The sequence below is a fragment of the Pseudoalteromonas sp. BSi20652 genome (assembly GCF_000239855.1).
Lineage (GTDB): Bacteria > Pseudomonadota > Gammaproteobacteria > Enterobacterales > Alteromonadaceae > Pseudoalteromonas.
In genome coordinates this window covers 1-57164 of record NZ_BADT01000161.1, presented here as the reverse complement: position 1 = coordinate 57164, position 57164 = coordinate 1, and the positions used below count along the sequence as shown (strand labels likewise).

41 protein-coding genes and 3 pseudogenes are annotated in these 57164 nt (G+C 38.6%); 29 read left to right on the top strand and 15 right to left on the bottom strand.

The genetic code is table 11. The features are described from left to right. Positions 1-135: 135 nt before the first annotated feature. Positions 136-1152, bottom strand: a complete 1017-nt coding sequence (gene yejK / locus P20652_RS05640; protein ID WP_008170460.1) for a nucleoid-associated protein YejK — start codon at positions 1150-1152, stop codon at positions 136-138. Positions 1153-1214: 62 nt separating this feature from the next. Between yejK and P20652_RS05645 the strand changes: the two genes are divergently transcribed. The 7 genes and pseudogenes from P20652_RS05645 to P20652_RS05670 all read left to right on the top strand — a co-directional run bounded on the left by P20652_RS05645 (position 1215) and on the right by P20652_RS05670 (position 7538). Continuing rightward, positions 1215-1427, top strand: a complete 213-nt coding sequence (locus P20652_RS05645) for a DUF1414 domain-containing protein (protein ID WP_002961475.1) — start codon at positions 1215-1217, stop codon at positions 1425-1427. A gap of 5 nt (positions 1428-1432) precedes the next feature. Continuing rightward, positions 1433-2926 carry a DUF3413 domain-containing protein gene (locus P20652_RS05650; RefSeq protein WP_008170457.1) on the top strand — a complete coding sequence of 498 codons (1494 nt, stop codon included), beginning with the start codon at positions 1433-1435 and terminating at the stop codon, positions 2924-2926. Positions 2927-3027: 101 nt separating this feature from the next. Beyond that, positions 3028-3507 (top strand): hypothetical protein, encoded by a 480-nt coding sequence (locus P20652_RS05655; RefSeq protein ID WP_008170454.1) that lies wholly within the window; start codon positions 3028-3030, stop codon positions 3505-3507. Between the two features lie 122 nt (positions 3508-3629). Continuing rightward, positions 3630-5349: pseudogene (gene aceK / locus P20652_RS18620) on the top strand (bifunctional isocitrate dehydrogenase kinase/phosphatase). A 16-nt stretch (positions 5350-5365) separates the two neighbouring features. Further along, complete coding sequence (locus tag P20652_RS05660) at positions 5366-6304, top strand: LysR family transcriptional regulator (RefSeq protein WP_008170449.1); 939 nt, start codon at positions 5366-5368, stop codon at positions 6302-6304. A gap of 171 nt (positions 6305-6475) precedes the next feature. Next, positions 6476-6919: a PA2169 family four-helix-bundle protein gene (locus P20652_RS05665; protein ID WP_008170447.1), complete on the top strand. Its 444-nt coding sequence runs from the start codon at positions 6476-6478 to the stop codon at positions 6917-6919. 223 nt (positions 6920-7142) lie between these two features. Next, positions 7143-7538, top strand: coding sequence for a biopolymer transporter ExbD (locus P20652_RS05670; protein WP_008170445.1), 396 nt, complete (start codon positions 7143-7145; stop codon positions 7536-7538). Positions 7539-7601: 63 nt separating this feature from the next. Here P20652_RS05670 and P20652_RS05675 read toward each other — a convergent pair whose 3' ends face one another. The 3 genes and pseudogenes from P20652_RS05675 to P20652_RS18615 all read right to left on the bottom strand — a co-directional run bounded on the left by P20652_RS05675 (position 7602) and on the right by P20652_RS18615 (position 12287). Beyond that, positions 7602-10520, bottom strand: a complete 2919-nt coding sequence (locus tag P20652_RS05675; RefSeq protein ID WP_033017681.1) for a TonB-dependent receptor — start codon at positions 10518-10520, stop codon at positions 7602-7604. A 125-nt stretch (positions 10521-10645) separates the two neighbouring features. After that, a complete protein-coding gene (locus P20652_RS05680; RefSeq protein WP_008170441.1) occupies positions 10646-11722 on the bottom strand; it encodes a FecR family protein in 1077 nt (358 codons plus the stop codon). Beyond that, a pseudogene (locus P20652_RS18615) lies at positions 11719-12287 on the bottom strand (RNA polymerase sigma factor). The gene P20652_RS05680 and the pseudogene P20652_RS18615 overlap by 4 nt, the downstream one beginning before the upstream one ends. A 109-nt stretch (positions 12288-12396) precedes the next feature. On the opposite strand from P20652_RS18615, the gene P20652_RS05685 reads away from it, so the two are divergent. Then, positions 12397-12912, top strand: coding sequence for a DUF2937 family protein (locus tag P20652_RS05685; protein WP_008170435.1), 516 nt, complete (start codon positions 12397-12399; stop codon positions 12910-12912). On the opposite strand, the gene P20652_RS05690 is transcribed toward P20652_RS05685, so the two are convergent. Next, the gene (locus P20652_RS05690; RefSeq protein WP_008170432.1) at positions 12895-13779 is read right to left on the bottom strand and encodes a LysR family transcriptional regulator; all 885 of its coding nucleotides are present in this window, start codon (positions 13777-13779) and stop codon (positions 12895-12897) included. The genes P20652_RS05685 and P20652_RS05690 overlap by 18 nt on opposite strands. A gap of 122 nt (positions 13780-13901) precedes the next feature. Between P20652_RS05690 and P20652_RS05695 the strand changes: the two genes are divergently transcribed. The 8 genes from P20652_RS05695 (at position 13902) to P20652_RS05730 (ending at position 22817) form a co-directional block, all read left to right on the top strand. Next, positions 13902-14552 carry a peroxiredoxin-like family protein gene (locus tag P20652_RS05695; protein ID WP_008170431.1) on the top strand — a complete coding sequence of 217 codons (651 nt, stop codon included), beginning with the start codon at positions 13902-13904 and terminating at the stop codon, positions 14550-14552. Next, positions 14552-15319, top strand: a complete 768-nt coding sequence (locus tag P20652_RS05700; protein WP_008170430.1) for a haloacid dehalogenase type II — start codon at positions 14552-14554, stop codon at positions 15317-15319. The genes P20652_RS05695 and P20652_RS05700 overlap by 1 nt, the downstream gene beginning before the upstream one ends. A 227-nt stretch (positions 15320-15546) precedes the next feature. Then, entirely contained in the window at positions 15547-16155 is a 609-nt protein-coding gene (locus tag P20652_RS05705; RefSeq protein ID WP_008170428.1) for a PilZ domain-containing protein, read from the top strand. A 57-nt stretch (positions 16156-16212) separates the two neighbouring features. Continuing rightward, positions 16213-17268: an agmatine/peptidylarginine deiminase gene (locus P20652_RS05710; protein ID WP_008170426.1), complete on the top strand. Its 1056-nt coding sequence runs from the start codon at positions 16213-16215 to the stop codon at positions 17266-17268. Then, positions 17265-18158: a carbon-nitrogen hydrolase gene (locus P20652_RS05715; protein WP_008170422.1), complete on the top strand. Its 894-nt coding sequence runs from the start codon at positions 17265-17267 to the stop codon at positions 18156-18158. Before P20652_RS05710 ends, P20652_RS05715 begins: the two co-directional genes overlap by 4 nt. Before the next feature lie 71 nt (positions 18159-18229). Then, positions 18230-21703, top strand: a complete 3474-nt coding sequence (gene mfd, locus P20652_RS05720; protein ID WP_008170420.1) for a transcription-repair coupling factor — start codon at positions 18230-18232, stop codon at positions 21701-21703. Then, a complete protein-coding gene (locus P20652_RS05725) occupies positions 21703-22539 on the top strand; it encodes a peptidoglycan binding protein CsiV (protein WP_008170418.1) in 837 nt (278 codons plus the stop codon). The genes mfd and P20652_RS05725 overlap by 1 nt, the downstream gene beginning before the upstream one ends. Before the next feature lie 26 nt (positions 22540-22565). After that, entirely contained in the window at positions 22566-22817 is a 252-nt protein-coding gene (locus tag P20652_RS05730) for a hypothetical protein (protein ID WP_008170417.1), read from the top strand. 124 nt (positions 22818-22941) lie between these two features. Here P20652_RS05730 and P20652_RS05735 read toward each other — a convergent pair whose 3' ends face one another. The 3 genes and pseudogenes from P20652_RS05735 to P20652_RS05745 all read right to left on the bottom strand — a co-directional run bounded on the left by P20652_RS05735 (position 22942) and on the right by P20652_RS05745 (position 27956). Further along, on the bottom strand, positions 22942-24294 hold the full coding sequence (locus tag P20652_RS05735; RefSeq protein ID WP_008170415.1) for a hypothetical protein: 1353 nt from the start codon (positions 24292-24294) through the stop codon (positions 22942-22944). 104 nt (positions 24295-24398) lie between these two features. Then, positions 24399-26842: pseudogene (locus tag P20652_RS05740) on the bottom strand (TonB-dependent receptor). Positions 26843-27518: 676 nt separating this feature from the next. Then, a complete protein-coding gene (locus tag P20652_RS05745) occupies positions 27519-27956 on the bottom strand; it encodes a hypothetical protein (RefSeq protein WP_008170408.1) in 438 nt (145 codons plus the stop codon). Between the two features lie 327 nt (positions 27957-28283). Here P20652_RS05745 and ccoN point away from each other — a divergent pair, with 327 nt between their 5' ends. The 11 genes from ccoN (at position 28284) to ttcA (ending at position 38384) form a co-directional block, all read left to right on the top strand. After that, on the top strand, positions 28284-29717 hold the full coding sequence (gene ccoN, locus P20652_RS05750) for a cytochrome-c oxidase, cbb3-type subunit I (RefSeq protein ID WP_008170406.1): 1434 nt from the start codon (positions 28284-28286) through the stop codon (positions 29715-29717). 12 nt (positions 29718-29729) lie between these two features. Beyond that, on the top strand, positions 29730-30404 hold the full coding sequence (gene ccoO / locus P20652_RS05755; protein WP_033017679.1) for a cytochrome-c oxidase, cbb3-type subunit II: 675 nt from the start codon (positions 29730-29732) through the stop codon (positions 30402-30404). A 6-nt stretch (positions 30405-30410) separates the two neighbouring features. Continuing rightward, positions 30411-30596 (top strand): CcoQ/FixQ family Cbb3-type cytochrome c oxidase assembly chaperone, encoded by a 186-nt coding sequence (locus P20652_RS18610; protein WP_024597380.1) that lies wholly within the window; start codon positions 30411-30413, stop codon positions 30594-30596. Next, positions 30593-31627, top strand: coding sequence for a cytochrome-c oxidase, cbb3-type subunit III (gene ccoP / locus P20652_RS05760; RefSeq protein ID WP_008170403.1), 1035 nt, complete (start codon positions 30593-30595; stop codon positions 31625-31627). Before P20652_RS18610 ends, ccoP begins: the two co-directional genes overlap by 4 nt. Before the next feature lie 149 nt (positions 31628-31776). After that, on the top strand, positions 31777-32268 hold the full coding sequence (locus P20652_RS05765) for a FixH family protein (RefSeq protein ID WP_008170401.1): 492 nt from the start codon (positions 31777-31779) through the stop codon (positions 32266-32268). An 8-nt stretch (positions 32269-32276) separates the two neighbouring features. Next, positions 32277-34652 (top strand): heavy metal translocating P-type ATPase, encoded by a 2376-nt coding sequence (locus P20652_RS05770; protein ID WP_008170399.1) that lies wholly within the window; start codon positions 32277-32279, stop codon positions 34650-34652. Beyond that, on the top strand, positions 34649-34816 hold the full coding sequence (gene ccoS / locus P20652_RS05775) for a cbb3-type cytochrome oxidase assembly protein CcoS (protein WP_002963071.1): 168 nt from the start codon (positions 34649-34651) through the stop codon (positions 34814-34816). Before P20652_RS05770 ends, ccoS begins: the two co-directional genes overlap by 4 nt. Further along, complete coding sequence (locus P20652_RS05780; protein WP_008170397.1) at positions 34809-35480, top strand: sulfite exporter TauE/SafE family protein; 672 nt, start codon at positions 34809-34811, stop codon at positions 35478-35480. The genes ccoS and P20652_RS05780 overlap by 8 nt, the downstream gene beginning before the upstream one ends. 40 nt (positions 35481-35520) lie before the next feature. Next, positions 35521-36258, top strand: coding sequence for an FNR family transcription factor (locus P20652_RS05785; RefSeq protein ID WP_008170395.1), 738 nt, complete (start codon positions 35521-35523; stop codon positions 36256-36258). 114 nt (positions 36259-36372) lie between these two features. Continuing rightward, positions 36373-37299 (top strand): universal stress protein UspE, encoded by a 927-nt coding sequence (gene uspE, locus P20652_RS05790; RefSeq protein ID WP_008170393.1) that lies wholly within the window; start codon positions 36373-36375, stop codon positions 37297-37299. Positions 37300-37469: 170 nt separating this feature from the next. Beyond that, on the top strand, positions 37470-38384 hold the full coding sequence (gene ttcA / locus P20652_RS05795) for a tRNA 2-thiocytidine(32) synthetase TtcA (RefSeq protein WP_008170390.1): 915 nt from the start codon (positions 37470-37472) through the stop codon (positions 38382-38384). A 100-nt stretch (positions 38385-38484) separates the two neighbouring features. Here the strand turns inward: ttcA and P20652_RS05800 are convergent, their stop codons facing one another. The 7 genes from P20652_RS05800 to P20652_RS05830 form a co-directional block, all read right to left on the bottom strand. Further along, entirely contained in the window at positions 38485-39810 is a 1326-nt protein-coding gene (locus P20652_RS05800) for a PAS domain-containing methyl-accepting chemotaxis protein (protein ID WP_008170388.1), read from the bottom strand. 251 nt (positions 39811-40061) lie between these two features. Further along, positions 40062-40298 carry a hypothetical protein gene (locus P20652_RS05805; protein WP_008170386.1) on the bottom strand — a complete coding sequence of 79 codons (237 nt, stop codon included), beginning with the start codon at positions 40296-40298 and terminating at the stop codon, positions 40062-40064. 6 nt (positions 40299-40304) lie between these two features. Next, entirely contained in the window at positions 40305-42353 is a 2049-nt protein-coding gene (gene recD / locus P20652_RS05810; protein ID WP_008170384.1) for an exodeoxyribonuclease V subunit alpha, read from the bottom strand. Further along, positions 42350-45928: an exodeoxyribonuclease V subunit beta gene (recB, locus tag P20652_RS05815; protein WP_008170382.1), complete on the bottom strand. Its 3579-nt coding sequence runs from the start codon at positions 45926-45928 to the stop codon at positions 42350-42352. The genes recD and recB overlap by 4 nt, the downstream gene beginning before the upstream one ends. Beyond that, complete coding sequence (recC, locus tag P20652_RS05820) at positions 45915-49214, bottom strand: exodeoxyribonuclease V subunit gamma (RefSeq protein ID WP_008170380.1); 3300 nt, start codon at positions 49212-49214, stop codon at positions 45915-45917. Before recC ends, recB begins: the two co-directional genes overlap by 14 nt. Positions 49215-49419: 205 nt before the next feature. Then, positions 49420-51693, bottom strand: coding sequence for a TonB-dependent receptor domain-containing protein (locus P20652_RS05825; RefSeq protein ID WP_008170378.1), 2274 nt, complete (start codon positions 51691-51693; stop codon positions 49420-49422). A 192-nt stretch (positions 51694-51885) separates the two neighbouring features. Further along, positions 51886-52929: an alkene reductase gene (locus tag P20652_RS05830; protein WP_008170375.1), complete on the bottom strand. Its 1044-nt coding sequence runs from the start codon at positions 52927-52929 to the stop codon at positions 51886-51888. Positions 52930-53153: 224 nt separating this feature from the next. Between P20652_RS05830 and P20652_RS05835 the strand changes: the two genes are divergently transcribed. Together P20652_RS05835 and P20652_RS05840 are read left to right on the top strand one after the other, a co-directional pair. After that, positions 53154-53552: a DUF2750 domain-containing protein gene (locus tag P20652_RS05835; protein ID WP_008170373.1), complete on the top strand. Its 399-nt coding sequence runs from the start codon at positions 53154-53156 to the stop codon at positions 53550-53552. A gap of 775 nt (positions 53553-54327) precedes the next feature. Continuing rightward, positions 54328-57021, top strand: a complete 2694-nt coding sequence (locus P20652_RS05840; protein ID WP_033017677.1) for a CHASE domain-containing protein — start codon at positions 54328-54330, stop codon at positions 57019-57021. Positions 57022-57164: the final 143 nt, after the last annotated feature.

Below are 57164 nucleotides of genomic sequence, written 5' to 3'. Positions count from 1 at the left end.
CTCCTCTTTCATTTCTCTTTGTGCAATAGATCTTTAAGTGGTTTTGTTCAGATTCAATGAATTTCGATACCGGTACAAAAGAGCGCGATATAAATATCGCGCTCTTAAATGAACTTTCAACTAGCTCAAATGAGTTTACTCGCTTTCATTTTCCATAAAACGTTGTAACTGATCTTTTAAGTTTGGCGGAATACCTTTAATCACTAGTGTATCGGTTGCTTCGTTATAGGTAACACGCTCACCTAAATGCTTACGCTCAAAGCTCACACTTACACCACCACCAAGGCCCGAAAACTTAACCATACTGGTTACTGTTTTTTTATCAACGGGGAAGGTTTCCTCTAAATCGTAGCTTTGCTCTTTACAAAAACTATCAAACGGGCTGTCGTCGCCTTTTGTAAGCGTAGCAGAAAGCTCGCTTACACTTGCGTCTTCACCGGTCGTTACACAGTCATTACAGTAATCAAATACTTGTTTACGTAAGTCGTCTTTTTCTGATTTATCAAACTGTTGCTCTGATAAATAATCCTCAACTGCGCTAAGCATTACTTGGCTTTGCTGCTTTGAATCAATACCCTCTTCACAGCCTAAAAAGTCTAAGAAAAAATCTGCAACTTTGCGCCCTGCACGCCCTTTAATAAATGAAATATAACGATTATCTTCAGCTTGTGTATCCCACGCGGTTAAATCGATTCGAGCAGCGAGTTGCATGCGAGATATATCAAGGTGGCGAGAAGCCGCTAAATCGAGCTCAGACGTGATTGAATAATGCTCTTTAATATTTATCATCGCAATAAGCATGTAGTCTGTCGCCACATACTGATAATGACAAAAAACTAAGTATCCGGTTTCATTAAACGCATACTTATCTAGCTCTTCTTTTAAAACCGTGGAGGCTTGCTCGGTCATGTGCCAAAAACCAAGCTCATTATTACGGTAGCTTTGCATTGCGGATGCAACTACACTGTTTTTGTCACCACTGAAGGCGCAATAACCTTTACCAGGTTTGCCATTGTATGCATGATGTAATTGTTCGATGAACACAGCCACTTTGTCGTTGATGATCATTTCATCATTTCGAAGATGAATTTGCGTATCGTCGTCTTTTTTGTCTACATAATGAACGACTAATTTTTTAACGTCTGTTGTCATCTTTGTTTTTCACGCCTCTAGTGTTAAAATATGGGAATATATCTATTTTATTGAACCAACTGATGCCAATCTTATCAAAATATTCTAATGAAGAAGTAGAACAAATCGTCGATCAGCTTATTGATGTGTTAACTAAACACAATGCGCCGGTTGATCTAAGTCTTATGTGTTTGGGAAATTCTATCACGCATATCTTAAAAGAGCATGTACCAACAGGGAAAAGACAAGCTGTAACTGAGAACTTTGCAAAAGCTCTTGCTCAGTCGGTTAAATAATATTTATGAATTTATCGCAGCACAATGAATTTTCATCAAAAGCGAGTCAGTTGTTAACTTGGGGGCACTGGTTTACCTTTGCCAACATTTGCTTGGCGTTATTTATTAGCCTGAGCTATTTATTTGCAGACTCGCCTCCAACAAGCCTTATGGGTATTATTTACATGCTAGTGACATGGCTTAGCCATACTAGCTTTATTGCCTTTTTAGCGTTTGTGCTGACGGTATTTCCGCTTAGTTTAGTTTTCCCCTATCCTCGACATATTCGGGGTATGGCTGCAGTAATAGCGACCTTTGGGGCTTCATTACTTACACTTGATGCTTACGTGTATTTTAATTTAGGGTATCATTTAAGTACTTCTGCTTTACCCGAAATTTTATCACTTTTATGGCATCGTTTAACCAGCTCACCGGCTCTGACAACAATACTTGCAGGTGGCATTGTTTTACTTATATTGGGTTTTCAGTTAATTGTTAGTAACTTTACATGGCAACGTTTAGAGCAGCTAAAGCAATTTAAGTTTACGCGATACGCAATTTCATTTTTAGTCGTTTGTTTTGCACTAAGTCACAGTATTCATATTTGGGCTGATGCAAACTTAGAATTTGATGTAACTAAGCAAGATAATGTTTTACCGCTTTCGTACCCTACAACGGCTAAGAGTTTATTAGCTAAAAACGATTTGCTTGATATAGAAACGTATAATCAAGCACATAACGTTAAAATTAATAATCAAAATATAAATTATCAAATGCCAGCACCACTGCAAAAATGTGAGGACTTTACTCAAGCTAAGGTAGACATATTCGTATTTGATACAGATGAACTACTAGCAAAATTTGTAACTGAAAATAAAAACCTATATCAAACCGAACAGTTTTTACAGCCAACTCATCATAGCGATATGCTATTTAGTCTAGTGTATGGTTTACCCGCCTTTTATAAAGCTACAATTATAAAAGATAAAACGTTACCTGCATGGCAAAGCCAACGCCGTAGTATAGAAATATCAGGGATAGACGAACTAAGCTTTGTTAACGATCAAGCACATACAAATAGCGCTATTAGAGTAATTAAAAGTGCTGAGGTTACAATACCACGTGATGGCGCAAAACTTTTTGCATTTAGCTTGGCAAGTGAAAACCAAGAAGTTGTAAGCACTTCTACCTTATATAGTTCTGACGAGCGAATTTCGAAAGTGGATGGATTAATCCAACCAAGTGACTTAATTGCGACAAGTGTTGGTCAGTATCTAAATTGTAAATCAATAGCTAATCAAACAATGCTGGGCGTTAATCTATACAAGAAAAAAGACGACATAGGCGTTAACTACTCACAAGGAGTGGTTATAGCTTACAAAAAAGACCGTATTACACTTATAGATTCAGACGGTAACTTTAAAAATATATCTGCAGCTGAAGGTTTTTCTATTCAACAAGGGCTAGATATTCCGTTTTTAGTACAAAGCATTAAAAAATTAAAAACGTTTATTCAGTAACCATTATACCTAACCTAGCTTGCTATACTGCCAAGCTAGGTTATAGTTTTACTTAAAGCTATACCGCCTAATAAAGTAAAATAATTACAGGGATGACCGTTATGTTTAAGCTTTTTAGCTGCGCTTTTTACATAAGCTGTATTTTGATTAGTTTTAATAGTAATAGCGCAAATACTTACTACAAATGTGTAACAGAAAAAGGGACTATTTTTTCTCAATTCCCCTGCGATAATAACGCAACAGTTTATAAAATAAACACCACAACAAACCAACAATGTGGTCCAAAAGTTGACTACACTAAACAATTGAACGAGCTTGAACGTGAGCGATTGTTGAATGATTTACATGCAGAACTTCGTAGTAATAATTATAAATTATCGATACTTGATCGTGAAAAAGAACGCGCAGAATATAAACAACAGCAACGCCTTAACCATATTTTAGCTAATGATGATAAAAAGCGAATTACTCGTGATATTACTAAAAAACTCAAAGTGATTAACAAAGAATATAAAAAAGACGTCTCTGCCATTACTGCACGGATAAAAAAACTAGAGAAAAAGATCAAATCATATCAATAAATACAGCAATAACTTAAGGTGTAGATTATCTGCAATCTACTTTATTTAGCTTGGTTTTAAACTTAAAATAACATACCCTTAACATAATAGAGTATAAGCTCTAGTGCTATTAAGGAGTTTTTATGCAGCCTCGCCGTATTGCCGAGTTAATTTTAACGGGCTTTAAAAAGCACTATAAATTATTTCAAAAAATAACAGCAAAAGCACCGCATGCTTTTGCTAATAAAGACTGGCATGCTATTAATGATATTAGTCGTTTACGTATTAGTTATTACGACGATCGCGTTAACGAAACGACACAAACCTTAAAAAAAATTCAATCGACTGATAAACTAAATGAATCCCTATGGCTTGAAGTTAAAAAGGTATACCAACACTTTTTTATGCTTTCATCCACAAGCTGAGCTTGCTGAAACCTTCTATAACTCTGTATTTTGCCGCCTCTATCATAGACGCTACTTTCATAATGACTTTATATTTGTACAAGCAACATTAAAAAATGCGCCATCAGTACCCGTTGAGGCCGAATATAGAAGTTACTTTCCTGTAGTCGATGGTTTAAAACCGACAATTAAACAAATAATAAATCACTTTGACTTTAAAGCGCCGTTTATTGATTTAGAACGAGATATTCGTTTACTTGTAAGGGCTTTTTATAAGCAAGCACCCGACACGCATCATCAACCATGGCAAATGCGCTTTGATATACTCCATACTGTATTTTATCGCAATAAAGCCGCTTATATTGTTGGTCGTGTGGTTTCTCAAAGTGGGGTACAACCATTTATTATTGCAGTGCTACACCACGAAGATAAGGGCTTATATTTAGATGCTCTATTAACTAAGTCATCACAAATGCGTGTTATTTTTGGATTTGCGCGTGCTTATTTTATGGTAGAGACTCACGCCCCTTCGGCACTAGTTCGATTTTTAAACCAGCTTATGCCCAATAAAACAATTGCTGAACTATACAACGCAATTGGTTTTCATAAACAAGGTAAAACAGAGTTTTACCGTGAGTTTTTGAATCACCTTACTCAATCCAAAGATGAATTTACCATTGCTCCTGGTACGCCGGGAATGGTGATGATGGTATTTACACTTCCCTCTTTTGGTTATGTTTTTAAAGTAATTAAAGATAAATTTGGCGAGAGTAAACCCTTTGGTCGTGACACTGTTTTAAAACGCTATCAATTAGTAAAAAGCCATGATCGCGTGGGTCGCATGGCAGATACCATCGAGTATTCTAATGTCGTATTTCCTTTGGCACGTTTTGATAGTAATTTACTTACTCAGTTACATAAAACGATTGGCTCTTCAATGGTAATTGAAGGGGAATGGCTAATTATCAAGCATTTGTACATCGAAAGGCGCATGACTCCGCTGAATTTATTTTTAGACAACGCTGATGATGCAAGCGCCGCTGATGCAATAGAAGAATATGGTCAAGCACTTAAAGAAATGATAGCCGTTAATATATTCCCAGGCGATATGTTGTTAAAGAACTTTGGGGTAAGTAAACACAAACGTATAATTTTTTATGATTATGATGAAGTACAATATTTAACAGATATGAACTTCAGAGCGCTACCAAAAGCACAGAATTACGATGACTATCTGACAAATGAGCAAAGTTATTCAGTGGCTCCTCAAGATGTATTTCCTGAGCAGCTTTGTACTTTTGTAACACCAAATCCAATGTACAAACAATTTTTGTTAAGTACACATCCTGAATTAGTTGATGTGAATTTTTGGAAACAGGCACAGCAAAAGATAAAAAATGGGCAGGTGAGCCATATTTACCCATACCCTACAGCACAGCGCTTTATCCATCACTGGTAGACGCAAAGGACACACAATGAATATAAGCAAAATAGATTTAAACTTACTTGTATACCTCGACACGCTTTTACGAGAATGCAATGTTACACGCGCTGCAAATCAGCTAAGTATTACACAACCTGCAATGAGTAATGGTCTTAAACGCTTACGCAACCTGTTTAACGACCCTATTTTAGTTCGTACCAGCGATGGTATGGTACCCACAGAGCGCGCTTTAGAGTTACAACCCGTTATTCGTGGCATATTAATGACGCTTGAAGAAACCCTAGCACCAAACAGAGAATTTGAAGCAAGCCAAAGTAAACGTGTGTTTAGAATAATGGCAAGTGACTACGCAGCAAGCACGCTTGCACCAAAATTGCTGAGTAAATTACATGACGAAGCACCCGACACTACATTAGATATACTCACCCCGAGTGATGTTACATTTCATGATGTTGAAAATGGTAAGGTTGACATGGCTATTAATCGTTTTGAAAACTTACCTCAGTCTTTTCATCATAAACGTATTTGGAAAGATAGCTTTTGCTGCTTGGTAAAAGCCGACAACCCGATTATCGAAAATTTTAGTTTAGATAGTTATTTAAAAGCACGTCATATTTGGGTTAGTAAAACAGGCTTTGGTGTTGGCGTTGGTATGGATCCTAAAGATGTACAAAAACTAGGTTGGGTAGATGAAGCGCTTGCCCATTTTGGTAAACATCGTAATATTGCTACATTTACGCGTAATTATCATGTAGCTATCCATTTAGCAAAAGAGAAAAACCTTATTGCAACCCTCCCCTCTAAAGCTGCAAATATGTATTTGGATGATCCTGGGCTTAAAATTTTAGAACCTCCCTTTCCTATACCACCATTTGAGTTAGATATGATTTGGAGCCCTCTTTTACACAGAGATGCTAGCCACATTTGGCTGCGTCAAAAAGTAGCAGAGGTTGCCGAGGAGCTAAAATAAATTTATTACATAATACAGTGTAAATATTGCTAAGTTTAGCGTGTTAATATTTAACTCAGTAGTTAAAATAAAAAATAAATTTAAAATCAATTAGTTATAATTTTTATCATACTGGAACAGCCCTTGCTTTATTAAGTTGTAGTTTATATTAATTTAATAAAAGAGGTCATTATGAACACCCATCAAGGATCAGAAGTAAATCATATTACTGACGTTATTCAAGTGATGAACAGTGGTATTGATTTTTATGAAAAAGCGCAAAAAAATGTTAAAGATCCCGCTATCGGTGCGCTTTTTCAACGTATGATTGATGCTCGTAAAGTAAGTGTTGAGCGTTTACAGCCCTATGCAATTAACGAAAAAGGGGAAAGAGAAGATGGCTCTTCGTTTGCAGTTGAAGCACGACGTGCTTATACGACGCTTTTAACGACATTCAGCTCAAATACCGACAGCACATATGTTAAAGAACTTGAAGAAATAGAAGAAAAAACACTAACAGAGATTAAGACTGCAATGGATAAACCTCAGCCTGCAGATTGTGAAGCAGCCTTAGCCAAAGCACTACTGACAATGCAGAGCTGTCATGCAGAGATGAGTCGTATGCAAAAGCACTAGGCTTAATTATTTACGTTAAACGCCCAGCCTTGTGCTGGGTTTTTTATTTTCCTTTATTGATAGTGCATTTTAAAATCACATACTGCGACAAAATTTATACAAATATTTAATATTATTAGAATATTTAATTAACCACACTTTATTTTAGCTGTGCTAGTTTTGTTAATAGGATCCTAAATCCTGGCTGTGGCGCCGCAGCTTTTAATTAAAAATAAGGTCCAACATGAAAAAAAAACTAACTAAACTGCAAGGTAATGCGGATGTAGATATGACATCTATGCTTGATATCGTGTTTATTTTACTCATTTTCTTTATTGTAACCACCTCTTTTATAAAACCTGTGGCTATTGAATTAAAGCGCCCACTCGATAGCCCTCAAATAGACAAGCCCGTTAAAAATGCTTTGTTTAGCATTAATGAAAGTAACGGAGTGTACTTTGCTGATAGATTGATTGACACAGAGCAAGTCTCTACTAACTTAGCAATGTTTGCTGCAAAATATGAAATAAGTTCGGTATTAATAAAAGCTGACGAAAATAGTAATCACAGTACATTGATGGACGTAATGAACAATATTAAGGAGTATGACGACTACTCTATTGCCCTCGTTTCTAAATAAGCATTTAATAAATAATAAAGGGCCTTACGGCCCTTTAATTATAAATAATAGAGAGTGTTATCTTTAAAAGCGGTATTCTGCGCCTACGTAGTAATAAGCACCGTTAAATCCAAACGGCGCTGAACGACGAGAATATTCAAACACACCTGAGCTACTTACCACTGCATTGCCATTAGCATCTACAATTGTGCCAGAGCGAGAGTTACCAATTTCATTTTTATCTGGGTAAACATCAAACAAGTTGTTTGCACCAATATTTACAGACAAATTTTCAGTTACAAAATAATTAACTTTTACATCCGTTAAAATTTCTGCTGAATAAGTTTGGCTGCCACCGTCTTCAACTGTGTATTCACCAAAGCGATTAAGCGATAAATTAACCGTCCAATCTTCATTTTGGTAAAGCGCGCTTAAGTTAATGCGATCTTCAGGCTGCCATTCTTCAATGATTGAAATTTCTTGGTCTGAAAATACACTTTCAACCGGCACAGTTTCTAAACCTGAGCCAGATGGTGTAAATAGTGAAACAACATCTGTTTTAGTAAAGTTAGCTGCTAACGTAAAATCAAGCGTGCCACCTAAACCTTGCGTGTTCCATGTTGCAACAAAATCAACGCCGCGAGTTTCTGTATCAGCTCCATTTAAGAAAAATTGACCTGCGCCTGCGCCTGAGCTAACTAATGCAGCATCTAGGCTTGTCGATAAACCTTTACCTAATCGATTACTTATAACAATACGGTCGTCGATATCTATTGAGTAGTAATCTACCGTAACATTAATATTATCTGTAACGTTATAAACGATACCTAAACTGCGGTTTTGCGATTTTTCTTCTTTAAGCTTTGGAATACCTAAGCTTTGCGCAAGTGTTGAGTCGTTCCTAAAAGTACCCACTTCTTCAGCGACTAATGTGCCATTAGGGCCAATAACAAACTGAGTACTTATGTTATTAAAGTACAACTGCTGCATTGAAGGTGCTCTAAAACCTGAGCTTAACGCACCACGTAATGACACGTCATCCGTTATTGACCAATTACCAGCAAGTTTGAAGTTAACGGTATCGCCAAAGCCTTTGTAGTTATCGTAGCGCAATGCACCCGATAATATTACATCGTCAATCACATACGCTTCTGCATCTAAGTAAAACGAAATTACATCACGCGACTCATCAACAGATGATGCTGGTGATGAACCACCAAAACCTTGCGTTCCACCTGATGCATTCTCAGATCCTACTCCACCACTTAAACCATCGTATATACTTACACCATTGTTAGTATCGTAATCGCGATATGCATACTCATTACCTTCTAAAATTCGGTATTCATCGGTACGAATTTCTGCACCCATAGCTAAAGAGTAATCATCGAAGTTTTGAGTAAAATCAACATTAAGCGTTTGTAGTGATAATTCCATACCGTACGCATATGCTTCGCGTGGGATCGTTGCGCGAATATCTGCGGCACTTAAACCCTGTTCGTAGCGTAAAAAGTTAGCGTAAGAGGCATTGATTGTGTCGCTTGTTGTGTAATCAATACTGTTCTCGCCATAGGTATAAGAAATATCTAAGCTAGCGTCATTATCAAACTCAGTTTTGTAACCAAAGTTATAAGAAATATCGTCGATAGTGGTATTAATTTTTGGTAAAAAACCTAATGGAATTGTTGCGTCGTTGTCTTGTAATACAGGGTTACCACCTGCATTTGCATTATGGCGGAAAAATGCTGCTGATTCGTTATCACGTGTAGAATAAGTAATGAAACCATAAAGTTCGCCATCACCTAATTCGTAACCGGTATTCACAACTAAACCAAATTGTTGTGAGTCAGCATCACCTATTCTAAATGTATCTCTGTCTGCGGTAAGTTCACGCGGGTCACCCGCTAATAAAGTACCATCGCTTAACTCTGTACAACCATAAAACTGGCAAGAACCATGTAAACCAGCTCTATTTGTTGGCGCTCGGTCACGATAGTTAAGCGTTACATTAATATATCCGTCGTCGCCTAAAGCGAGCCCTTTATTAAAGTCTAAGTTAACTGTTTCGCCATCGCCTTCAGAATATTGCCCGTAATTAATTGCAGCTTTACCACCTTCACTCCCATCTTTGAGAACAATATTAATTACACCAGCAATCGCATCAGAGCCATACTGGGCAGCAGCGCCGTCGCGCAATACTTCTATTCGCTTAATAGCAGAAGCTGGAATCGCATTCATATCAGTGCCAGCAGTACCACGACCTACTGATGAATTAATATGAATAATACTTGCTTGGTGACGACGTTTACCATTGATCAACACAAGCGTTTGATCAGGACCTAAACCACGAAGTGTTGCAGGTCTCAATGCATCAGTGCCATCGCTAATTGCAGAGCTTGAGAAGTTAAAAGAAGGTGCTATAGACTGTAACATACGACCAACTTCTGTTTGGCCTGTATTTTCAAGTGCTTCTGCACTCAAAATATCCACTGGAACGGGTAAATCTTCAACTGAACGACCCGCTACGCGACTACCGACAATAGCAATTTTTTCAATTTTTTCTTGAGCAACTTCTTCTGCTGCATTTACACCTTGCGAATTTGCTGCAAGTAACGCTGGTAATATAGCTGCACTGACCGCTGAAAGCTTAATCATGTTGTTATCATTCCTGTTGATTTGTTTGAGTTTTATACTCAGTAAACCATTTTGATCAACAACCGCATCGAGCTCAGTCCCACCTAATAATGCCTCTAGTGCATCTAGCTGAGTGTAAAATCCATAAACTGAATTTGCATCATACTGCTTTGCTAACTCATAAGAAAACACCACGGTTTGCTCTGTTTGTTTGGCATATTCAATTAAGGCTTTATCTGCTCGCTGCGCTTTTATATCAAATTGCACCATTTGCCCAGTGGTTTGAGTTGCTGCTTGTACACTCAAGCTGAAAATAGCCGGTGCAAGCACACCAAATCCACTCAACAAATGCGTTTGGTTACTGCGCAACTTATACAAACAGCTGGCAAACAAAAATCCTCTATTGTTTTGTTTCTTTTTTTAATGTTTATTTTACGTTCAATCTTTATTGATGCAACTTTATCTAACATTAGTTTGATTTGCATAACGCCTACTTATGATTCTGTATGGTGTTTTAGCGTTACTATATGCTCACCTAAACGCTCATGAGCAATCGAAAAGTTAGTCTGTAAACTTTCTAGTAAACCTTCAACGTCACCTGCTTTAAATACCCCAGCTACTTTAATACTGGCAAGCTCGGCTGATGAAAGCTCAAAACGTGTAGCGGTATAGCGGCTTACTTCATTTAAAGCATCACTTAATTCTTCCCCATTAAAAATAAGCATGCCATTTTGCCATGCCAAATCGCGTTGTACGTCGTTCATTGAAAGCTGGGTAATTGGCTTTGTGACACTCTGCTCTATAATTACTTTTTCGCCTGAGGTAACAATATTGGCATTAATTTGACGAATTTTTTGCGTGCTGTTATCTGCAAGTTGATAATCTTTAAAGTCATTTGCGTCAACCGCTACACTAGGGTCGGTGATCATCACCTTGCCTTCGGTAACAACAAGTTCTAAGTCTGATGAGGTATTACGCTGTACATTAAATACGGTACCGAGCGCGGTAAAACTTTTATCTCCCGCCATAACACTAAATGGACGCGTGGCATCTTTTGCTACATTAAAACGCCCTTCACCCCGGCTAAGTAATAGCTGCCTGCGGCCTTTGCTATAAGCAACTTCTAGTAAGCTATTAGTATTAAGCTGCACTATGGTGCCATCTGGCAAAACATACGTTGCTTGCTCGCCTACTTTTGTTTTGTAAATTTTAGTGTAATTAACTTTTGCAAGCTCTTGGTTATAGCCGTTTTCTAAATTAATTAATAAGTAGCTGCACACCATTAAAGCGGCAAATAAACTCGCTGCGATTGAGTAAGAAAACATCCAGTTATTTTTAGGTTGTTTATTATTATGATGTGGGAACAAATTACTTAACTCATTGAGAACAGATATTTCATCCCAAAGCTGAGCAAGCTCGTACATAGCATCTTGATGAGCAATGCTTTGCATCATCCATAATTTAAATTGCTCTTTTTCATCATCAGTTAAACCACGATCAATCGCACTTATCCAATCACAAGATTTTTCTAAAATTAACTCTTTTGAATTAAATTGATGAACATTACTCATTCTGAAACCCTTTTAACTGATATGGGGTGTGCTTGAGCCTTAGGGTTTGTTTGTTGAGGGCCTTGCTCATATTCACGCATGTACAACATGGTTTGTAACAATCCTTTGGCAATGTGTTTTTCAACAGTGCTTTGGCTTAACTGCATTTGATCAGCGATTTCTTTTTGGCTCATGCCGTAAACTTTTTTAATATAAAGCATTTACGAATCGATGAGCTTAGTTGCTCGGTCGCTCTACAAAAAAGTAAAAAGCGCTCTTTTGATGTATATTCATCTTCAAGCTTCATTGATTTGAGTAATACGGGTAATTCGTTATCATTTTCTAACGAATCATTAAATTTGTTGTCCCACTTAGCTATATGGTTGAGGGCTAGGTGTTTTGCAGTCTTAAGCATATAGCTGCGAGTAAACTGTATATTTTGTTTTAAATCAGCTTCGTAGCTTTTTATAAACGTTTCTTGCACTATATCTTCCACATCGTCGGGTTGAACAATGCGCGATACAAAACGTTTAAGTTGCTTAGAAATATCAATAAATGTTGACGTGAACTTTACTTTTTTCGTCATCCTTAACATCAACCTCTTATTGTTTATATTACCCTTAGACTACGAGCTTTAAACATAAAAACCAAGCCAAAATGTTAACATTACGTAATTTAAATAAATAGGAAAATACATGAGTAAACTTTTAGACTATATAAGGCTTAGCTTTTTTGCATGTGGTTTACTACTTGGTGTACAAATACCTGCCTTCGTTAGCGACTTTGGACAAGCGCTCAACGCGCATTTAGTAGAATCAGATGCAGCAATTGCACCGTTTAAAAAAGACGCAGCCCAATACTTTAATAATGATTTAAACAAACTCATAAAGCATTACCAAAATTTAGATGATGAAATAGTCGGTAAAGGTGCAAACCATATAAATACGCTTTATGAACGCCAGCAAAGCCTACAACAAGCGGTAAACGAATTCACTCAATCTCCGTATTTATTTACGTTGTCGAGTGAGTTCACGACTATAAAACAACAAGTGTGGCATCATTTTGAAGGGCAAATAATACTTAAAAAAGACTCGATTACGGCAGCGATTATTACTGGGATTTTAATTGCTATGCTTGCTGAGCTTTGCGGATTTTTATTACTCGTTGCGTTTAGGCGTAGTTACAAAAAACTCCTAGGGGTTAACAAATAAGGATTTCATAAAATCGTAAAACACGTCAGTTTTTCGAGTCGTTAAGCTATTTTGAGGGCGTAAAAACCACACTGGTGCATCATCTTGTGCCATAACGCCGGGCATAACTTCAATTAAGGTGCCATTCTTAATGTCTTCGTGAATTGCTTTAATTGATTTAATTGCAATGCCATGACCGGCAATGGCTGCTTGGGTCATGTTGTCAGAATTAGAAATGGTAAATCGTGTTCTAGCATTAAAAGTGTGGATTTTACGCTCTTCATCAAAAAGCTTTAATTGCCTTTGCCAAGGTAGGCATACCCAGTAATGCTCACTCAACTGCGTTAAGTTCTCAGGCATACCGTATTTTTCTATATAGCTTGGAGCTGCACAAAGTATACGGTTATTGTTTACTATTTTTCGCGAAAGCAAACCGGAGTCATTTAATTGCCCCACCCGAATTGCCACGTCTTGTGCATCATCAACCACATTTACAAAATGATCGGTTATTAAAAAATCAAGTTTTAACTCAGGATAAGCTTGTTCAAATTCCGTCAATTTTGGCATTACATATTTTGAAAATATCCAAGGTGGCATAGTTACTCTTAGTAGACCACTCACAGACGAACTGCGGGCACCAATACTATGTTCAGCGTCGTGAAGAGCTTCAATGATGGCCCCAACTCGTGTATAAAAAATTTCTCCGGCAGGCGATAAACGAACTCTGCGACTATCTCTAAAAACTAAAACAGTTGACAACTCACGCTCTAGTTTACTTAACCGGTGGCTCACAGTTGCTGGGGATAAACGTTGCTCGCGGGCAGCAGCAAGCACTCCTTTGTTTTCTACTACAGCAATAAACGTTTCTAAATCACTCAAGCTATACATAATAATGCCAATATATACTTTTCAATATTTAACATTTTCGAATGAAGCTTTCACTTTTGCAATGTTTATTTAAATAACTAAAACACTATACTCGGGTGCAGTTAAATTATTGAGGTTTTATGATGAGCTTAAAAGCACAAATAGATGCATACAATGTTGAGAAAGACGCTAAATTACCGGCTGACGTTTTAGCATTAATGAACACCACTAATGAAGAGCTAATTGCACAGCATATTAAAGATAACGCGTTGCAAATTGGTCAAAAAGTAGAAAATTTTAACTTAGCCAATCACAATGGTGAAAACGTTGAACTTAAAGATTTACTTGAAAAAGGCCCAGTAATTGTTAGCTTTTACCGTGGTGGTTGGTGCCCATATTGCAATTTAGAGCTAAAAGCGCTGAACAATTACTTACCGCAATTTAAAACTCTAAGTGCACAATTAATAGCAATATCACCACAATTACCTGATGAAACGCTATCTACAGCGCAAAAGAACAAACTTGAATTTGACGTGCTTTCAGATGTCAGTAATAAAGTAGCTGAGCAATTTGGATTATTGTTCACTTTAGATGAGCGTATTCAAGCGCTATACACACAATTTGGTATTGATTTTGAACACTACTACGGCGATAAAAGCTTTAAATTGCCGCTACCTGCTACCTATGTGATAAACCAAGATGGTGTTATTACATACGCATTTTTAAACGAAGACTACACATTACGCGCAGAACCTATTGATATAATGACAGCACTTGAATCGGAGGACAGTTAATGTCTATTTTAAAATCGTTAAAAACATTTACTCTTTCACTACTTGTGGGCACAAGCCTTGTATCTGGTTATTCCGTAGCTGATGAAGCAAAAGAACAAGCAAAACCTAAAGTGCTTATTTTTGATGTAAACGAAACCCTACTTGATTTAACGTCAATGCGTACCTCTATTGGTAAAGCACTAGGCGGACGTGAAGATTTATTACCACTTTGGTTTTCAACTATGCTGCACCATTCATTAGTAGATACAGTAAGTGGTAGTTATCACGACTTTGGGCAAATTGGGGTGGCGTCACTCCTTATGGTGGCTCAAAACAACAATATTGATATTACGAGTGAACAAGCTAAAACAGCTATTGTTACGCCTCTTTTAACGCTTCCTCCACACAGCGATGTAAAAAAAGGGCTGGCGAAACTCAAAGCACAGGGCTATAAATTAGTAAGCCTTACAAATTCTTCAAACAACGGTGTAAAGGCTCAGTTTGAAAGCGCTGGTTTAATGTCTTACTTTGATGCACGTTACAGCATTGAAGATATTAAAATTTACAAACCAGACTTACGTGCTTATGAATGGGTACTTAAAAAGCTAAATGTAGCACCCAATGAAGCAATGATGGTTGCAGCCCATGGCTGGGATGTTGCTGGCGCAAAAGAAGCGGGCTTACAAACTACTTTTATAGCTCGCCCAGGTAAAGCACTTTATCCATTAGCTAAAAAACCAGATCACGTTGTGAAAGATTTACATGAATTAGCCGCTCTACTTAAATAAGTACGCGCTGATGAATCAATACCCAAGCGGCCAATGTTAGGATGACATTGGCCGCTTTTTTATACCTAACCCTAATAATTTAGAATTGTAGCGTATTTATTTTCATAAAAAAAAATGTTAAAAAATTGAATGTAAACAAAGCATTTAGCCCGCTATGAGTTACTTTATCTGCTAGCAATTTAGTACTCACAACGCTACTATTAAATAAATACGTGGTGGAGAACATAATGAAAAGTGAAAGATTAGGTGAATTTGAACAATACTTTCAAATTGATGAGAGTATAAGAGTGAATTTACTCGCTGTATCTAATGGACAAGTTCCTAAAACACAACGTGCACTTGAAGACGACATTCCCCCACTATTTAGATTAGCAAATGAAGTAAGTGAGCTTGAACAAAGCTCTTTACGACCACTGCGTAACTTAGGTGACATTGCACAGGAATTGGCCGCATTTTTACAAGCGCAATCTCGTAAAATAGATTTAATAATGAGCCATATTTTGGCCTCAGAACAAGCCCACGATAATGCAATACAATGTGATAGCTACGGCGGTGGCGGTATCCGTTTTACATCACCCGAAGTACATTCAATTGGCCAAGCATTTAGAACAAAACTGTTTTTGCACCACGAAGCCTCTGCGGTTTATTGTTATACCGAGGTTGTTGCTATAGAAAAACAAGATAATGAGCATTATCGATACACCATGCTCTTTACCGCAATTAGAACGACCGATCAAGAACTTATCGTTAGAGCCAGCCTGCACGCACAAACCCGCCAGTTAAAAAAACGTCAAGAGATAGATCAGCTACAAGATGATTCAGATAGTGATAATTAGCTGACATCTTTATGTAAAATGCTAAACTAGCGCCATCTTAATTAGTATATAAAATCCATGAACTTTAGACTTTTACCCGAATGGGCCGAGCAAGACGCTGTTATGCTTACGTGGCCTCACAAAGACACCGATTGGGCTGATAACTTAGCATCTGTTGAACCTGTATACGTTGAGCTTGCTAAGCAAATAACTTTGCAGCAAAAACTTGTAATTGTAGCGCACGATAGTGCTTTAAAAACGCATATTGCAACACTGTTAAACAACGCTAATATTGCTCTAACTCGTGTTTATTTCGTAGTAACGCCTACCAACGATACGTGGGCGCGCGATCATGGCCCGCTCACTTGCGCCGCTATTGATTCACCAGAGCAATTAAAAGTATATGATTTTACTTTTAATGGTTGGGGCAATAAATTTGAAAGCACATTAGACAATCAAATTAATCGTACTTTGGTAAAAGAGCTAAGTAGCTCAAACAACCACTATCAAGCGCTCGATATGGTACTTGAAGGTGGCGGTATTGAAATAAACGAGCACGGTGTGTTGCTAACAACCAGCGAATGTTTGCTTAACAAAAACCGTAACCCAGATTTAAACCCAAATGATATTGAAGCACTTTTAAAAGAGCACTTAGGCGCGACGAATTTTTTATGGGTTGAACATGGCTATTTAGCGGGCGATGACACCGACAGCCACATTGATACGCTCGTGCGTTTTGCACCAAATAATACCCTTGTATATGTGCAGTGCGACGATAAAACTGATGAGCACTTTAGCGCACTTGATGCAATGGAAAAACAACTAAAAACTTTTAAAACTGCCGATAACACCCCATATAACTTAATTGAGTTACCGTGGCCTAAAGCCGCTTATGACGATGAGCAAACACGCTTACCGGCTACCTACGCTAACTACTTAATTATTAATAACGCGGTGCTTGTACCAACGTATAATGATGCCAATGATGAACGTGCTCTTGCACAAGTTCAAAAAGCATACCCACAACACACTATTATTGGCGTTAATTGCCAACCAATTATTGAACAATTTGGCAGCCTGCACTGTATTACAATGCAATTACCTCGTGGATTTTTAGCTGGAGCAGCACAATGACAAGCCCTGCAAAATTAACCGTTGCGTTAGTGCAACAAAGCAATACCGATAACGCAGAAATAAATATGGCAAAGTCAATAAGTGCCATTCGTGAAGCCGCTCAAAAAGGTGCAAAACTGGTTGTACTTCAAGAGCTACACCGAAGCCTCTATTTTTGCCAAACCGAAAATGTTGACGTATTTGATTTAGCCGAAACTATTCCAGGCCCTAGCAGTAATGCCTTAGGTGAACTTGCTAAAGAGCTAAGTATTGTAATTGTCGCTTCTTTATTTGAAAAACGCGCAACGGGCCTTTATCACAATACTGCGGTTGTATTAGAGCAAGACGGCAGTATTGCAGGTAAATACCGCAAAATGCATATTCCTGATGACCCAGGTTTTTACGAAAAATTTTACTTTACCCCAGGTGATATCGGTTTTGAGCCTATTCAAACCTCGGTGGGTAAATTAGGCGTGCTAGTATGTTGGGATCAATGGTTTCCTGAAGCTGCACGTTTAATGGCAATGGCAGGCGCTGAGGTGTTAATTTACCCAACCGCTATCGGTTGGGATCCTAATGACGACATTGCTGAGCAAACTCGTCAAAAAGATGCGTGGGTTATTAGCCAGCGTGCCCATGCTGTTGCCAATGGGGTACCGGTAATTAGCTGTAACCGCGTTGGCCATGAAAGCGATCCAAGTGCACAAAGCGATGGTATTGCGTTTTGGGGCAATTCGTTCATTGCAGGCCCACAAGGTGAATTATTAGCAGAGGCTAATAATACTGATGAGCAAATTTTAGTGGTTGATATTGATCAAAAACGCTCAGAAAACGTAAGACGTATCTGGCCGTTCTTACGTGACCGAAGAATTGATCACTACAAAGACCTAACAAAAATATACCGAGACTAAGTCACCTGAACTCTGGGTAAAAAATATAATGGCTCTTACTTGCTAAGAGCCAACTATAAATGGAGTAATAAATGGCGTTTGAGCAATGGGCAGCCTTGCCTTGGGTAAAATCTCATAAAGATAAAATTCAATGGGGCCAGCTAAGCGGAAGTGGTTTAAGTATTGCCATTGCTGAAGGCGTTAAGCAACAAGACAACTTAGTCTTAATTGTTACGCCGGACACACCAAGCGCACTGCGCCTTGAAACAGAGTTAGAATATTTATTACCCGATAACCCGGTAATGGTATTTCCTGATTGGGAAACTCTGCCATATGATCACTTTTCTCCCCATCAAGACATTATTTCAGCCCGTTTAGCCACTTTAAACACCTTAAAAAAAGAACAACAAAGTGTGTTAATTGTGCCTGTATCGACCTTAATGTTGCGCACAGCCCCGGCCTCATTTATTTATGGTTCAACAATAAACTTTAAAGTAGGCGATAAGCTAGACACACATAATTTTCGTGACAATTTAGAACAAGCCGGTTATTTAAATGTTCAACAAGTAATGGAGCACGGCGAATACGCTATACGCGGCTCTATCGTTGACTTATACCCTATGGGGAGTCAGCATCCATTTAGACTCGACTTTTTTGATGACGAACTCGACACTATTCGCTTATTTGATGTAGAAACACAGCGTTCTGACGAAAAAGTAGATAAAATTGAGCTACTTCCAGCGCATGAATTTCCTACTAACGACACTGATATTGAACGGTTTAGAATAAGCTACCGTGAAAAATTTGGCGCAAGCTCGCAGCAAGATTCGGTATACATGCAAGTAAGCAAAGGTAACTGGCCTGCGGGTATTGAATACTACATGCCGTTGTTTTTTGAAAAGCTAGCGACTATTTTTGACTACTTGCCAGATACGACAACCGTTATGCAACTAGGCGATTTAGAGCACGCGGCAGATAACTTTTGGCACGATGTAAATGTACGCTATGAAAATCGCAGAGTTGACCCACTTCGTCCATTACTTGAACCCAATGCGCTTTACCAGCCTATTGAAGAGCTGTTTTCTAATTTAGGCAATTTTGCACGTATTCGTTTATCCCTTGCAAAGCTTGGTACTAAAGCGGGTAATAAAAATTTAAGTGTTAGCGAGCTGCCAGCTATTCGAATTGATCATAAACAGCATGAACCTTATGGCGCGTTTATAAATTATGTAGCAGAGCAAAAAAAGAAAAAAGGCCGCATATTACTCAGTGTTGAATCCGATGGTCGTCGCGAATCATTGCTGAGCATTTTAAAACCAAGCGGTTTAAAATTTAAAGAATTTGAAACACTCGAACAATTTATAAAAAGTGCAAGTGATGTAGGTTTAATAGTAAGTCCGCTTGAACAAAGTGTAGTACTTGGCACTAAACCCTGCCTTTCTATTATTACCGAGCAAGAACTGCTTGGCATTAAAGTATCTCAGCGCAGACGCCGCAAGCATAAATACGAAGCCAGCCAAGATGCGCTAATTCGTAATTTAGCTGAGCTTAAAGAAGGCCAACCTGTTGTGCATCTTGATCATGGTGTTGGTCGTTATCAAGGTTTGCAAACAATTGATGCCGCAGGTGTAATTACTGAGTTTGTTACGATTACTTACGCAAGTGAAGCTAAACTTTACGTACCAGTATCGGCACTGCATATGCTCAGCCGTTATTCTGGCGGTGAAGAAGCCAGCGCCCCGCTGCATAAGCTTGGCTCAGATGCATGGGAAAAAGCAAAAAAACGTGCAGCTGAAAAAGTTCGCGATGTAGCAGCCGAATTACTCGACATTTATGCACAGCGCCAAGCAAAACCCGGTAATAAGTTTACTCTAGACGCCCCTGCATATCGCCAATTTAGCGATAGCTTCCCGTTTGAAGAAACTGACGATCAGCGTAACGCCATAGAAGCCGTATTAGGTGATATGCAATCAAAGCAAGCCATGGACCGCTTAGTGTGTGGTGACGTAGGCTTTGGTAAAACAGAAGTGGCCATGCGTGCTGCTTTTGTAGCGGTTAACGATGATAAACAAGTAGCCATTTTAGTGCCTACCACCTTGCTAGCTCAACAGCACTATGAAAATTTTAAAGACCGTTTTGCAGATTTTCCTATTGAAGTAGGTGTACTTTCGCGCTTTAACTCCACTAAAGAGCAAAAAGACACACTTGAAAAAATGGCGAACGGTAAGCTCGATATAGTTATTGGCACACATAAACTTATTCAGCAAGACATTAAGTTTAACGATTTAGGCTTACTCATTGTTGATGAAGAGCATCGCTTTGGTGTTCGCCAAAAAGAAAAAATTAAAGCCCTGCGTGCAGATGTAGATATACTCACACTGACTGCAACACCAATACCGCGTACACTCAACATGGCCATGAGCGGAATGCGCGATTTATCAATAATCGCAACACCACCGGCTAAACGTTTAGCGGTAAAAACCTTTGTACGCCAACGCGATGTAGAACTAATACGCGAAGCCGTACTGCGTGAAATTAAACGCGGTGGCCAAGTGTACTTTTTGCATAACAACGTAGAAACTATTGACCGCGTTGCACAAGAAATTAGTGAATGGGTGCCTGAAGCAAGCGTCACCTCAGCCCATGGTCAAATGCGCGAGCAAGAGCTTGAGCAAATAATGACTGACTTTTATCATCAAAAATACAACGTGCTGGTCTGTACTACGATTATCGAAACGGGTATTGATGTACCGACAGCTAATACCATTATTATGGATAGAGCAGATAAACTTGGCCTTGCGCAATTACACCAATTACGTGGGCGAGTGGGACGAAGTCACCATCAAGCATATGCCTATTTACTAACAGGTGACCCTAAAGCTCTCTCAAAAGATGCGAGTAAACGTTTACAAGCAATCGAATCGTTAGAAGATTTAGGCGCGGGTTTTGCTCTCGCTACACACGATTTAGAAATTCGTGGTGCCGGTGAATTACTTGGCGACGATCAATCAGGTCAAATGCAAACTATAGGCTTTAGTTTATATATGGAAATGCTTGAACAAGCCGTAAATGCATTACGTGAAGGCAAAGAGCCAACACTTGAAAACTTGCTGAAAAAACAAACTGAAGTTGATTTAAAACTACCCGCATTATTACCTGATGATTACATTCATGATGTAAACGCCCGCTTAGGGATGTACAAGCGTGTTGCAAGTTGTGCTAACCTTGCTGATATGGATGAACTACAGGTCGAGCTGATAGACCGTTTTGGTCTACTACCTGACGCTGCTAAAAACTTATTTAGTTTGCAACAATTAAAAATGCAGGCAAGTAGTTTAGGTATAACAAAAATTGAAGCAAACCCTAAAGGTGGTTACTTTGAGTTTAGCCAAGATACCAAGGTTAACCCTAGCTTCATTATTGGTTTGATACAAAGTGCGCCTCGCATTTATAAAATGGATGGCGCAAATAAATTGCGCTTCGTTATTAGTGAAGCTAATGCTCGCGAACGCTTAAAAATGGTCACTGCAATGATTGCAGATTTCGAAAAAAAGGTTAGCCATTAATGTTGCTAAAAAAATCGCTTTTTGTTTTATGCTGCCTATTTAGCAGCACTGTATTTGCAGAGCGTTGGTTTGAAGTTGAAGTACTTATATTTAAACAGCTTCCGGCTCCCTATTTGCAAGAAGACTTTAGCCTAAAGCACAAAGCTATTGAAGACACAAACGCCCTAGATTTATTGACTCCTCTTTATACTGAGCAAGCAATGCAAGCATGTATAGATGGAGATATACGTTTTCAAAAGCACTCATTCACAGATTCTTTAGTCAATTCAAATCCGCAATCGGGCGTATGTAATGACACTACAAATTACATCCAAAGCTATAATGAGCTACCGGTAACACCAAAAGCGCCTGCACAAAATAATATGCAGCAAACTTATCTTTTAGCTCCCGAGCAATTACAATTTAAAACGCAATACAGAGAATTAGATAGCAAAGGTTTTACACCCATATTACACACTGGTTGGCGCTTTGAAGGTGCAAGTGAATCGCGCGCACAAAGTATGCATTTAATTGCTGGGCAACATATTGAAAACGATGTTAATAATGTGCCAGCTTACTCAAACCCTGACTTTGTAAGTGTATTTAATTCTCAACCTGCGCTATTTATCGACCCAGATCAGCCAAAAATTGACTGGGAACTGGATGGGTTATTTAAAATACATTTACGCCACTATTTATACATCACTGCTGACTTTGATATTAGCCAAAAACTTGAAAATGGTGAAATAGAATCAGCTCGCTTTTCACAGTTTAGGCGCGTAATTAGCGGCGACGTACATTACTTTGATCATCCTCGTATGGGTATGATTGTACAAATAAGAAAATTCAAACATTAATCGTATTTACGATATAGGAAATAACAATGAAAAAACTCCTGATAATTGCAGCCACACTAAGCCTTGCTGCTTGTTCAAAAGTAAGCTTAGAAAACTACGAAAAAGTTAAAATAGGTATGGATAAAACAGAAGTCGAAGTTATTTTAGGTAGTGCTGATAACTGTGTAGAAAAAACACTCCACACTAATTGTATATGGGGCGATGAAGCTAAAAACATCGAGATCACTTTAGTCTCAAATAAAGTAACGTTATACAGCAAACACGGTTTAACTAAATAACCTCAATGCTGGTTAAAATATTTACCAGCATATTCAATCATAATGATATTAAAATTTATTATTAAGTTGAAGTTACCTAAATTTATGTTTATTGAAAGGGAGTAGATTTGAATCTACTCCCTTTTTATTTTGTAGAATAAATAAGTTCTATGTTTACTATTTTACTGCGATTAAGTGTTATTTTATAACGTTGATAGAGTTTTTTATCATCCTCGGTTAAAACAAGCACCATATTTAGTTGGTAGCGTCTTTCAACCGCCTGCTTAGAGATTTTATTACTATCTAAATGATATAACTTACCTTCACCACGTTTTAAATAACGTGCAAAAGGCGCTAGGTTAAATTGAAGTGTTTGCTGAAGAGTATCATAACCCGGTAAAAATTCTTTTGCGCTTACACGGGTTTCACTGGCAAAATGCAGCCATTGTGCGGCTTGTTTATTTTGTTGACGACGTTTTGAAAAAATAGATTTAACTTCTTTAGGGATTTTTTTAAACCGTGTGTATTCAAGCCAAATTAGCTGGCTTGCTATTTTATCTTTAGTAATACTATTTTTGAAACTAAATCGCCATTTGGGGCGCCCTTGCACTATAGATCGCCAAATCATACGTGTAATATCTTCTTTAAATATTTCACGTAAGCCGTAAACAACCCCTAAAATTAAAATAAGTGTTGCTGTTACTTCGGTAAAGCTCGATCGCGCATTTAATATTACAAGCATTACAAAAGCCATTATAACGGCAGTAACAGTGCCTTTAACTAAGCGCTTTAAGTAGCTATTCAAAAAACGGGTTTGACGCTGTAGTATTACGCCGTGCTCAATCAAACGTTGCAATAAACGCATTTTATTTGTTATTCGGTTAGCGTCTTGCATCGTTGTTTCTGAATTGTAATTTTTTTCAGCACGGTACGTATTTTCATTTTTACAAAACTGCAGTAAATCGTTACGCTCTTTTGCATAATCGCTACTACGTGGACCTTCATCTAACAGCTTTAAAAATGATTGATCTACATGCCAACTTAAATAATTATCAGCATTGGTAAAAAATGGCAGTAATTTTTCGTCATCAGGTGTATAACGACGCAACTTTTTTAAAAGCCCTTCACTTTGTTCGTACAACTCATTAGCACGTTTATAAAAATCTTCCGGCTCGCTAAGTTTTAACGCATCTTTTATATCTGCATCGAGTGCCAAGCGTACTTGGTAACAAAATAAGTTTAGGTTTTGACGGTAATCTTGCTGCTCACCTTTATTCTTACTAACAAAACGGCTTCGTACTAAGGGTAAATGTATGTTGTTAGCGTTGTAAGCTAAATGCGATTTAAAGTGGTTATTGAAGTAAGACTCTTCCGTAAGCGTTTGCGGATTTATTCCCATTTCATTGGGAATAGAAAAGTACAGGTCAATACGCTGCTCAGAGCGAGGGCTTAGCTCTGGTTCAATGACAAAAGATAAGTTTTCGTCTTGTTTTAACAATCAGTTCTCCTCCTAAAATATCGTTTCATTGTACTTGCCTCCTAGGTTTTGTTCAATAAAAAAGGCCCAGTAAATACTGAGCCTTTATATGGTTAACAAACTAATTAAAATTTATAGTTAACGCTTGCAAAAATACGAGAACCGATAACATCATAAACTTCTGGAACAGTACCCATATCGTTACCACCTAACACTTCCTCAGGTTCTTTATCAAATATGTTGTTCATACCACCAGTAACTCTTAATGCATCATTTAAGTTATAGCTCATTGAAATATCATGGTAAATTACATTTTCAGTACTAAATTTTTCTCCAAAGTATTCACCATCCATACCGCGAAGGAATCGAGCATTATAAAGTACGCTAAATGCATCTGAAATATCATAATTTACAGAAAGATTGGATTTTATTTTTGAATAACCGCCAATATTACCATCAATAGTGCCCGTGTAATCAATATCATCTTGTTCAAATTCAACCAGATAAGTAGTATCTAAATTAATTCTGTAATTATCAGCTGTGTAACCAATATTCCAGTCAACACCCGACGTTTTTGAGAACCTATATTAGTAAGCGCAGAGGTTAAATCAGATAAATCACCCGCTTGAGTAATGTTAATCGAATTACATGACTCGCTATCACCGGCGAAACAGCTATTCATTTCATTTTGAACATCTAAACGTGAAATAGCATTAGTAATATCAAACTTCCAATAATCTAAAGTTGTTGATAAACCATCAGCAACTTCCCAAACGATACCAAAAGTAAATGAACGACTTTCTTCAGCCTGTAGGTCGTCATCGCCGGTATAGTTTACAAGTATTTGAGCATCCTGCTCATTGCCCCATGGGTCAGATAAGAAATCAAACGAACCTGAATTACCACCAAATAATTCAGCTACATTTGGTGCTCTAAAGCCTGTAGCTAATACAGATCGAACCATAAACTCGTCAGTAACTTTCCACGTTGCGCCTAACTTCCACGTTGTTTCACCACCAAAGGTAGAGTAGTTATCGTAGCGAGCAGCACCTTCTAACGTCACGGTTTCAAATACAGGCATCGACGTTTCAAAGTAAATAGATTGTACTGAAAAATCACCTTCCGTTGGGTCTTGCTGTGCCGCTGTGCTTTGACCTAATTGCGTAATTAAGTCTGGCGTATAAAAACCACTTTCAAATCTATTTTCAATACCCACAGCATAAGCAAAGTCACTCTGTGTAATGGCACTATAACCAGCTGAGAGGATAAACTGCTCGTTACCACCTTCATTTTTTTCAGTGTAAATTGAGTCGCTAGATGTTAAAAAGTCACGATTTAAAGCATCACCACTAAACCACACGTCTTGATTACCATAAATGCTTTGTTCAACGTTACTTGCATTGATTGAGTTTTGAACTTGATCTTTGGAATCATTTCGACCATAGGTTGCACTTACATCCCAACTGGCATCGTTATCTAATACGCCCTGTAATGCAATTGATGCTCGGTAAGTATCAGTCGTCTGATCATAAATACGAGGGCCTGCATCTACCATTCGTCTTCTGTATTCTAATGAGTTAGCAAGTTCTCCGCCTTCAACAAAAGCGTTTGTATATTCAGAGTCTAAGTTTGAAGTCAGTAAATCAATGCTCGCTGGCTGTGGTGCAAGTTGCTGTGTAGATTCACGACGAGTATACATAACATCAACATTTAGATTTGTATCTGAATCTAACTCTTTATCAAAGCTTGAAAATAAGCTGTATAAGTCATTTGGTGTTTGAGCATAGCTTGATGTAGTAAAGTCGTAAGATGTCGTTCTATCGGCAAATATACCATTACCTTCATACGTTTTACCGCCAAGAGTACCTTCTGGGATAAACGATGACTGACCTGGTTCTACAAAGCGACGATCAGATTGAATAATTTCTCCACGGCTAGAATATTGAGCACCAACAACTAGATTACCATCGGCAAGATTCATCCCATGTAATAAACTTACTCCATAGTTATTACCATCGCCTTTCGTTGTGCGACTTCCTTCAACGTTAAGCTCTGAACCGACAAAATCTTTTTTTGTAATTATGTTCACAACGCCAGCAATAGCATCAGAGCCATATACTGCAGACGCGCCGTCTTTTAGAATTTCAATAGATTTGATCATAGCTACAGGGATAGTATTTAAATCAACAGAAGAATCCGCACCTGTGCCTGAAGAAACCATACGACGACCGTTTAGTAATACTAATGTACGTTGAGAACCCATACCTCGAAGATTTACAGTAGCAGAACCACCAGAACCATTATTGCTCGACGCCCCTAAACTAATACCTGCAGCTGACGGCTGAGTAGAAAGTATATCAGCGACTGAAGTAAAACCACTTTTAGCAATGAAGTCATCGCCAATAACTGTAATTGGGCTAGCCGTTTCCATATCAGTACGATTGATGCGAGAACCAGTGACCTGTATTTTTTCGATTGATGTAGCCGCGTCGTCAGCCGCTAAAACTTGCACACTTGAGAACATTGGTATTGCTGTAATCACAGCTAAACCAAGAGTTGACTTTTTCATGAATAAACCCTACTTGTTGGAAGTTTACCTTTATTGGTAATGCTCACTTGTTATAAGAATAGTGAGTCAGGTGGGCAACTTAGGCGCTCTTAACTGAACGAAAACTTAACAAGCGTTCATTCAATATCAAGGAAGAAATGGAACATTTGCTTTCAGGGACAAAGGTTACAGTTTGTTTCATTGTTAATTAATAAATACACTTTTAATTCATGGTATTAAACAAAAACAAATACATAATTAAAACAGATGAAATCAAACCGACTAACTTTGTAATTCTATGTAATTAATTGAATTATTCTCAAATTTTAATAAATTAACAAATTAACAAATTAACAAATTAACAAATTAACAAATTAACAAATTAACAAATTAACAAATTAATCACAGCAAATTATTAAAACAGTAAAACTAAATATTAATTACTAACCATATTTATGCAGGCTTAGTGCTTAAATAGCCTTATTTAATCACTTTGAAAGGTTTTTTGATTAGATTTTTTATTCAGTCGCCATTAAAGCTGAACTTTTTGAGAGCAATTATTTACCATTGAAGTTTTATCGGTATCAAAACCTAAAAAGGCAATTTTATTGATCTTGTCACTCAAATAATCGTATGTATAAGAAAACGAACTCACATCAAAAATGTAAGCTGTATGCAAGAGTTTGCAGTCGCAACTTTAATACGTTACGTAAAAAGAGTAATTGAGAGTTTGTATTACAGAGGTGGCATTATTTTTAACGGTTAGTTCTAAATTCCAAAGCATATTTTGCTCGGAACAAATACCAACCATAGTATTACTTTGCCACAGGTCATTATGTTTTTTAAATTGTTGGGGAATGTAACCCATATACATGGTAATGCCTTTAAGCTTGGCATCTTCAATTGTAACGTTTGCAGGTAAGTAACTAAAAATAGTAAATGGGGTTTCGGGAGAAAGGGTTTCCTCGCTTAACCATACTTTAACATCATTTGAAAAAGTACAAGGCAAATTGGCTTCGCATTGGGCATTTTTAAGAAATTTTTCATCTGTATTTTTAGAAAAATCACACGCTGTTAATAAAAAAACACCACAGTGAATAAACTTAACCTGTATATAAGCATAACAATTTCGCACTAAAGAAAATCAAATACTAATAATCGTGACTGTAAATAACAAGTGCGAGTGTTATTATTAGGCCAAATTAGGCACAAACTGTATCAAAAAATAAACAACAAGCTCACAAAGTTTGATTGATGTCATAATATTATGTAATTGACCTATCTTTTTTAGGCCAAAAAATTTATCATTTCATCCGCAAAATTAAGGGTTTCTCGAGTTTGTTTTCTGAAGCATTCATGCTTTGAACGTTTTAGGTAACATGCTTGTGAAGTAATAGTAGGCCCCGCTTTTTATAGTGGGTAATTCATTTCTAAACGCATTTATTGCAGCGGAAGCCAGAAAATGAGCCAAACAGTAGCATCACAAACTGAGTATAACTATAAAGTTGTACGCCAATTCGCTATTATGACAGTGATTTGGGGCATCGTTGGCATGAGTATTGGGGTTCTGATTGCTGCCCAATTAGCTTGGCCAGCACTTAACTTTGATACACCATGGTTAACTTACTCTCGACTACGTCCGTTACACACGAACGCAGTAATTTTCGCATTTGGTACCAGTGCACTTTTTGCGACGTCTTATTACGTCGTACAACGTACTTGTCAAACGCGACTTTTCTCAGACAAACTCGCCGCCTTTTCATTTTGGGGTTGGCAGCTAGTTATAGTATTAGCAGTAATAACGCTACCGTTAGGTATTACTAGCTCAAAAGAATATGCAGAACTTGAATGGCCTATCGATATTTTAATCGCTGTGGTCTGGATTGTTTACGCAATCGTATTCTTTGGTACTTTAATTAAGCGTAAAGTGTCGCATATTTACGTTGCTAACTGGTTCTACGCTGGCTTTATTATTACTGTTGCAGTACTTCATATTGTAAACAGCATGGCAGTGCCTGTATCGTTAACTAAATCATACTCAATCTATGCAGGTGCGGTAGATGCGATGGTTCAGTGGTGGTACGGTCATAACGCTGTAGGTTTCCTACTAACTGCTGGTTTCTTAGGTATGATGTATTACTTTGTACCAAAACAAGCAGGTCGCCCGGTTTACTCATACCGTTTATCGGTCGTTCACTTTTGGGCTCTAATTTCATTATATATCTGGGCAGGTCCTCACCACCTTCACTACACAGCGCTTCCAGATTGGACGCAAAGTTTAGGTATGGTTATGTCTATTATCCTATTCGTACCATCTTGGGGTGGCATGATTAACGGTATTATGACGCTGTCTGGCGCGTGGCATAAACTACGTACCGACCCAGTACTACGCTTCTTAGTTGTTTCATTGTCTTTCTACGGTATGTCTACCTTTGAAGGTCCTATGATGGCAATTAAATCTGTAAATGCGTTATCTCACTACACAGATTGGACAATCGGCCACGTACACTCTGGTGCACTAGGTTGGGTTGCGATGATTTCGATTGGTGCTATCTACCATCTTATCCCTGCTTTATTTGCACAAGGCCGTATGTATAGCATTAAGCTTGTTAACACACACTTCTGGTTACACACAGTTGGGGTTGTTTTATACATTGTTGCAATGTGGATCTCTGGTGTAATGCAAGGTCTAATGTGGCGTGCAGTAAATGCTGACGGTACATTAATGTACAGCTTTGTGCAGTCTTTAGAAGCGTCGCATCCTTTCTATATCATGCGTTTTATAGGCGGTGTATTCATCGTAACAGGCATGTTAGTTATGGCTTATAACGTTTTCCGTACAATTTCAGCTGAGAAAGAATCACTGAAGTTAGACGCGCAAGCACAATTAGCATAACGGAGTGAGATGATGAGCAAGAAAAATTCACAAAACAAACATGAAATAGTAGAAAAGAACGTTGGCCTTATGGCTATTCTGACTGTTTTTGCTATCAGCTTTGGCGCATTAGTTGAAATTACTCCGCTAATGTTCCAAGACGACACAACTAAACCAGTAGAAGGCCTACGCCCTCTTAATGCTTTAGAAATGGAAGGCCGTGACATATATGTGCGTGAAGGTTGTTACAACTGTCACTCACAAATGATCCGCCCTTTTCGTGATGAAGTTGAGCGTTACGGTCACTACTCTGTAGCAGGCGAATCAGTATGGGACCACCCTTTCCAATGGGGTTCTAAACGTACTGGTCCTGACCTTGCCCGCGTTGGTAAACGTTACTCGGACGATTGGCATTATGCCCACTTAGTTGACCCACGTGCCGTGGTTCCTGAGTCGAATATGCCAGGTTTTCCTTGGTTAGCAGAGGATAAGGTAGATACAAGCCTGACTCTGAAAAAACTACAAATTTTCCGTGATACTTTTGCCATTAACCCAGAAAACCCAAAACATCCGGGCCTAGGTTATGGCAGCGACGAAGAACTTAAAGCTGATGTTGAAAAAGTTAACGCTATGAATAACGGCGAAGGCGCAACAGAAATCCAAGCTCTAATCGCGTATTTACAGCAACTTGGTACCCACTTGAAGTAAATTATTATGGATTACGGAACATACAGAGGCATTTTGACTCTGGTAATTTTAGTATTGTTTATTGTGATTGTTGTATGGGCATACAGCAAGCGTAGCAAAAATCGTTTTGATAGCGCTGCTAATGCCATTTTCGAAGATGAAAAAAAACATAACAACACACTCTCTAACGAGGAAAAGGAGTCTGAAAAATGACTAGCTTTTGGAGTATTTGGGTTATTGTATTAACCCTTGCATGCTTATGCATCATCTTTGGCTTATTAGTTTGGAACTTAAAAAACTATGCTGGCGTAGAAGAAGGTGAAAGCTGTGGACATGAATTTGACGGCATTGAAGAGCTAAATAACCCACTACCAAAATGGTGGACTTACATGTTCTTCGCTACTTTTATTTGGGCTGTTGTATATTTAGCTATGTTTCCAGGTTTAGGTAACTGGGAAGGTTTAGGTAAATGGACGAGTTCTAATCAAGGTATTACCTCTTTAGCCGAATCTAAACAAGCAGTTGCAGATGCAAAAGCAGATGGTCGCTTTGTGAAACTTGATAAAGAATACGAAGCTGCAGAAGAACGCTTTGGTCCTATTTTTAATCGACTTGCACAAGTACCTGTTTTAGATTTAGTTAGTTCTAAGTTTGAAGGTGACGCAGCGCAGCAAATTGCGCTTGAAAATGGCGATAAGCATGAGCAAACAGATGGTCAATTAGCCATTGAAATTGGTCAGCGTTTATTCTCGCAAAACTGTTCGCAATGTCATGGCTCTGATGCGCGTGGTGGAACTGGCTTCCCTAACCTAACTGATAAAGATTGGTTATATGGCGGTACACCAGACAAAATTAGAGAAACATTATTGCTTGGTCGTATTGCTGCAATGCCAGCTTGGGGCGCTGCTCTTGGCGAGCAAGGTGTTAAAGAAATGACAGCACATGTGCTGAGCCTTTCTGGTCGTACTGTTAACCAAAAAGACGCAGAGGCAGGTGCCGCTAAGTTTGCAATGTGTGCCGCATGTCACGGTGCTGACGGTAAAGGGTCGGTTGCACATAACCTTCCATTTGGCGCACCCAACTTGACTGATAATATTTGGTTATACGGTGGTTCTCAACGTGCTGTTGAAGAAACGCTTAACCACGGCCGTGCTGGTGTAATGCCTGCATGGAAAGACATTTTAGGTGAAGATAAGATTCACTTATTAACAGCCTATGTTTACAGTTTATCGCAGGATAAATAAGTATACGGTTAATAAAATGTTTATAAATTAATTTATTTAATTCAATAGATTAATCCAGATCAAAAAAGCCTCCACTGTGAGGCTTTTTTTTAGTCTTTTACGTATAATTCCTATAAAATAACGCTTCCTAAACTAATTTTAGAGACACTATGCAACCTACTCCGTGGTATAAAAATTTTTGGCCTTGGTTTTTAATCTTTTTTCCGTTAGTTGCCATTATTGGCTGCATTAGCTTATTTATTACAGCAATAGGTAACGGCCCTGATATGGTTGTTGACGACTACTACAAAAAAGGTAAAGCTATAAACTTAGAACTTACAAAGTTTGAAAAAGCAAAAGCGCTTTATCTACATGGCGACTTAAATGTCACTAATGAACGTGTAAGCTTTAAATTTACCAAAGGCGACACCAGTAATATAAATGCATTAAAACTGTCGTTCTATCATCGCACCATAAAAGAGCACGACTTTGAGGCAACGCTCACTCCAAATGCAAATCAAGAATTTACTGCACTACTTAATGAGTATACAACCGGTGCCTACTCAGTCTTTATTGAGCCAATAGATGGCAGTTGGAAAATGAAAGAAAATATAGCATTACCAACTGAAAAAGCCGTTTTAGTTACCCCTAACTATAAGTAGTTATTACTATGTCTAACTCTTGCTTTCATTGCCTTGAAAGTGTACCTAACGGATTTAGTGCAAACGTTATAATTGACGATAAAGCGCAGCCAATGTGTTGCATTGGCTGCCAAGCTGTTGCGCAAAATATTGTTGACCAAGGTATGACAGATTATTATAAATACCGAACCGTCCGCGCAGGAAAAGTTGAACAACTAGTACCTGAACAACTCGCATTTATAAAAAGTTATGACAACGAAGACATTCAAGACGAATTTATAGCCACTAACGATAATATCTCAGAGGTATTGTTAAGCGTTGAAGGTATAACCTGCGCAGCGTGTGCATGGCTTATTGAAAAACAACTCTTAAACCTAAATACTGTAAAACGGGTTGATGTAAATACATCCACCAATCGCGCGATGATTCAATGGGACAAAACCAGCACTCCATTGAGTGAAGTTATTACTGCACTTGCTAAGATTGGTTATAAAGCCTACCCATTTCAAGCTGATATTGAAGCCCAACAAAAACAACAAACTGCCAAGGCTTATATTCGCCGCTTAGGTGTTGCAGGTTTAATGACCATGCAAGTTATGATGTTTGCATTTGCCATGTACTTTGGCATGTTTTCAGGCATGGACAGTAACTTTGAGCAGTATTTTAGATGGATTAGCTTAGTACTGGCCACACCCGTTATTTTATACAGTGCACTGCCCTTTTTGACCAACGCTATAAATGGCTTAAAAGCTAAACAGCTCAATATGGATTTACCCGTATCGCTCGCTATTTTTGGCGCTTACAGTGCAAGCTGTTACGCCACATTTATGGAAGTGGGCGAGGTCTATTTTGAATCTGTGTGCATGTTTACTTTTTTACTGTTATTAGGTAAATACCTTGAATTTAGAGCGCGTTTAAAAGCCAGTGAATTTACTGCCAATTTACAAAAATTATTACCATTAACAGCCCGCACCATTAACGAAAGTGGCGAAGAGCTTATAATTGCAGCCAAAAAACTAAAACTTAATGACGTAGTACTTATTAAAGCCGGCGAAACAATTCCTGCCGATGGCGAACTAATTAAAGGTAAAACCACAGTTGATGAGTCAATGATGACGGGGGAACATCAACCCGTTACAAAATTTATTGGCCATAATGTCTACGCCGGGTGCGTTAACCACGACGGCGTTATTGAAATAAAAATTAATAAAATTGGTCAAAATACACTTTTAAATCAAATTATACGTTTGCAACACAACGCATTAACCAAGCGCCCTAAACTAGTTGAAATTACAGATAAAGTAGCGCAATGGTTTATAGCGTGTTTGCTTATATTTGCTTCACTTACAGCTATTGGCTGGTACCAAATTGATCCCGAACATGCATTTTGGATCACTATTTCGGTTTTAGTTGCTACCTGCCCATGTGCGCTGAGTTTAGCCATACCTACCGCGCTTACATGTGCAGTGGCAACGCTTACTCGCAAAGGCGTATTAATAAAACAAGCGCATGTCCTCGAAACACTCTCACAAATTACGCTATTTGCATTTGATAAAACAGGCACACTTACGCAAGGTAAATTTAGCCTTGATGAAGTAGATATAATCGATAAACAATATACAAAAGCGCAAGTGCTCGATATAGCTGCCATGTTAGAGCGTTATTCTGAACACCCCATCGCCAGTGCATTTGATGAAATTACACCTGAGCATCACCATTTTGATAATGTTGAAGTACATCCAGGGCTGGGAATTAGCGCACAAGATGAAAACAATCATTACGCCATTGGTAAAAGTGGCTGGTTTGATAGCAAAAAATCAAATGCACAAGCAAGCTTGTATATAAATAAGCAGGTTGTTGCACGCTTTTACTTTGTTGATAAAGTGAAAAACGATGCTAAAAAGCTTATAGACTCACTTCAATCGCAAAATTTAACGTGTCATATGTTAACCGGTGACGCGTCAGATGCAGGGCAAAAAGTAGCAAAACAACTTAAACTTGAAAGTGTGCAATCTGGATGTTCACCACAAGATAAACAAACAGCCGTTGAGCGTTGGTCTTCACAAAACGAAATCGTTGCAATGGTTGGTGATGGTGTAAACGACAGCCCGGTATTTGCCAGCGCGCACTTATCAATTGCTATGGAAACAGGTGCAGACATATCAAAAAATAGCGCCGACGTCGTGCTGCTTAATAGCGATTTAGCCTCCATTGGTCATTTACTTAATGTTGCCAAACAAACCAGACGTATTATTAAGCAAAATCTTGCACTGTCTTTGTTGTATAATGCTTCTATATTACCACTTGCAGCGTTGGGCTTAGTTGCTCCTTGGATGGCTGTTATTGGCATGTCTGCCAGCTCAATTATTGTGATTAGTAATTCACTGAGGCTATTAAAGTTATGAGCATAATTTACATTTTGATCCCCATTGCCATTTTGTTTGTCATTATTGCTATTGGTGTGTTTTTTTGGGCTGTAAAAAGCGAGCAGTTTTCTGACTTAAACAAGCAAGGTCATAGTATTTTGTTTGAAGACGACAAAGAGCAACATAACAAAAGTAATGATTGACCCTCTTTATACTAGCGCATTTTTAATGGGGCTAATCGGTAGCGGTCATTGCATTGCTATGTGTGGCGGTATTGCAAGCTCATTACAACTGGCAAGTGACAAACGTAAAACATTGACCTATTCATTTGCTTATAATATTGGCCGTGCACTGAGCTATATGGCAGCAGGTGCACTTGTTGCTGGTATTAGCAGCCAATTTGCAAGGCAAAATACCTCCTTCTCTTTAGTACTTTCGTTCATTGCAGCTATTTTTATGCTCCTAGTCGGCGTGTATATAATGCGTTTGGGCCCTACGTTGCAATGGTTAGAGAAGATTGGTAAAACCTTGGTGTGGCAACACATTGTTAAGCTGAATAAATATTTAATGCCTATTAACTCTCCTTTTAAAGCCCTAGGTTACGGTGCTTTGTGGGGATGGCTGCCTTGTGGTTTGGTGTACTCTGCCTTAACATGGGCCATGACTAGCCCTAGTGCCTTAGATGGGGCGTTAGTAATGCTTTGCTTTGCCCTAGGTACTTTTCCGGCAATGATCACGTTAGGCGTTACCGCACAAAAACTAAATAGTATTATTAACCATCCTTGGACCCGAATTGTATTAGGTAGTGTCATAATCTGGTATGGTATCTATCTATTGATTATTGCAACCGATAAGCTAGTGCATTAATCTTAATAACGTCGTGTACAAAATTTAAACGGATTGAATTATGGATTTCTCTCAAAGTCGTGCTAAAGGAAATTGTGCTATTAGCTGTAATAATTGCAGTATTAGTCAATTATGTTTACCATTTTCACTAAATGGTCAAGAAATGGATAGGCTTGACGAGATCATTGAACGGAAAAAACCTCTTCATAAAGGCGATTTTTTGTTTGAATCTGGTGCATCGTTGAAAGCTATTTATGCCGTGCGTTCTGGTTCTTTTAAATCATATACGTTATCGGAGCAAGGCGACGAGCAAATTACCGGCTTTCACTTAGCTGGCGACTTAGTTGGTTTTGATGCAATAAGTAAAATGACGCACCCTAGTTTTTCACAAGCACTCGAGACGTCGATGGTATGCGAAATTCCATTCGATACGCTTGACGAACTATCGGGTAAATTACCAAAGCTTCGTCAACAAATAATGCGTTTAATGAGCACGGAAATTACATACGATCAAGAAATGCTGTTGTTACTTAATAAAAAATCAGCTGAAGAACGCTTAGCGAGTTTTATTTATAACTTGTCAGAACGTTTTGGCGAGCGTGGCTTTTCGCGTAAAGAATTCAGATTTACAATGACCCGTGGTGAAATTGGTAATTACCTAGGTCTAACAGTAGAAACCATAAGCCGTTTATTAAGTCGTTTTCAAAAAGCTGATTTAATTAAAGTTGAAGGTAAGTTTATTACCATTTTAGATAATGATGCCTTAGCTAAAACAGCCGCAATAATTAAACCTTGCTAGTTTATTGAGTAGACTTGATATTTTGATTTAGAACAATAAATTATGTGCTAGCCCTTTAACTGTTTTGTATTTAAGTTACACTAAAATACACCCGTTAAGTAAATGGAGTAGCACATGAACACGATTAAACGCATTATTGCAGTTATTGACCCCACCAAAGATGATCAACACGGCTTAGCACGTTCAATCGATTTAGCTAAAAAATCTGGGGCAAGTATTACCGCCTTTATGACGGTTTACGACTTCTCTTACGAAATGACTACAATGCTCTCTGGTGATGAACGCGAAGCCATGCGCGCTGCAGTCATCAAAGACCGTGAGCTATGGCTAGAAGATTTAATTTCTCCTCTCAAAGATGTAAATATTGAAACCCAAGTAGTTTGGCATAACCGTCCATACGAAGCCATAATCAATACTGTAATTGAGCAAAAATACGATTTAGTCATTAAAAGCACTCACCAACATGGTGCACTTAAATCAGTTATTTTTACCCCTACCGATTGGCACTTAGTACGTAAATGCCCCGCACCTGTATTGTTTGTAAAAGAAATGGCGTGGCCAGCAAACGGTAATATTTTAGCGGCTATAAATGCAGTGAGTGAAAATGAAGAACACATAGCACTCAACAAACGTATTATTAAAGATGCGCTGTTTTTATGTGAACTCGCCAACGCAAAACTTAATTTAGTTAATGCCTACCCTGCAACACCTATCAATATCGCCATAGAAATCCCTGAGTTTAACCCCAATATTTATAACGAATCGGTTAAACAACACCACCGTGAATCAACCAATACACTCGCTGCTGAATTTAAGTTAAACCAAAACCAATGTTTTATTGAAGAAGGCCTACCTGAGGATGTAATTCCTGATGTAGCTAAGCGATTAAACAGCGAGTTAGTCGTTATTGGTACTGTTGGTCGCACCGGCTTAAGTGCCGCTCTCGTTGGCAATACAGCAGAGCATGTAATTGATAGCTTAGATTGTGACGTACTGGCGTTAAAGCCTGATGGTTATGTTAGCCCTTTGGCAAAGGGTTAATTTTAAGCCTTATGTACAAGTTATAAGCGAGTTATTTTTACGTGTTAATAAGGCATGTTTAAATCAATTTTAATTACATCCTAAACTCGCATATTCAAGTGGTTTGGGTATAATACGCCCCTTAATTTTTAGCAAATAACCTTGCTGTATTGTTTTACTAGGGGGCGTAATTGTCACACTCAGATCAAGCTAAAGCGCAATTTAACTTAAATAAGCTTCAAAAGCGTTTACGTCGCCAAACTGGTCAAGCCGTTATGGACTTCAATATGATTGAAGAAGGCGACCGTATAATGGTCTGCCTTTCTGGTGGCAAAGATAGTTACACCATGCTAGAAATGCTGCAGCATTTAAAACGTGTAGCACCAATAAAATTTGATTTATTTGTTGTAAATCTTGATCAAAAACAACCAGGCTTCCCTGAGCATGTTTTACCCCAGTACCTTGATAAATTAAATGTTGAATACAAAATTGTAGAAGAAGATACCTACAGTATTGTTACCGATATTATTCCTGAAGGTAAAACAACCTGTTCACTTTGCTCACGCTTGCGCCGTGGTATTTTGTACCGCACAGCAAAAGAATTAGGCGCGACTAAAATAGCGCTTGGTCATCACCGAGACGACATGATTGAAACATTGTTTTTAAATATGTTTTACGGTGGAAAACTAAAAAGCATGCCAGCCAAATTGATGAGCGATAACGGCGAGCATATGGTCATTCGACCGCTAGCATACTGTAAAGAAAGCGATATAAGCCAATACGCGTTTGCACAAGGTTACCCTATTATTCCGTGTAACCTGTGTGGTTCACAAGAAAACCTACAACGTAAACATACAAAAGCAATGCTGGCTAAATGGAATACAGAGCACCCTGGTCGTATCGAAAGTATTTTTACTGCGATTCAAAATGTAGTGCCTTCTCATTTAGCTGATGCCGATCTATTTGATTTTAAAAACTTACAAACAGGCGAAGTCATTGATGGCGGCGATATAGCGCTGGATAAGCCAGATATTCCTAAAGTGCCTGTTAATAGTGAACTTGACGAAGAAGAATCACCAAACGTAGTAACCCTAAATTTAAGCTAACTAAATTTAGGGGTTTGTATTTTATACAAACCCCTAAATATTCCTATGGGTAGTTCTGCGCTACACCTTGAGATTTTTTACGAAGAGCAAACTAAGCCCACTAGCCGTTAACTTTTAGTTCACTGGTAAATTGCCCAATAGCGCTCACTACTTCTTGCGCGCCTTCTTGAATTTCCTGCATTACATCACCCGACTCTTTAGATAATGCTAAACCTTGCTCTGCTTTTTCTTTACCTTTTTCAATTACATCAACCGTATTTTGTGTTTGTGATTGATTACGCTGTACTACTTCTACTATTTCTTCAGTCGCTTTTGAGGTACGCGATGCAAGCAATCTAACTTCGTCAGCTACAACAGCAAATCCTCGACCTTGCTCACCAGCTCTTGCCGCTTCAATGGCGGCGTTTAATGCCAATAAATTTGTTTGCTCAGCAATACTGCTGATGCTTTGTACAATACTCGATATTTGTTGCGACTGCTGATCAAGCGCTGAAATTTCACTCGCAGCTTGCTCCATGTTAATAGCCAACTCAGTCATTACAGCAACTGTATTTTGTATAACACTCGCACCTTGCGCTGCTTTTTTATCTGTTTGTGTTGAGGTGCTATAAGCAATCTCGGCGGCTTGTGATATGGCAATTTCTTGATTTACTTGATCCGTAATAACAGTCGCGAACTTCATTACTTTATAAAGCTCATTCGCGTCATTTGAGATTGGGTTATATGACGCTTCTAGCCAAACAATGTTGCCATGTTTATCTACGCGCTTAAAACGCTCAGCAATAAACCGCCCTTCTCTTAATTTGGCCCAAAATTGCAGATATTCTTGAGAATTATATTCTGAAGCTTCACAAAATGTCCGATGGTGCTTTCCTATTAACTCACTTTCTTGGTAGCCCATTGCTGCTAAAAACTGATCATTTGCTTTTAAAACATGGCCCTCTAAATCAAATTCAATTACCGCCATAGAGCGATATATTGCTTTAATAGTGTCGCTTTGCTCGCGAGAAGCCGTAATAGTTTTCGTAAGCACAGTCCCAAATATAGAAAAATAGAGCAACTGATCTTGCTCCCCTTTTACAGGATGTACTATTAAACGTAACCATTCAGCTTTGCCATCACGCCGTATTATTTGTAATGCGCCTCCCCAATGCCCTTCTTTTTTTATTGCTTTTTCTAAATTTTTATACTCATTTGATTGACGAGACTGATCGGTTAGAAAATCACTAAATGGGTTGTTAGTTAATTCATCATCACTGTAACCTAAAAACTCTAACAGCTGATCATTGGCGTGCGAAATTCGCCCATCATAGAGGATATTGAGTACCAACATCTCACGGTAAAGTCCTTCCCACACTTGCTGTAGTGGGTAAAGTTCAGCTTTTAATGATGCTATTTCGTTTTGTTTACTGTTAGAAAAAAACATTAATATCCCTGCTAATCCGTTCGATATAAAATTAATTTAAATATAGAAGATATTTACCATAACGCGATAAATAACAACAACCTTAATAGTTTTAAGGGATGTTGCCACTTAAAATAAACCGAATACTTGAAACTTAAAAAATACACAAACCAGCACATTTTTAGCCTTCATTACTTTAATATAGCCCATTTATAAGTCAAATATTTGTCCGTACTACTCGTCAAATTTATGTATTAAACCTATTAAAATGTTCAGTTACTTAAGTCATCATTGCATAAATGCTGCACTAACTGAGGTAGTAACTTATCGATGCATGATACCGATTGCGCACTGGTATGATTTACTAACACCCAGCCATCAGTTCCCATCATCTCAAGCGTTTGTATATCTATATTTTTTATATCGGCACGTTTAACACAATATTTACCCGAAACACGAAAAGTACCAAAATCAGTCTTTAAACGACTAATTTTAAAATTATCGTTCATAAAACCTCACATTTTTAGCCGTTCATACAAGCCCGATGCTCTTGATACACTTTTATTCATTGCAAGTAGTAATACTTTTTTGTCAGCCACCAGCTCAAAGGTGTTTTTAGCGCGGGTTATTCCCGTATACACTAATTGCCTGTTAATACCGATGCGCGCTTGTTTTAGCGGTGGCAGTACCATGGCTGTGTAGCTAAACTCTGAACCTTGTGATTTATGAATGGTCATTACATAGACTTTATCGTGCGCTGGGAGTCGTGCGGGCGAAAACGTTCGCTGGTTACCTTGCTCATCAATAAATATGGCTTTAAGTTGCCCACTTTCATCGGGCATTAAAATACCAATATCACCGTTAAATAACTTAAGCTGATAATCGTTTTGGCTCACCATAATAGGCATGCCTGTGTAATGGTTTGTATTAGGGCTTACGGTGATTAAACCTTGCTGTTGCAACACACGCTCTATTCGCTGATTTAAGCTATGCACGCCGTAATCGCCCTCTCGCACTGCAGCTAAAAGCTGATAACTAGCAAAAGCAGTATGTACTTGTGCAACACTTGCACCTTGAGCAATTAAGTTAAGGTATTTTGCATAATGACTTGCTGCACTTTTAACGAGCTTTTCAATTGGTTTTGCTACAAAGTCGTAATCTAAAATTACATCGTTAAAGCGCCCTTCAGTACTTTGATGCTCAACGTAATTTAATATACCGGTGTTATTGGTGTTTACCGCAAGTGCGAGTTGACCAATGCCGCTTTGTGCGTCAAATCGATAACTGTGCTGTAAAAAGGCAATGCAATCTGCGAGTTTAAACTCACTTACGCTTTGCGCTACGAGCTTAGGCTCATTATTAAAACATAAGCTATTTAGCTCATCACAACGTGCTTGCGAGTAGCTTGGCGTTTGCCCAAGTGTTAAACCTTGGCATAAATCGCTCATTACGCTGCCGGTATCTACCGAGGCAAGCTGATCTTTATCACCTAGGAGTATTAATCGCGCGTGCGCGGGCAGTGCTTCTATTAATTTAGCCATCAGCGATAAATCGACCATACTGGCTTCATCAATAATTAGTACATCTAAATGCAGCGGATTGCTTTTGTTATGCCTAAATTTATTAGTAAACGGTTTTACACCTAATAAGCGATGAATAGTTTGAGCGCTTTGCGGGATCAGCGTTTTTATATCATCAGGAATCGTTGTGAGCTTATTTTTGGCACCTAAAATAGATTCACTTAAACGTGCAGCTGCTTTACCAGTGGGTGCCACCAGCTTGATGCTAAGCGGCGCGGTTTTATAAAGCGACTGCAAAATAGCCAGCAACTTAGTCACTGTGGTAGTTTTACCTGTACCTGGGCCACCCGTGATCACGCTAAAGCCTTTGGTGGCGGCAATCGCACACGCCACTTTTTGCCAATCAGTTTCAATTGTTGAATCAGCAGGAAAATAGGTATTTAAAAGTTCTGCCAATACTTCATTATTAATATTGAGCTTTCGCTCGCTCATACTTAATAGCCTGTCCGCGAGCGTTTGCTCATAACCAGCAAGGCGCGCAAAATAAAGTCGCTCGTTAAACAGTTGCAGTGGTTTATTTTCGCCTACGCTTTCATGGCTTTGTAAATAACTAAGCGCTGTATGTACATTAAAGTCATCACTAAACGGGCTTAGCGTACTGGGTACATTGCCATCGAGTTTATTAAAGTCACTGTTGCGCAAGTTAAAAGGATTACTCCAATCAACCTCATTTAAAGTTAGGCAGCTATGCTGGCTTTGCTGCGATAAGCACAGCAATAAAATAATATAAAACAGTTCATTGTGAGTTTGCTCAATGTCATTAGCACACAGTAATTCAGCGAGCTTCACATCAACTACACGCAGTCGATTTTGCGCTAATAAATACTCAAGTAACGGGACTTCGGTAATCGTATTATTTAACACAATGTCCTCTAATGGGGCATCTTGTGCTACATTTTTTGAAGTAAGAGGCTCTGCGGCTTCATTATTAAGTGTCTCGTCAATATCGTCAAACAATCCAGGTTGCTTATTTAAATCGCTCATAGCATAGCTCCTTGGCTAAATAAGCCATCTAAAATAGTTACTTGCTCTACAGTTAGCTTTTTAAAGTACACGCCTTGCCCTGCCGGCATTCCACGTAAAAACGTGTAATACACGCCGCCTAAATGGGTTTCTATTGAGTAATCAGCTATACGTTGCTTTAATAAACGATGCAGCGCTACGGTGTAAATTAAATACTGTAAATGATACTGATGACTGCTCATCGCTTGATCAAGCATGTCGCTCTCGTAATCAGCTGGCGTACTGCCTAAATAATTAGACTTATAATCTAAAATATAATATTTGCCTTGGTAGCAAAATATTAAATCGACAAAGCCTTTTAACAAGCCCTTTACGTGCGAAAATTCAAGCTTACTTTGCGTAAAGCCAAAATGTTTAACCAGCATTTCGTTTAGCTTAGGTGCACTTAAGCTCCCAAGTGGTAAATTAAATTCCATTTCGACTAGGCAATCTTTGGGTGTGAGCACACCCAATGAAAGAAGCCCGTTTTCTAAAGAGCTGTTATCTAGGGGGCATGCAAGAACATCAAGCACCCATTTTTCAGCCACTTCTCGCCATTGCTCACCTATGTGGTATTTTTCAAGGCTGCGCTTAACTACCTCAGATAAGTTTTGATCGCTATTAGTTGGGTGAACTATTGGGCTAGTAAAATCTATTTGTTCAAATATTTCGTGTAAACAGCTACCGGGCTTTGCCCCTTTAGGAAAACTATAAGGTGATGGTAGTTCGTCCTCTTGCACTGCAAACTCGTCTTTTTCGTGATCTTCATCACTTCGCCCTGGGGCTAATTGGTCGCTGTGCTTTTTAAAGCTCAATGCACTAAAGCTAGTTGCTCGCCAATTACGCTCAATGTTTGCTGTTACTTTATTAACACTTAACGTTTGCTGGGCACTTTCACTGTTATTAAAACAAAGTGTTCCCTGCTTTAATAACGTTTGTGAGGTAAATTGCTGATAGCTCATCGCGCTATTAGCGTCGCAAAACTCACTTAAATGCGTGCGCCATGTTTGGCTACTGGCAAGTTCAAGCCCTGCAAATAACACGTGTCCTAGTGCACTACTTTGCATAGCCAAGCGGCTACTTTGTCCTTGCCCAATGTTATAAACACCAAGCGCACAAAAATGTACGGCGCGAGTAAGTGCTACATAAAGCAGGCGTAAATCTTCAGCTAGGCGTTCTTGCTCTGCTTTTTGAAGGGCATCTTCGTCTTTACTTAAATCGTAAACTAGCTTGCCATTATTATGATAAAGCGCTTCTTTTGTCTCGCGATAGCCACTGGCAAACGGCATAAATACCAAAGGGTATTCAAGCCCCTTTGAGGCATGCATAGTGACAATTTTAACTAAGTTGGCGTCACTTTCTAGGCGCACTTGTACTGTTTCGCCATCTTGTTGGCTTACCTTCTGTGCAAACCAGCGCAGCAAACGCAGCGTACCTTCAAGCTCTATTTGTTTTTGCTGAAGTATTTCGCCCAAATGCCTAAAGTCCGTCAGCCAACGCTCAACGTTATATCCCAATCCTTGCCATTTAGCGCTAAGCTGGTTATGGCTCATTAAGCGCTCAAGCATTGCCATAGCGCCTTGCTTGTTCCAAATGTGGCTAAGCTGTGCAAAAAAGTTTAAGTAGTCTTGCCATTTATTTTCATCATCAGCGAGTGCGTGTATTTCGTTATAACTTAAACAAAATAGTGGTCCGGCTAAAACACCGCGCAGCAATGACTCGTCATATTGACCATGCAGCGCTGTTAAAAAGTTAAGTAAATGATGGCTAAGCTCTTGGCTAAAAACGCTTTCTCGCGATAAATACACGCTGGAAATTTTGGCATCATCTAGCGCTTTTTTCATTATTTGCGCTTCAACACGGTCGCGCACTAATATACAAATATCAGCAGCACTTACAGGGTTACTGCCAATACACGCATCCCCTTGTTTTGCTTTTTCAAGCAGGGTCACTATTTTATTCGCAAAGTGAGTGGCTAAATGCGCTTGCCCTACACCTTTGTTAGTTGGTTTGTTCTTTTCATCGGCGGCTTCATCTACAAATACATTAAATTCGAATGCGGTAGCAGGTTTGCCATCAATTAAAAAAGAGTCATCCGCTTTTTTGCCTTTAGCAGCTACTGCGTTAAACGGTATGGCGTCGTTATAAATAAAGCTGTTAGCGTGTTTGCCAAATAAACTATTAACGCTATTGACTATATCGGTGCTTGAGCGAAAGTTAGTACCCAGCGTAAATTGCTGATCAGTCTGTACAGCTTCTTTTGCGCCAATATACGTAAAAATATCCGCGCCCCTAAAGCCATAAATAGCCTGTTTGGGATCGCCTATCATGGCAAGCGTGGTATTTTGTTGCCCATAAATTTTACTAAAAATACCGTACTGAATCGGATCGGTATCTTGGAATTCATCAATCATGGCAACCGGAAACAACTGCGCAATTTTTTGCGCCAGTACGTCGCCTTGCTCGTTATTAAGCGCACTGTGTAAATTGGTCAATAAGTCATCTGGGGTGATCACGCTTTGCTCTTGCTTGCGCTTAACTATTGCAGCTTTTACCCAGCGTGCTGCATGTTGTATAACTGCTATTTTAAGCCCTTGGTTTATGGTGTTATTAAGGGCGGCAAGCTCGTCAAACTGACTCAGTAATGGATGCACAAATAATGGCTGATTCTTTTTATAGTTGCCTGCATCTCTTAGGTTTTCTGTACTCCATACTTCAAACGAATACTTGTTAGTGCCAAATTCAAAAAATAAATCGCCGCCTAAACAAAATGCTTCAAGCGCACCCAGGCTGCCTTTTCGTGCTGGCGTTTTAGACCCGCTTAAACCCGAGCTTTTAATAGCACCGATAAACTCTTGCTCTAACACCGCTTTTTTAAATGCAGGCACAAGGGTTATGTACTCGTCACGGGCTTTCCATACATCATCTAAATTTATTTGTGGTGTAATGTGCGCATTAGCTTTGTTTAAAATGCTCGCCACTTGAGCGAATAAAGCCTCTGGTGCGGCAAATACATCTAAAATAGCATCGGTGCGTTCTTTATTAAGTGGGTATACAAACGCGCGCCAAAAATCTTTAATGGTTTCGAGCAGTATGTCGCGCTCATCTAAAATAAATTCGAGATTAAACGCCACACCCGACTCAAACGCATGTTGTTTTAGCATCCGCTGACAAAAGCCGTGAATGGTAAAAATAGCGGCTTCGTCCATTGATTTAGCAGCTGCATCGAGCAAATCAAACGCGCGGTGTTTATCGTCAATTTTGGCAATTACGCCTTCAATGAGTTCGTCATTTGGGTCTTGCCCAAGCAATGCGTCGCGCGCAGCAATAATTCGGCTGCGCACGCGGTCTTTAATTTCTTGGGTGGCAGCGTCGGTAAAGGTTACTACCAAAATTTGCTCAACACTGAGCGGCGTATTTAACTCACCCTCTATTTGCATACCTAGTAAGTAACGTAAATACAGCCCCGTAATTGTATAAGTTTTGCCGGTACCCGCACTGGCTTCTATTAAGCTTTGACCAATGAGCGGCATAGTAAGAGGATTAAGCGCTTGCATGGTCACTCTCCTTTGCGTGTTCAAATAAAGGCGTGAGCAATTTATCACTCCATTTTATAAATTCTTCTTGGCAGTCGTTTAGCGATTGCACCGTTAAGCGAATATACGGGTTTTCGCCCTCGCCTCGCCCTATGTATTGCGGGCTAAATTTGCTCATTGCTTTTGTTATATCGCCGCCGCTTTTAACGTATTCATAACCACTTACCGGAAAAAATGGCACAGGCTCTGCGCGCAGCGCTTTGTATAACTCAAACCAATCAAGTAACAATGCATCGGCATCAGCTTTATTAATTGGCGCAAAGGTAATTTGCTTATCGAGCCCAAGTAACAATGTTTCTACTTGTTGATCCATACTTTGCGCTGCAAGGTGATAAATAAAGCCTTTAATTAAATCTTTCGCTTTAATACTCGCACTGCGGTAAAACACTTGTTTTTGCAAATACACATGATTGAGCCAGCCCTCTATTTTAGTGCCTTCAATGGTAAGCAAAACTTCTATTGGCTCACTTTTTCCGCCTTTAATGTGCTCTTTTACTTGCCCTGCAAGCGCATCAACTCGGTGCTCCATACTCTCAAATATGAGGCTGCCTACATTGGCTTGAGGTAACTCACCCCGCTGCAGTATTTGCTCGGTACTTAGTGGTTGCTCGTTTATATTGGCTTTAAGTATTTCATCAAGGTAAAAATAACGGCGCAGCGCATCTAGGCTAAAGGGTTCTTCGTCTTTTGCTACTTCGTTAAATTGTGGCAGGCGTAAGCCCAATGTTTGTTGATAAAAGCTCTCTTGTGCGCTGCACACACTTCTAATAAACACATCGAGATCTAGCTGATCTGGCACAGTCACATCAAGCGCAATAACCGGCTGTGGTTTAATTGACTCACTTGGCAGCCAAATTGGATTGTAACTGTGGTTGCTCAGCACAGTACTAGCTTGCTCATCGGCTAAATAGTAATGGCTATTAAAGGGCTGTAAATGCTGCTGATTAATTAAACATGCTGGCAGCGTTTTTTCGCTTTTATCGCTTAATACAAAACTACGCCCAATATATTCTAACAGCTCACTTACAAGCGTTGATGGCATGCGCGGTTGGTTATCAAAACACGATCGACCAATGTAACTCATGTATAAGTTGTCGCGGGCACTTAATAGCGCTTCTAAAAATAAGTAACGGTCATCTAATTTACGTGATCGGTCACCTTTTTGCTTTTTAGAATAAGGCACTAAGTCAAAACCAATAGGCTGTACGTTACGCGGGTAGTCGGCATCATTTAAGCCAAGCATACATACCACTTTAAATGGTACGGCGCGCATGGGCATAAGCGTACAAAAGTTTACTTGCCCGACCAAAAATCGCTGCCCTACGCCTTTTTCTTGAATGCCTTGTTTAACTAAGTAACTGACAATACGCTGCGAAACCGCTTTGCTGTAATCGCCGTTGTCGTGGTGCTTTTGTAACTCTTCGAGCACGTTTTGAAGTACTAATAAATCCCAGCTGTCGTCGCTTTCACTTTCGTATATGGCGTTTAATAGCTCGCTTAAAATATGCGCTTTATTAGTGAGCGTATCATCGGGCGTTAGCTGCTCTTTAAAGCTTTGCAGTACATCAATAAAGTGCACGAGCTTATTGAGTGTATCAAGCGCCATGCCTTCTACTTCATCAGCGCTGTAAATACCGTTAAACGGGCATTGTTCGTCGCGCATGGCAATGCCAAGCAGTAAACGGTTGAGCCCGTGTTGCCAGGTATTTAAATCGATAGCGGGTAAATCAAAGCTGCTTTTATGCGCTGCGTTTATACCCCATTTAACGCCTACACGTTCAAGCCAATATTGAATTTGCTCGTATTCGTGTGCTTCAAGCCCAAATTTTTCGGCTATTTGCGTCACTTGTAATAAATCGAGAATATCCGACACACCAAAGCGCGAAAACGGTAAGTTAGCTAAACTCGCAAATGAGCTAAGCACGGGCTTTTCTTGCTCTATGGCTAAATCAGCCAATGCATAAGGAATAAAGCGGCTGCCTTGTGCCCCGCCAAATACGGCTTCAATATAGGGGCTGTAAGTGCCTACATCGGGCATCATGACAATTATGTCTTTGGGGGTAAGCGTTGGGTTTTGATTAAATAAGTTAAGTAAGTAGTCGTGCAAGCGCTCAACTTCTCTAAGCGGTGTATGGCAATCGCTTAGCGTAATACTGGTGTCGGTTGCGCTGATTGGTAATTTACCTTCGTCGTTTATAAACCACTCTTTGTTATCGGTCAGCGATTCACCTTTAAACGCAAGCTGATAAATCTCGCTTTGCACTTGCCCTAGTAAGGTGTCGTCAAACACATCAATAAAACCATCAATCCAACGGGCATCTAGCTGCACAAGTTGTTCAAAATAGTCGCGACCTAATTTACCCCACGACGACAACAACGGATTACCTATAAAGTAGTATTCTTCATCTGGATTGGTTTGTTTTTTTTGTTGCGCTTCCACCAGCGGCATTTTGGCGTATTTAGCGCTTATTTTAGCTGCTGTTTTTTCATCTATAATATCGCCCCAGTAATGCTCACTTGGGTTAAAAAAGAATAATATAACCTCGGTTTTTTTACTCAGCGCTTCAAATACGTCTAGCTGGGAGCTGGCAATCGCCGATATACCAAATAAGCTAATGCGTTGTGGCAGTAAGCTATTGTCCATCGTCTCAAGTGCTGTAAGTAATTGCCCTTGCATGTTAGCGCGATGAAATTGGCTTTGCCCAAGCTCTTGGCTTAGTTTTACAATGCGTCGCCATAAATCAGGTTGCCATGGGGCAATGGCTACATCTACGTCATCAAGCTCATCTTTGCCGCTATCCCATGTGGCTATCCAGTGCGGTCGGTACATTAAATATTGGTCGTACACATCGGCTATTTTTTCGCACAGCGCAAAGGTTTTTTGCCCGTCAATATCGCCCTCTAAATAGGTTTTTAGCGGCAAATATAACGGCTCGTCAATACAGTTTGGTAAAATTGCAAACAGTTTCCAAGCAAGGTTGGGTTTATTAAATGCCGACTCTTTAGGGACATTTGGCAGCAATTGCTGATACAACTGCCAAATAAAGCTCGACGGCAGCGGAAAATCCACCTGCGCTGCGACCCCTAAGTTTTCGCTCAAACCTATTTTTAACCACTGCGACATACCCGGCGATTGCACTAGCACTACTTCTTTGTCGAACGGGCTTTGCAATGGGTTTACTTTTAACAGCTGGTGGAACTGCGCTTGCAGGGCTTCCATCCGGTTTGATTGAATAATATTTAGCATATAACACTGACCTTTTTTGAGATAAAACCAGTGTAAGATATTTTCAATTGTAGGGGTAGCGTAAACGGGTAATTAGCTTTAATAAATCAGAGAGTTATAAAACGTTTTATTTATAAGCGCTGAAACAAAATAAGAAGATATATTTTATAGTTAAAAGCCCATCATTGATGGGCTAAAAAATACTTACTTTAAACTTGCTTAGTTATTAAAAAGTAGCGGTTAAAGTAACAGCGGCTGTACGAGGTGCTCCTATAAAGTAAGTAGTGCCATTACCTGTACCGCCTGCTAAATAACTTGTGTCGGTTATGTTATAAACTACAAATGCTATATCAACAGCTTTGAATGGACCTGCATCAACATTAGCCGAGTAACCCGCATTTAAGTCAAGCGAAGTGTAGCTATCAACTTCACCACGTTCGCCGGTATACTTAGCTGATAAACCAAAGCGAAAATCACCATTGTAGTAGTCTGTAGATAGCACAAACAAATCATCCACTGAGTCTATAACTTTATCGCCAGCTTCAAAACCCGGTGCATCACCCTTGTACTCTGAGTCATTATTTGTGTATGAACTGTACACATTCCATTCTGGACTTAGCATATAACTTGCCGATAGTTCTAATCCTTTAGACTCAATACCACCTACGTTTAAGTATGAACCATTAGTACCAATAGTGTAATCAATACCGCCCGTATCGCTGCCTGGTGCAATAAAGGTAATACGGTTGTTAAACTCAATTAAATAAGCCGTTGCCGTTAATTTTAATTCACTATTTTGATAACGTATACCTAGGTCAATATTTTCAGCGGTTTCTGGCTCTATAGCTGATAAGTCAGAGCTGTCGCGCTCAAGCACACCATCTTTAATCGCTGCAAAGTTTTCGCTGTAGCTGGTAAATAACTCTGTAGAATCATTTAACTGATACAAAATACCGCCACTGAAGAGTACATCAGAATCGCTATTTATTTTGGCTGTTGTTGCATTTTCATAATGGTCGTACTTTTCAATATCAACAAGGTACTTTTTAACACCTAAGTTAAGCGTAAAATCGCTAAGCACTATTGAATCTTGTGCATACCATTTAAACGTGTCGGTTTCAAACGTGTTTTTGTATTGAGTCCAATATGGCGAACTGTCATAGTGATGATATATGCGTGCATCTATAACTTTATGCCAATCACGCGACTCATCACGCTCGCTTTGCTCATACCAAAAGCCCGCTTCTATATCGTGATCGCCAAACGTAGCTTGGTAGTTTGCCGTTAAACCTAAACGATCTTTGTTGTAATGCGTATGGCGGTATGACATAACCGGTGTTGCTGTTGTATCGTAACACGCAGGATTTAAACCAGGACCCGACTCCCATGGCCAGCTCAAACTTTGCGTACAATCGGCATTTGGTGCAAGCGGGTTGCCTTCACTATCAGCAAAACCATAAGAGCCTGCATTAGTGCCGCCCTCTAGAGTTGGGTCGCCATTTTCATCAACAGGCGTTGTTAAATATGGTGGGATCCAATCGCCCCGCCCTGAATTTTTATGATAATAAGGACTTACTGTTAACAATGAGCTTGGCGAAATAGCGTATTCAAACTTTAAATACGCTAAGGTGTTTTCACGAAGCGTTCCCCAACCTTCTGCGAACATTTGGTCAAAATGTGGAACTCCCGTCCAATTCCATGTTAGCTGATCCCAATCTGGTGTTTGCTCAAACTGCTCAAGGCTTACACTGTTGTAATTTGTTTCACTTACATCATCGTAAGATAAACGCCCGGTGAGTGTTAAATCGTTAAAATTAGATACAAACTTAACTTCAGCATGTTGATTATCTTTACCGCCATTACTGCCTGAACCAATCCAGCGACTTGTATCTGTTTGCGAGTAACTAACATACGCGCGTGTATTACTAAAAATAGTGCCTGTTTCGTGTTTTACATAATAACGAGTGGCATCGTGGCTGCCTGAGGTATAAGCAAACGTAGTCGATTTTTCAAGGCTTGGGTCTTTACTTACAAAGTTAAATGTACCACCTAATGCTTCAAGCGAAGCCGACTTAATATCAGAGGTGCCTTGACCTACTTCAACCGTTGCAAGGTTTTCGCTGTCAAGATATCGGTTAGCTTTAGCGCCACCGCCATAATTAGAGCCACCATTGGGAATGCCATCTACCGTCATACCTAATTGCTGTTGGTTCCCATCTATACTAAAGCCACGCATTGTAATTGTAGTAGACCAATCGTCGCCACCAAACGCATCACCTTCGTTTATGCTAATACCAGGCAAGTTATCAATAACCGATAATATGCTTGATACCGAACTTTGTTGTTCAAGCATTGCAGGCTCAATAACATTATTAGCATAACTCGTTGGCTTAGCTATGACGGTTACTTCTTCTATGGTGTTGTCGTTAGCATAAGCAGAGGTTGATAAAGCCATGGCAATAGCCATACTCAAAAGCGATTTACTTTTTAAAGCGTACATTGTTGTCCCGTTTGATTTTATTAAAAATTGTTATGAAAACGGGCACAGTATGAATTTTAAATATGACAACGAGGATGAACTTTATTTACATAAAAATTAAACAAATATGGAAGATTTATGGCGGGAATATGTACAAAAAAAAGACACCCAAAGGTTTACCTTTGGGTGTCTTAATAACTATATAATTAGCTGTTATTTCAATTCAGCTAGCATTTCATCGCTGTACGGTACTAACTCTTCACCGTTTGCAACCTTGCTAATATAATCTGGATTTGCAATAAGTGGACGACCTATCGCTATTAAGTCAAACTTGCCGTCGTTAATCGCCTCTTTTGCTGTTTCAAAGCTGTAGCTACCCACACCAACTAATGTGCCTTTGTAACCTGCTCGTAAAAATTCAGAGGTTGTTTTGCCTTCAAGAGAATCAAACGTAGTGCTGTCGTCAAAAATTCCACCGTGTAGATACGCAAGCTCTCTCTTTTCAAGTTCTGGTAATAAATAATCAAATACCGCTTTATCACGGTTATCTTCGCTCATATTAAAGTAAGCACCTGGTGTTAAACGCAAAGCAGTACGCTCGTTGCCTACAGCAGCAATAACCGCATCTGTTACTTCTAGTGCAAAACGCGACATATTTTCAGGCGTTTGACCGTATTCGTCGCTGCGTGTATTTGCAGCGTAATGTAAAAATTGGTCAATTAAATAACCATTAGCACCGTGAATCTCAACCCCATCAAAGCCTGCTTCAATTGCGTTTTCAGCTGCTTTTGCAAAGTCAGCAACTAGGCTTTTAATATCATCAGTTGTGGCTGCTTTTGGTGTGATGTATGTAAGCTCACGCATACGTGGTACAGACCCTTCAACGCCAATTGCCGATGGTGCAAGTACATCGCCATCAAAAAAGTGAGGATGTGCAACACGGCCAACATGCCAAAGCTGTGCAAACATTTTGCCGCCATTAGCGTGTACTGCGTCAGTTACTTTTTTCCAACCTTGAATCTGCTCGCTGGTAAATAAACCCGGTGTATTTGGGTAACCTTGTCCGTCTGGACGAATAATAGTTGCTTCGCTAATAATTAAACCGATTTCGGCACGGCGAGCATAATAGTCAACTACATCTTGCGTTGGTACTAAGTTATCATCAGCCATACAACGGGTTAGTGGCGCCATAAGTACGCGGTTTTTAAGTTCTATGGTGTTATTTAGTTTAAACGGAGCAAGTAAATCAGTTGTCATTTTTCAATCCTTCATTAAATATGTGCCTACTACAATGTGGCCTTTTTACAAACATTCAAGCTTATTTTGAATGATCGCTCAAATTAGTGTGAGATTATACTGTTCAATACACAAAATCGATCTTAATTAATGAAATTAAATAGCAACTTTTCAACACTCTGTCATATAACTCGATATACTTGTGTGCATATAATTTAGATATACTAATTAAGAGTGAACTAATTATGACAACATCAAACCTAAGCGAACAACAAGCAATAATTTTAGGACTTGGAGCAAAAAAACGTCTCGCCTATATGTTCGAAACCGTGCAACAATTTAAACAAGTATGGATTTTAAACGACGATGATGGCTGCGTTATGCTAGCCAACGAAGATGACGACTGCGTTCCAGTTTGGCCTACTCGAGAATTTGCAGAAGCATGGGCAACTGGCGAATGGGCTGGCTGCAGCGCTAAAGCGATTCCTCTTGCAGATTGGTTTAGCCGCTGGACACCGGGTCTTGAAGAAGATGACCTACTTATTGCTGCATTCCCTACTGAAGACGACGACGGAACAATATTGTTTTCAGATGAATTTGAAAAACAATTAAAAGCACCAAAGAAAAATACTAACCTAAATTAAAGTACTCTATTGATCTTCAGAGATTGAACTACGTCAGTGTAGCTAGGTTAAGTTGTTTAATGTGTATATAAGAATAATTGTGCCTCACATAATTATTTAAACGCCAAACACACAGAGTACTAAGGTGTCCATCTAGGTTTAAAACAACATTTAAAACGCGACTACTGTAAATAAGTAAGTCGCTTTTTTATAGATAACACTTTTAATTTTTATTGGGCTAAACACGTTAATACACATACCATTTAAAAATTAATCGTGTAATCAATACACTCGGTGATCAGCTCCATCACCTTTAACGCAATCAACATTCCTGTTTTTTGTATTGTAATCTAAAACCAACCACCAAAAACTCAACCCTTATATCAGTTCAACATCGTATCGATGTATTAATAGCCCGTATCTTCAACAGCGCCTCAATATAATTTACTTAAAACAGAATTTTCAGCACCAGTACCATTAGTGTAATAAAACTGAGTTTTTAATCCCGCAGTTAAAGCTTTTAAATCAATACCTATAAACGCTTGCCATGTTTTTTGTTTTTATTAGGGCGTGTGGATCTTTGTGAATTGAACAAATTAATCATGAAAGGGCAATACGCGAGTTAATTAAAATTATTTACAAGCACATTTTTATTGTAAATAATCTTGTTTTATAATTTATATAAGCTACTGTCAATTATAAAAAAATCAACGTTGTAACCTTAAAAATAAGTGCTATATTTAGTCAAATAAAAAGATATACACAGTCTAATAACAACACAAAAAAGGGTGAGTTGATGAGTTTACAATATAGGGATAATAAAGGGGTAATGCTAAAAGTAGCAGCTCAATTTGTTATTCTCACTATTGGTATTATTTATACCTATACTCAGCACACTAAATATCAACAAGCGTTAGATTTAAAAGTTTTAACGGCTTTAAATAATCGACTCACTTCACTTAGCACAGGCATTAGTAATAAAGTAAACTTATACAAATATGGTTTATTTGGCTTAAAGGGGTTTATACACGGCATAGGCATAACTCATTTAAACTATGAAACAATTTCAAATTACTCAAATAGTAGAAATTACTCTTTAGAATTTCCTGGGGCAAATGGCATTGGTTTTATAAAAAAGATAACACCAAACTTACTCGAACCGTTTTTAGAATTAGCTAAAAATGATCGTCCCGATCAGACCTTTAATTTAAAAACATTATCTGTTCATGACAGTGACCTGTTTATTATTCAATATATATTCCCTGAAAAAAACAATGCACAAGCCATTGGCTTAGATATTAGTTCTGAAGACATACGACGTTATGTTGCATTAAAATCTGCTATAACAGGTCAAGCTCAACTCTCTGCCCCAATAACGTTAGTGCAAGCTGGTAGTAAAACTAAACAAGGGTTTCTAATTTTACTTCCTATTTATAAAGTAGCCACCACACCAATAAGTCAGCAACAACGACTTGAAGACTTAATTGGTTGGGCATACTCCCCTCTGTTAATTAATAATATATTAGACGCTTTGTCGGAAACAGATGAGAACTATTTAACAATTGCTGATATTAATAAAGACACTAAATTAGAATTTTTTAGTTATGGTGATAAAAATAGTAATTCTAAATTTAACGTATCAACTGTTATCCAAGTCATTGGTCGTGATTGGGAAGTAACACTTTATGGCTCTGACACTTTTATTAAAAATTTGGATTTACCTAATCGCTATCATGAACTCGTTAACGGATTATTTTTTACTATTATCGCCATTCTATTGGTATTTGCGATGCAACTACTAATACACCGTAAAACTCAAAGAACACTATTTGAAGCACAAGCGGCAAAAAAACATAAACATATACTCGAATTCGCAAATTCAAAATTAGAGACCGAAGTAAAGCTACGTACACAACAAATTGCAGAAATTAGTACTTTACAGCGTAGTATTTTAGACAGTGCGAGCTACTCAATTATTTCCACAGATAAAATGGGCCTAATTACTGAATTCAACCCTGCAGCAGAAAAACTACTAGGCTACAAAGCTAGCGAAGTCATAGGCATTGCTAATCCAGGGCTTTTTCATATAAAAGATGAAATTGTAAAAAAAGCAAAACAACTAACTAAAGAGCTAAAAAAACCGATAGAGCCAGATTTTAATACATTAGTCGTTAAAGCCACACCAACACAACCTGATGTAAATCAATGGACATATGTAAATTCGAGCGGTAAGCATATTCAAGTAAGTTTGAGCGTAACGTCTTTACTTAATAGTAAAGCACAAGTCGTTGGATTTTTAGGAATAGCCTTTGATTTAACACAACAAATAAAACACGATGAAGCCCTAGCTAAAGCAAAAGAACTTGCTGAGGAAAGCTCTAAAGCTAAATCAGAATTTTTAGCAAATATGAGTCATGAAATTCGAACCCCTATGAATGGTATTTTAGGGACTTTACAGCTACTACAAGAACAACCCCTTAACGATAAATCCAAAGATTTCTTAAAAAAAGCACTTTATTCTTCCCGATCGTTAACAATAATCATTAATGACATTCTGGATTTTTCTAAAATTGAGGCTGGCAAGTTATCCCTTGAAAATAAACCTTTTGAGTTAAGCGAGTTAATAAACCATTTAGAGTCAGATTTAAGTATTCTCTCCAACGAAAAAAATATTTATCTGCGCTTTACTTCTAATATTGGACATAAATATTGGATTGGCGATGCAGTTAGGCTCAGGCAAGTATTTTTAAACTTAATCTCTAATGCAATTAAGTTTACCCATTATGGCGGCGTTACCGTTGAATTTAAGTTAACGAAAGATAATAAAGTCTGTGGGATTATTTCTGATACCGGAATTGGTATTTCTAAAAATGTTATAAACAGATTATTTGAACGCTTTGAACAAGCTGAAACCTCAACTACCAGGCAATATGGTGGCACTGGCTTGGGGCTACCAATTACAAAATCATTGATTAATTTAATGAAAGGCGAAATTAAAGTCACCAGCGAGCTGGGCTCTGGAAGCCAATTTTGTGTCTATTTGCCACTTAAACAAGCAGATGTTAAACCAATAATTCTAAATACAAAAAATTTAGAATTCCCTAATTTAACCAATAAAACAATTTTAATAGCTGAAGATAACAAAATTAATCAACTTGTAGTATCAGCAATGCTTGAACCAACCAATGCAAATATAGTAATAGCAAAAAATGGACTTGAAGCCATTGAGTTATATACAAAAATAAAGCCAGATATTATTTTTATGGATATTCAAATGCCCAAAATGGATGGCTTTGAAGCATGCAAAAAAATTAAACAAGTAAATAGTCAGCAAATTATTGTGGCACTGACGGCAAACGTATTTACAGAGCAAAAACAGCTTTATAAACAACTATTCGATGGCTATGTTTCAAAGCCTATTGAAAAACAGGAACTAATTAAGGCACTACACATTATCAGCATAGGCAGAAGCAACTCAAACAAAATTTAAGCAAGTTATACATAGTATTAGATTAAAAAATAAAACAGCTTAAACCAACTCTCTGCGCTTTGTGATTTCAGGCATTAAAAACCCAGTAAAATTAATGACTGGGTTTAAGAATAATGGTGGAGGGAGAGGGATTCGAACCCTCG

Coding starts and splice junctions, on each gene's coding strand:
- P20652_RS05705 (WP_008170428.1), top strand. CDS start 15,547: ATGAAAAGTGAAAGATTAGGTGAATTTGAACAATACTTTCAAATTGAT.
- P20652_RS05710 (WP_008170426.1), top strand. CDS start 16,213: ATGAACTTTAGACTTTTACCCGAATGGGCCGAGCAAGACGCTGTTATG.
- P20652_RS05650 (WP_008170457.1), top strand. CDS start 1,433: ATGAATTTATCGCAGCACAATGAATTTTCATCAAAAGCGAGTCAGTTG.
- P20652_RS05835 (WP_008170373.1), top strand. CDS start 53,154: ATGACAACATCAAACCTAAGCGAACAACAAGCAATAATTTTAGGACTT.
- yejK (WP_008170460.1), bottom strand. CDS start 1,152: ATGACAACAGACGTTAAAAAATTAGTCGTTCATTATGTAGACAAAAAA.
- P20652_RS05685 (WP_008170435.1), top strand. CDS start 12,397: ATGAGTAAACTTTTAGACTATATAAGGCTTAGCTTTTTTGCATGTGGT.
- ccoP (WP_008170403.1), top strand. CDS start 30,593: ATGACTAGCTTTTGGAGTATTTGGGTTATTGTATTAACCCTTGCATGC.
- P20652_RS05800 (WP_008170388.1), bottom strand. CDS start 39,810: ATGTTTTTTTCTAACAGTAAACAAAACGAAATAGCATCATTAAAAGCT.
- ccoS (WP_002963071.1), top strand. CDS start 34,649: ATGAGCATAATTTACATTTTGATCCCCATTGCCATTTTGTTTGTCATT.
- recB (WP_008170382.1), bottom strand. CDS start 45,928: ATGCAAGCGCTTAATCCTCTTACTATGCCGCTCATTGGTCAAAGCTTA.
- P20652_RS05690 (WP_008170432.1), bottom strand. CDS start 13,779: ATGTATAGCTTGAGTGATTTAGAAACGTTTATTGCTGTAGTAGAAAAC.
- P20652_RS05770 (WP_008170399.1), top strand. CDS start 32,277: ATGTCTAACTCTTGCTTTCATTGCCTTGAAAGTGTACCTAACGGATTT.
- P20652_RS05830 (WP_008170375.1), bottom strand. CDS start 52,929: ATGACAACTGATTTACTTGCTCCGTTTAAACTAAATAACACCATAGAA.
- recD (WP_008170384.1), bottom strand. CDS start 42,353: ATGAGCGATTTAAATAAGCAACCTGGATTGTTTGACGATATTGACGAG.
- P20652_RS05655 (WP_008170454.1), top strand. CDS start 3,028: ATGTTTAAGCTTTTTAGCTGCGCTTTTTACATAAGCTGTATTTTGATT.
- P20652_RS05780 (WP_008170397.1), top strand. CDS start 34,809: ATGATTGACCCTCTTTATACTAGCGCATTTTTAATGGGGCTAATCGGT.
- P20652_RS05645 (WP_002961475.1), top strand. CDS start 1,215: ATGCCAATCTTATCAAAATATTCTAATGAAGAAGTAGAACAAATCGTC.
- mfd (WP_008170420.1), top strand. CDS start 18,230: ATGGCGTTTGAGCAATGGGCAGCCTTGCCTTGGGTAAAATCTCATAAA.
- P20652_RS05715 (WP_008170422.1), top strand. CDS start 17,265: ATGACAAGCCCTGCAAAATTAACCGTTGCGTTAGTGCAACAAAGCAAT.
- P20652_RS05730 (WP_008170417.1), top strand. CDS start 22,566: ATGAAAAAACTCCTGATAATTGCAGCCACACTAAGCCTTGCTGCTTGT.
- P20652_RS18610 (WP_024597380.1), top strand. CDS start 30,411: ATGGATTACGGAACATACAGAGGCATTTTGACTCTGGTAATTTTAGTA.
- uspE (WP_008170393.1), top strand. CDS start 36,373: ATGAACACGATTAAACGCATTATTGCAGTTATTGACCCCACCAAAGAT.
- ccoN (WP_008170406.1), top strand. CDS start 28,284: ATGAGCCAAACAGTAGCATCACAAACTGAGTATAACTATAAAGTTGTA.
- P20652_RS05695 (WP_008170431.1), top strand. CDS start 13,902: ATGAGCTTAAAAGCACAAATAGATGCATACAATGTTGAGAAAGACGCT.
- recC (WP_008170380.1), bottom strand. CDS start 49,214: ATGCTAAATATTATTCAATCAAACCGGATGGAAGCCCTGCAAGCGCAG.
- P20652_RS05670 (WP_008170445.1), top strand. CDS start 7,143: ATGAAAAAAAAACTAACTAAACTGCAAGGTAATGCGGATGTAGATATG.
- P20652_RS05840 (WP_033017677.1), top strand. CDS start 54,328: ATGAGTTTACAATATAGGGATAATAAAGGGGTAATGCTAAAAGTAGCA.
- ccoO (WP_033017679.1), top strand. CDS start 29,730: ATGAGCAAGAAAAATTCACAAAACAAACATGAAATAGTAGAAAAGAAC.
- P20652_RS05805 (WP_008170386.1), bottom strand. CDS start 40,298: ATGAACGATAATTTTAAAATTAGTCGTTTAAAGACTGATTTTGGTACT.
- P20652_RS05825 (WP_008170378.1), bottom strand. CDS start 51,693: ATGTACGCTTTAAAAAGTAAATCGCTTTTGAGTATGGCTATTGCCATG.
- P20652_RS05700 (WP_008170430.1), top strand. CDS start 14,552: ATGTCTATTTTAAAATCGTTAAAAACATTTACTCTTTCACTACTTGTG.
- P20652_RS05660 (WP_008170449.1), top strand. CDS start 5,366: ATGAATATAAGCAAAATAGATTTAAACTTACTTGTATACCTCGACACG.
- P20652_RS05725 (WP_008170418.1), top strand. CDS start 21,703: ATGTTGCTAAAAAAATCGCTTTTTGTTTTATGCTGCCTATTTAGCAGC.
- P20652_RS05765 (WP_008170401.1), top strand. CDS start 31,777: ATGCAACCTACTCCGTGGTATAAAAATTTTTGGCCTTGGTTTTTAATC.
- P20652_RS05785 (WP_008170395.1), top strand. CDS start 35,521: ATGGATTTCTCTCAAAGTCGTGCTAAAGGAAATTGTGCTATTAGCTGT.
- P20652_RS05680 (WP_008170441.1), bottom strand. CDS start 11,722: ATGAGTAATGTTCATCAATTTAATTCAAAAGAGTTAATTTTAGAAAAA.
- P20652_RS05665 (WP_008170447.1), top strand. CDS start 6,476: ATGAACACCCATCAAGGATCAGAAGTAAATCATATTACTGACGTTATT.